The organism is Jiangella endophytica (assembly GCF_003427025.1).
Taxonomy (GTDB): domain Bacteria; phylum Actinomycetota; class Actinomycetes; order Jiangellales; family Jiangellaceae; genus Jiangella; species Jiangella endophytica.
Map to the genome: position 1 here is coordinate 283,911 of NZ_QVAI01000002.1, position 57,671 is coordinate 341,581.

50 protein-coding genes are annotated in these 57,671 nt (G+C 71.9%); 26 read left to right on the forward strand and 24 right to left on the reverse strand.

Annotated elements, in window-relative coordinates; genetic code table 11:
• Positions 1–92: 92 nt before the first annotated feature.
• The 5 genes from rplI to DZA62_RS05685 all read right to left on the reverse strand — a co-directional run bounded on the left by rplI (position 93) and on the right by DZA62_RS05685 (position 2,356).
• Complete coding sequence (rplI, locus tag DZA62_RS05665) at positions 93–539, reverse strand: 50S ribosomal protein L9 (RefSeq protein ID WP_116947814.1); 447 nt, start codon at positions 537–539, stop codon at positions 93–95.
• 16 nt (positions 540–555) lie between these two features.
• Positions 556–792 carry a 30S ribosomal protein S18 gene (rpsR, locus tag DZA62_RS05670; RefSeq protein WP_116947815.1) on the reverse strand — a complete coding sequence of 79 codons (237 nt, stop codon included), beginning with the start codon at positions 790–792 and terminating at the stop codon, positions 556–558.
• A 124-nt stretch (positions 793–916) separates the two neighbouring features.
• Positions 917–1,444, reverse strand: coding sequence for a single-stranded DNA-binding protein (locus DZA62_RS05675; RefSeq protein ID WP_116947816.1), 528 nt, complete (start codon positions 1,442–1,444; stop codon positions 917–919).
• A 15-nt stretch (positions 1,445–1,459) separates the two neighbouring features.
• Entirely contained in the window at positions 1,460–1,750 is a 291-nt protein-coding gene (gene rpsF / locus DZA62_RS05680; RefSeq protein ID WP_069109315.1) for a 30S ribosomal protein S6, read from the reverse strand.
• 180 nt (positions 1,751–1,930) lie between these two features.
• Positions 1,931–2,356, reverse strand: coding sequence for a hypothetical protein (locus DZA62_RS05685; protein ID WP_116947817.1), 426 nt, complete (start codon positions 2,354–2,356; stop codon positions 1,931–1,933).
• A 223-nt stretch (positions 2,357–2,579) separates the two neighbouring features.
• Between DZA62_RS05685 and DZA62_RS05690 the strand changes: the two genes are divergently transcribed.
• Complete coding sequence (locus DZA62_RS05690; protein WP_116947818.1) at positions 2,580–3,368, forward strand: deoxyribonuclease IV; 789 nt, start codon at positions 2,580–2,582, stop codon at positions 3,366–3,368.
• A 19-nt stretch (positions 3,369–3,387) separates the two neighbouring features.
• Here the strand turns inward: DZA62_RS05690 and DZA62_RS05695 are convergent, their stop codons facing one another.
• Positions 3,388–3,891, reverse strand: coding sequence for a MarR family winged helix-turn-helix transcriptional regulator (locus tag DZA62_RS05695; protein WP_116947819.1), 504 nt, complete (start codon positions 3,889–3,891; stop codon positions 3,388–3,390).
• 76 nt (positions 3,892–3,967) lie between these two features.
• On the opposite strand from DZA62_RS05695, the gene DZA62_RS05700 reads away from it, so the two are divergent.
• From DZA62_RS05700 to DZA62_RS05710, 3 genes are read left to right on the forward strand one after another with little or no spacing between them, the layout of a single operon-like run.
• Positions 3,968–4,576, forward strand: a complete 609-nt coding sequence (locus DZA62_RS05700) for a YceI family protein (protein WP_116947820.1) — start codon at positions 3,968–3,970, stop codon at positions 4,574–4,576.
• A gap of 40 nt (positions 4,577–4,616) precedes the next feature.
• Positions 4,617–5,756 carry a lipid II:glycine glycyltransferase FemX gene (locus DZA62_RS05705; RefSeq protein ID WP_116947821.1) on the forward strand — a complete coding sequence of 380 codons (1,140 nt, stop codon included), beginning with the start codon at positions 4,617–4,619 and terminating at the stop codon, positions 5,754–5,756.
• A gap of 5 nt (positions 5,757–5,761) precedes the next feature.
• Complete coding sequence (locus tag DZA62_RS05710; protein ID WP_116947822.1) at positions 5,762–6,805, forward strand: alanine racemase; 1,044 nt, start codon at positions 5,762–5,764, stop codon at positions 6,803–6,805.
• 188 nt (positions 6,806–6,993) lie between these two features.
• On the opposite strand, the gene DZA62_RS05715 is transcribed toward DZA62_RS05710, so the two are convergent.
• From DZA62_RS05715 to DZA62_RS05725, 3 genes are all read right to left on the reverse strand, one after another.
• On the reverse strand, positions 6,994–8,136 hold the full coding sequence (locus DZA62_RS05715; RefSeq protein ID WP_116947823.1) for a mannosyltransferase family protein: 1,143 nt from the start codon (positions 8,134–8,136) through the stop codon (positions 6,994–6,996).
• Entirely contained in the window at positions 8,133–9,548 is a 1,416-nt protein-coding gene (locus DZA62_RS05720) for a glycosyltransferase family 87 protein (RefSeq protein WP_116947824.1), read from the reverse strand. Before DZA62_RS05720 ends, DZA62_RS05715 begins: the two co-directional genes overlap by 4 nt.
• A gap of 65 nt (positions 9,549–9,613) precedes the next feature.
• Complete coding sequence (locus DZA62_RS05725; protein WP_116947825.1) at positions 9,614–12,049, reverse strand: transglycosylase domain-containing protein; 2,436 nt, start codon at positions 12,047–12,049, stop codon at positions 9,614–9,616.
• Positions 12,050–12,327: 278 nt separating this feature from the next.
• Between DZA62_RS05725 and DZA62_RS05730 the strand changes: the two genes are divergently transcribed.
• From DZA62_RS05730 to DZA62_RS05770, 9 genes are all read left to right on the forward strand, one after another.
• Complete coding sequence (locus tag DZA62_RS05730) at positions 12,328–12,975, forward strand: PadR family transcriptional regulator (RefSeq protein WP_116947826.1); 648 nt, start codon at positions 12,328–12,330, stop codon at positions 12,973–12,975.
• A complete protein-coding gene (locus DZA62_RS05735; RefSeq protein WP_116947827.1) occupies positions 12,972–14,051 on the forward strand; it encodes an inositol-3-phosphate synthase in 1,080 nt (359 codons plus the stop codon). Before DZA62_RS05730 ends, DZA62_RS05735 begins: the two co-directional genes overlap by 4 nt.
• A gap of 434 nt (positions 14,052–14,485) precedes the next feature.
• On the forward strand, positions 14,486–17,749 hold the full coding sequence (locus DZA62_RS05740) for a sensor histidine kinase (protein ID WP_116947828.1): 3,264 nt from the start codon (positions 14,486–14,488) through the stop codon (positions 17,747–17,749).
• A complete protein-coding gene (locus DZA62_RS05745) occupies positions 17,746–18,141 on the forward strand; it encodes a roadblock/LC7 domain-containing protein (protein WP_046767008.1) in 396 nt (131 codons plus the stop codon). Before DZA62_RS05740 ends, DZA62_RS05745 begins: the two co-directional genes overlap by 4 nt.
• An 86-nt stretch (positions 18,142–18,227) precedes the next feature.
• Positions 18,228–18,590: a DUF742 domain-containing protein gene (locus DZA62_RS05750; protein WP_116947829.1), complete on the forward strand. Its 363-nt coding sequence runs from the start codon at positions 18,228–18,230 to the stop codon at positions 18,588–18,590.
• Complete coding sequence (locus tag DZA62_RS05755) at positions 18,571–19,167, forward strand: GTP-binding protein (protein WP_116947830.1); 597 nt, start codon at positions 18,571–18,573, stop codon at positions 19,165–19,167. Before DZA62_RS05750 ends, DZA62_RS05755 begins: the two co-directional genes overlap by 20 nt.
• A gap of 20 nt (positions 19,168–19,187) precedes the next feature.
• Positions 19,188–20,018 carry a hypothetical protein gene (locus tag DZA62_RS05760; RefSeq protein WP_116947831.1) on the forward strand — a complete coding sequence of 277 codons (831 nt, stop codon included), beginning with the start codon at positions 19,188–19,190 and terminating at the stop codon, positions 20,016–20,018.
• A gap of 45 nt (positions 20,019–20,063) precedes the next feature.
• On the forward strand, positions 20,064–20,903 hold the full coding sequence (locus DZA62_RS05765) for a hypothetical protein (RefSeq protein WP_157987502.1): 840 nt from the start codon (positions 20,064–20,066) through the stop codon (positions 20,901–20,903).
• Between the two features lie 61 nt (positions 20,904–20,964).
• Positions 20,965–22,002: an NAD-dependent epimerase/dehydratase family protein gene (locus DZA62_RS05770; protein ID WP_116947833.1), complete on the forward strand. Its 1,038-nt coding sequence runs from the start codon at positions 20,965–20,967 to the stop codon at positions 22,000–22,002.
• On the opposite strand, the gene DZA62_RS05775 is transcribed toward DZA62_RS05770, so the two are convergent.
• Both DZA62_RS05775 and DZA62_RS05780 read right to left on the reverse strand, forming a co-directional pair.
• On the reverse strand, positions 21,999–22,406 hold the full coding sequence (locus DZA62_RS05775; protein ID WP_198663455.1) for a DUF3054 domain-containing protein: 408 nt from the start codon (positions 22,404–22,406) through the stop codon (positions 21,999–22,001). The genes DZA62_RS05770 and DZA62_RS05775 overlap by 4 nt on opposite strands.
• Positions 22,403–23,938 carry a CCA tRNA nucleotidyltransferase gene (locus tag DZA62_RS05780; protein ID WP_116947834.1) on the reverse strand — a complete coding sequence of 512 codons (1,536 nt, stop codon included), beginning with the start codon at positions 23,936–23,938 and terminating at the stop codon, positions 22,403–22,405. Before DZA62_RS05780 ends, DZA62_RS05775 begins: the two co-directional genes overlap by 4 nt.
• 144 nt (positions 23,939–24,082) lie before the next feature.
• On the opposite strand from DZA62_RS05780, the gene DZA62_RS05785 reads away from it, so the two are divergent.
• From DZA62_RS05785 to DZA62_RS05850, 13 genes are all read left to right on the forward strand, one after another.
• Positions 24,083–24,538: an NUDIX hydrolase gene (locus DZA62_RS05785; protein WP_232827273.1), complete on the forward strand. Its 456-nt coding sequence runs from the start codon at positions 24,083–24,085 to the stop codon at positions 24,536–24,538.
• Positions 24,535–26,718: a DUF6049 family protein gene (locus tag DZA62_RS05790; protein ID WP_116947836.1), complete on the forward strand. Its 2,184-nt coding sequence runs from the start codon at positions 24,535–24,537 to the stop codon at positions 26,716–26,718. The genes DZA62_RS05785 and DZA62_RS05790 overlap by 4 nt, the downstream gene beginning before the upstream one ends.
• Positions 26,715–30,236, forward strand: coding sequence for a murein biosynthesis integral membrane protein MurJ (gene murJ, locus DZA62_RS05795; RefSeq protein WP_116947837.1), 3,522 nt, complete (start codon positions 26,715–26,717; stop codon positions 30,234–30,236). The genes DZA62_RS05790 and murJ overlap by 4 nt, the downstream gene beginning before the upstream one ends.
• Complete coding sequence (gene sigM / locus DZA62_RS05800) at positions 30,233–30,898, forward strand: RNA polymerase sigma factor SigM (RefSeq protein ID WP_116947838.1); 666 nt, start codon at positions 30,233–30,235, stop codon at positions 30,896–30,898. Before murJ ends, sigM begins: the two co-directional genes overlap by 4 nt.
• Entirely contained in the window at positions 30,895–31,713 is an 819-nt protein-coding gene (locus DZA62_RS05805; protein ID WP_116947839.1) for a zf-HC2 domain-containing protein, read from the forward strand. Before sigM ends, DZA62_RS05805 begins: the two co-directional genes overlap by 4 nt.
• A gap of 77 nt (positions 31,714–31,790) precedes the next feature.
• Complete coding sequence (gene trxB, locus DZA62_RS05810; protein WP_116947840.1) at positions 31,791–32,762, forward strand: thioredoxin-disulfide reductase; 972 nt, start codon at positions 31,791–31,793, stop codon at positions 32,760–32,762.
• Between the two features lie 47 nt (positions 32,763–32,809).
• Positions 32,810–33,133: a thioredoxin gene (trxA, locus tag DZA62_RS05815; protein ID WP_116947841.1), complete on the forward strand. Its 324-nt coding sequence runs from the start codon at positions 32,810–32,812 to the stop codon at positions 33,131–33,133.
• 1,080 nt (positions 33,134–34,213) lie between these two features.
• Positions 34,214–34,702, forward strand: coding sequence for a hypothetical protein (locus DZA62_RS05820; protein ID WP_157987503.1), 489 nt, complete (start codon positions 34,214–34,216; stop codon positions 34,700–34,702).
• Positions 34,703–34,911: 209 nt separating this feature from the next.
• Positions 34,912–37,713 carry an FtsK/SpoIIIE domain-containing protein gene (locus DZA62_RS05825; protein WP_116947843.1) on the forward strand — a complete coding sequence of 934 codons (2,802 nt, stop codon included), beginning with the start codon at positions 34,912–34,914 and terminating at the stop codon, positions 37,711–37,713.
• Entirely contained in the window at positions 37,710–38,783 is a 1,074-nt protein-coding gene (locus tag DZA62_RS05830) for a hypothetical protein (protein WP_116947844.1), read from the forward strand. Before DZA62_RS05825 ends, DZA62_RS05830 begins: the two co-directional genes overlap by 4 nt.
• A 103-nt stretch (positions 38,784–38,886) precedes the next feature.
• Positions 38,887–39,492: a hypothetical protein gene (locus DZA62_RS05835; RefSeq protein ID WP_116947845.1), complete on the forward strand. Its 606-nt coding sequence runs from the start codon at positions 38,887–38,889 to the stop codon at positions 39,490–39,492.
• Between the two features lie 2 nt (positions 39,493–39,494).
• Positions 39,495–39,875 (forward strand): hypothetical protein, encoded by a 381-nt coding sequence (locus DZA62_RS05840; protein WP_116947846.1) that lies wholly within the window; start codon positions 39,495–39,497, stop codon positions 39,873–39,875.
• Between the two features lie 688 nt (positions 39,876–40,563).
• Positions 40,564–41,793, forward strand: a complete 1,230-nt coding sequence (locus DZA62_RS05850; RefSeq protein WP_116947848.1) for a GNAT family N-acetyltransferase — start codon at positions 40,564–40,566, stop codon at positions 41,791–41,793.
• Between the two features lie 691 nt (positions 41,794–42,484).
• On the opposite strand, the gene DZA62_RS05855 is transcribed toward DZA62_RS05850, so the two are convergent.
• The 13 genes from DZA62_RS05855 to DZA62_RS05915 form a co-directional block, all read right to left on the reverse strand.
• On the reverse strand, positions 42,485–42,793 hold the full coding sequence (locus DZA62_RS05855; RefSeq protein ID WP_116947849.1) for a hypothetical protein: 309 nt from the start codon (positions 42,791–42,793) through the stop codon (positions 42,485–42,487).
• Positions 42,794–42,802: 9 nt separating this feature from the next.
• Positions 42,803–44,665: an FtsK/SpoIIIE domain-containing protein gene (locus DZA62_RS05860; RefSeq protein ID WP_157987504.1), complete on the reverse strand. Its 1,863-nt coding sequence runs from the start codon at positions 44,663–44,665 to the stop codon at positions 42,803–42,805.
• Positions 44,666–44,765: 100 nt separating this feature from the next.
• Positions 44,766–45,593 carry an RAD23 family protein gene (locus DZA62_RS05865; RefSeq protein ID WP_116947851.1) on the reverse strand — a complete coding sequence of 276 codons (828 nt, stop codon included), beginning with the start codon at positions 45,591–45,593 and terminating at the stop codon, positions 44,766–44,768.
• The gene (locus DZA62_RS05870) at positions 45,590–46,960 is read right to left on the reverse strand and encodes a CHAP domain-containing protein (RefSeq protein WP_116947852.1); all 1,371 of its coding nucleotides are present in this window, start codon (positions 46,958–46,960) and stop codon (positions 45,590–45,592) included. The genes DZA62_RS05865 and DZA62_RS05870 overlap by 4 nt, the downstream gene beginning before the upstream one ends.
• A gap of 305 nt (positions 46,961–47,265) precedes the next feature.
• Positions 47,266–48,510: a J domain-containing protein gene (locus tag DZA62_RS36210; protein ID WP_198663456.1), complete on the reverse strand. Its 1,245-nt coding sequence runs from the start codon at positions 48,508–48,510 to the stop codon at positions 47,266–47,268.
• Between the two features lie 2 nt (positions 48,511–48,512).
• The gene (locus DZA62_RS05880; RefSeq protein WP_157987505.1) at positions 48,513–49,277 is read right to left on the reverse strand and encodes a hypothetical protein; all 765 of its coding nucleotides are present in this window, start codon (positions 49,275–49,277) and stop codon (positions 48,513–48,515) included.
• Positions 49,278–49,409: 132 nt separating this feature from the next.
• Entirely contained in the window at positions 49,410–49,982 is a 573-nt protein-coding gene (locus DZA62_RS05885; RefSeq protein ID WP_116947854.1) for a YbjN domain-containing protein, read from the reverse strand.
• Positions 49,983–50,029: 47 nt separating this feature from the next.
• On the reverse strand, positions 50,030–52,255 hold the full coding sequence (locus DZA62_RS05890) for an MAP7 domain-containing protein (RefSeq protein WP_116947855.1): 2,226 nt from the start codon (positions 52,253–52,255) through the stop codon (positions 50,030–50,032).
• Positions 52,252–54,888 (reverse strand): ATP-binding protein, encoded by a 2,637-nt coding sequence (locus DZA62_RS05895; RefSeq protein ID WP_157987506.1) that lies wholly within the window; start codon positions 54,886–54,888, stop codon positions 52,252–52,254. The genes DZA62_RS05890 and DZA62_RS05895 overlap by 4 nt, the downstream gene beginning before the upstream one ends.
• On the reverse strand, positions 54,881–55,612 hold the full coding sequence (locus tag DZA62_RS05900; RefSeq protein WP_116947857.1) for a hypothetical protein: 732 nt from the start codon (positions 55,610–55,612) through the stop codon (positions 54,881–54,883). The genes DZA62_RS05895 and DZA62_RS05900 overlap by 8 nt, the downstream gene beginning before the upstream one ends.
• Before the next feature lie 51 nt (positions 55,613–55,663).
• On the reverse strand, positions 55,664–55,993 hold the full coding sequence (locus DZA62_RS05905) for a hypothetical protein (RefSeq protein ID WP_116947858.1): 330 nt from the start codon (positions 55,991–55,993) through the stop codon (positions 55,664–55,666).
• Positions 55,994–56,039: 46 nt separating this feature from the next.
• Entirely contained in the window at positions 56,040–57,287 is a 1,248-nt protein-coding gene (locus tag DZA62_RS05910) for a conjugal transfer protein (protein WP_116947859.1), read from the reverse strand.
• Entirely contained in the window at positions 57,284–57,610 is a 327-nt protein-coding gene (locus DZA62_RS05915) for a hypothetical protein (RefSeq protein WP_116947861.1), read from the reverse strand. Before DZA62_RS05915 ends, DZA62_RS05910 begins: the two co-directional genes overlap by 4 nt.
• Positions 57,611–57,671 lie beyond the last annotated feature (61 nt).

Sequence of the window (57,671 nt, forward strand, 5' to 3'; positions counted from 1 at the left end):
GTGAAAGGTTCCACGTCAACGGCCTGGTGCGGACGCGCGAAGGCCCGCGGCCGGCATCGAGCCGGCACGCGGGCCTTCGGGTGAGCCGGACCTCAGACCGGGACGACCTCGAGCGCGACGTTGGCCGCGACCTCGGGGTGCAGACGCACGGTGACGCGGTGGGTGCCGACCGTCTTGATCGGGCTGCCCACCTCGATGCGGCGCTTGTCGATGGCCGGGCCGCCGGACGCCGTGACCGCCGACGCGATGTCGGCGGACGTGACGGCGCCGAACAGCCGGCCGGAGTCGCCGGCCTTGGCGGCCAGCTTGACGGCCGTGCCCTCGAGCTGCGCCTTGACCGCACGAGCGGAGTCGAGGTCGGCGAACTCGCGGGCCGAACGAGCGCGGCGGATGGAGTCGATCTCCTTCTGCCCGCCCTTGGTCCACGCGATCGCGAAACCGCGCGGCATGAGGTAGTTGCGGCCGTAGCCGTCCTTGACCTCGACGACGTCACCGGCGGCACCGAGCCCCGGGACCTCCTGAGTGAGAATCAGCTTCATCGCGTCCTCTCCCGTCTCAGCGAGCCGTCGAGGTGTACGGCAGCAGCGCCATCTCACGGGCGTTCTTGATGGCCGTGGCGACGTCGCGCTGGTGGCGGGTGCAGTTGCCGGTGACCCGGCGCGCACGGATCTTGCCGCGGTCGGAGATGTACTTCCGCAGCAGCGAGGTGTCCTTGAAGTCGACGTAGTCGACCTTGTCCTTGCAGAAGGCGCAAACCTTCTTCTTCGGCTTGCGCAGCGGAGGCTTTGCCATCGTGGTGCTCCTCCTTCGGGGAGCCCGGTCGCCTCGCTGGCCGCGGCTGACCGGGATGGGTTGACGGGCGCGTTCCGAGCGGGGCGGCCTCCAGAGCCGCCCCGGAACGCTGATGACATGGTGCTCAGAACGGGGGCTCGTCGGCCGGCGGACCGGCCGGGGCACCCCAGGGATCGTTGCCGCCGCCGCCCTGCGGCGCGCCGCCGCCCTGCGGGGTGGCCCAGGGATCGTTGCCACCGCCGGCGGGGGCGCCGCCGCCGAAGCCGCCGCCACCTCCACCGCCGGAGCGCTGGGTCCGGGTGACCTTGGCCGTGGCGTAGCGCAGGCTCGGGCCGATCTCGTCGACGTCGAGCTCGATGACCGTGCGCTTCTCGCCCTCACGGGTCTCGTACGAGCGCTGCTTGAGCCGGCCCGTCACGACCACCCGCATACCCCGCTGCAGCGACTCGGCGGCGTTCTCGGCCGCCTGACGCCACACCGAGCACGACAGGAACAGCGGGTCGCCGTCCTCCCACGTGCTGGTCTGCCGGTTGAACGTGCGCGGTGTGGACGCGACGCGGAAGTTCGCGACCGCGGCACCGCTGGGCGTGAAGCGCAGCTCAGGGTCGTCGGTCAAGTTCCCGACGACCGTGATGACGGTCTCGCCTGCCATGGCTAAAGGTCCCTCTCAGTGGGCTTCAGGCCGAACGACCTTGGTACGCAGCACCGTCTCGGAGAGCCCGAGCTGGCGGTCGAGCTCAGCCACGGTGTCGGCCTCGCACGTGACGTCGAGCACCGCGTAGATGCCCTCGCTCTTCTTGCTGATCTCGTACGAGAGCTTGCGGCGGCCCCAGATGTCGATCTTCTCGACCGAGCCACCGGCCTCACGCACGACCCCGAGGTACTGCTCGAGGCTGGGCTGAACGGTGCGCTCCTCGGACTCGGGGTCCAGGATGACCATGACCTCATAACGACGCATGCCGGATCACCTCCTGTGGTCTTCGCGGCCACGGTCTCTCCGTGGCAGGAGGGCTGAACGTCGATGGCCCGGTCGGATGCACACAGGTCCGTGCACGACCAGGCCGCAGGCAAGGTTACCAGCGTTGAGCCGAAACGCCGATTCGGTTGTCCACAGGGGCTGACCTGCGATCACGAACCGTCAGAAATCGGTCCCGGCCTCCAGACGCTGCCGCAGCAACCGCTCCAGTGGCATCGACTCGCCGTCCCGCGCGCCGACGCCCACCTGCAGCGGCGGATCCGACGGCGCGACCCGCACGCCGAGCAGCCGGGACCGCGTCGAGCGCGGCACGTCCAGCACATAGAACGCGCCGTCCTCACCGACCGCCATGGCCTGGTTGCGGCGGACGTACCAGCCGCGCAGCCCGGTCTTGTAGCGGACGGCGCCATCGGCGGCCCGCGCCCGCAGCGGCCCGGGCACGACCCCGGCCGCCGTCATGGCCACGACGAACTCCGCGACGAGCGCTCGGGCCCGCTCGGTCTCGGCCGCCTGCTTGCGGGCGAGCGCGTCGGCGTGTGCCTTGACGGCCTCGCGCCGCTGATCGCGCCAACTGCCCTCACCACTCACCCCTGCACCTTACGAGGCAGCGCCGCCCGGTTCTGACGGCCGGGCACGCGGTCGAGCGGCATGCGGTGCCAGAGGGATGCCGGCAGGGTAGGCGCGGGCGTCCGAGCGAGGAACGGGCGAGGCCGTACGTCGTGCAGTACTGCCACCGCACTGCCCGCAGGCCCGATCGTCCGACCCCGCCACCACGACGCACCTGTCGGCATCGCGCGGTAGCGTCTGTCGCATGGCTGAGCAGCGCATCGGGGCCCACGTGAAGCAGGGCGACCCCATCACGACGTCCAAGGCCAACGGGGCCTCGGCGGTGCAGATCTTCCTCGGCGACCCACAGGACTGGAAGGCCCCGAAGCTGGCCTACCCGGGCGGCGCCGAGGCGCTGCGGGCCGACGCCGAGGCGGCCGGGCTGACGGTCTACGTGCACGCGCCGTACGTCGTCAACGTCGCCACCACGAACAACCGCATCCGCATCCCCAGCCGCAAGATCCTGCAGCAGCACGTCGACGTCGCGGCGCAGGTCGGCGCGGCGGGCCTCGTCGTGCACGGCGGCCACGTCCTCAAGGGCGACGACCCGCAGACCGGCGTCGACAACTGGCGCAAGGCGGCCGAGCAGCTCGACGCGAAGGTGCCGGTGTTCATCGAGAACACCGCTGGCGGCGACTACGCCATGGCCCGCAAGCTCGACCGGCTGGCCGCGCTCTGGGACGCCGTCGGCGAGTTCGGGTTCGGCTTCTGCCTCGACACCTGCCACGCCTTCTCGGCCGGCATCGCGCCTGAGGACATGGTCGAGAAGACGCTCGCCATCACCGGGCGCATCGACCTCGTGCACGCCAACGACAGCCGCGACCCGTTCGACTCCGGCGCCGACCGCCACGCCACCATCGGCGCCGGCAGCATCGGCGGCGAGGCCATCGTCGCCGTCATCGAGGCGGCGGGTACCGATGCCGTCGTCGAGACGCCGGCCGAGGGCCAGGACGCCGACGTCGCCTATCTGCTGGAACACGTCAAGGCGAGGTAGCGGTGGGCCGCCCTGACGGTCAGACCTCCGCGCGCGGCCGCGCGCGGGCGGCGTCGACGCCCGCCACGGCCTCGGGCCGCACGGTGTCGCGGACGATGCGCAGCGCCTCGGTCAGCGCGGCCAGCTGCTCCGGCGTGAGCAGGCCGGTGTACCAGCGGTCGACGTCGTCGATGTGGTCGGCCACGGCGGCCGTCACCCGTTCGAGGCCGGTGTCGGTGAGCACCGCCCAGGTGCCGCGGCGGTCGGTGTCGCAGCTCGCGCGCGTCACCAGGCCGGCCCGCTCCAGCCGGTCGACCACGCGGGTCACGCCGCTGGTGGTCAGGCTGGTCTGGGCGGCGAGGTCGCTCATGCGCAGCTGGCAGTTGGGCGTGCGGCCGAGCCGCAGCAAGATCTCGAGCTCGTTCTCGGACAGGCCGTGGCGGGCCAGGCGGGCGGCGAACTTGTTGGTCAGCCCCCGGTGCACCTCGACGAGCAGGCCCACCGCGGTGAGCCGATCGTCGTCGATGATTCGCGTCGTCGCCATAGAAGCTGATGCTAACAATGGTTGACGGCGCAAAATATTGAACGTTGAAGCAGATTCGCCAGAGAAAGGGCAGGCCATGGCCGAGGCGCACATCGCCCGCAACGTGCACCCGTGGAACGGGCTCACCGTGCCGGCGGCCGGCGTCTTCACGCTCGACCCCGAGCACGCCGACGTCACGTTCGCCGTCCGCTACCTCATGGTCACACAGATCAAGGGCAGGTTCGGCGACGTCCGGGCGACCCTGACCCTCGGCGAGGACCCCACCGCGTCGCACGTCGAGGTCGTCGTGGGAACGGCGAGCCTGGCCACCGGCGAGGACGACCGCGACCAGCGGCTGCGCTCGCCCGACTTCTTCGACGTCGCCGAGCACCCGGAGCTGACGTTCCACTCCACCCGTATCGCCCACGGCGAGGGCAACGAGTTCGTCCTGGCCGGCGACCTCAGCATCCGCGGCACCACCAGGCCGGTGGAGTTCCGGGCCAGCTTCGACGGCGTCGGCTTCGACCCCTGGGGTGCACAGGTCGTCGGGCTGAGCGCTCGCACCGAGATCGACCGCGAGGCCTGGGGTCTCACCTGGAACCGGGCGCTGGAGACCGGCGGCGTGCTGATCGGGAAGACGGTGGTGCTCGAGATCGACGCCGAGTTCACCCGGCCGGCGCAACCGGACACTCCCGGACGTTCGTGATCGTTCTCGGGTCCACAGCCTGAGCGGGTACCCTCGCCCCGTGACACGCTCCCCCGCCCTCACCGTCCGAGAGATCACGAGCGACCAGCACCTCGCCGCGATCGCCGAGCGGCCCTCGGTCAGTTTTCTCCAGACACCGGCGTGGGGCGTGGTCAAGCGAGACTGGCGGTCCCGCTCCGTCGGCTGGTTCGACGGCGACAAGCTGGTCGGCGTCGCGCTGGTGCTCTATCGCAAGGCGCCGCGCATCCGCCGCTACCTCGCCTACGTCCCCGAGGGCCCGAGCATCGACTGGGAGGACGCCGCGGCCGCCGGCGACCTCCAGCGCTGGCTCGCACCGCTGGCGGAGCACGTGAAGTCGCAGGGCGCGTTCGGCCTGCGCATGGGCCCGATGGTGGTGACCCGCCGGTGGCACAACGCCACCCTCAAGGCCGCCCTCGCCGACCCCGGCGTCACCAGGCTGCGCGACCTGCCGGCCGACGAGACCACCGCCACCGGCACCGCACTGGCCGAGCAGCTGACGACGCTGGGCTGGCGCCCGCCCGCCGAGGTCGACGGGTTCGCCGCCGGCCAGCCGCGGCACCTGTTCCAGCTGCCGCTCGAGGGCCGGTCCGAGGACGACGTCCTCAAGGGCTTCAACCAGCTGTGGCGACGCAACATCAAGAAGGCCGACAAGTCCGGCGTCGTGGTGTCGTCGGGTACCGGCGCCGACCTGCCGGAGTTCCACCGCATCTACGCCGAGACCGCCCAGCGCGACGCCTTCACGCCGCGCCCGCTGTCGTACTTCGACGGCATGTGGGCCGCGATGACCGCCGAGGCGCCGGAGCGGCTGCGGCTCTACCTGGCGCACCACGAGGGCGACCTCGTCGCCGCCGCCACCATGACGCGCGTCGGCACCCACGCCTGGTACTCCTATGGCGCCTCGACGACGACCAAGCGCGACGTCCGCGGCTCCAACGCCATCCAGTGGCGGATGATGCAGGACGCTCTGGCCGAGGGCTGCTCGGTCTACGACCTGCGCGGCATCACCGACACCCTGTCCGAGGACGACCCGCACGCCGGCCTGATCCGGTTCAAGCTGGGTACCGGCGGCCAGGCGGTGGAGTACCTCGGGGAGTGGGACCTGCCCATCTCCCGGGTCCTCTACTCTGCCTTCGACCTGTACATGAAGCGCCGGAGCTGACCCCGTTGTCTCTCACCTTGCACATCGCCGCCGACCAGTGGCGCGGCCGGGTGCGCCGCTACGTCCAGGACGCCGCCACCGCGGGCGTCACCGTCGTCCCCGTCACGAAGGGCAACGGCTACGGCTTCGGCAACGCCGTGCTGGCCGCCGAGGCGGCCCGCCTGGGCGTGGCCACGCTCGCCGTCGGCACCTATGAAGAGGTGCCCGCCGTCACCGGCGAGTTCGGCGGCGACGTGCTGGTGCTGTCGCCGTGGCGGCCGTGGCTGGCCAGCGTCGTCGGCGACGACCGCGTCGTCCACACCGTCTCGAGGCTGGAGGACCTGCGGCAGCTCGCCGCCGGCGCCACGCGGCCGCGCGTCGTCGTCGAGGTCATGACGAGCATGCGGCGCCACGGCATCGACCCCGGCGAGCTGTCCGAGACGGCGAAGCTCCTCGACGACGTGCGATTCGAGGGGTTCGCGCTGCACCTGCCGCTGACCGGCGACCACACCGCCGAGGCGACGACGCTGGCCCGGCGGGCGTTCGAGGCGGTGCCGGCGGCCGCCCGCACGGTCTGGGTCAGCCACCTGACGGCCGAGCGAGCCGCCGCCGTCGGCCGCGACGCCGACGCCGAGGTGCGGCTGCGGGTCGCGACGGCGCTCTGGCTCGGTGACCGCTCCGGGCTGACCCCCCAGGCGACGGTGCTCGACGTGCACCGGGTGCGGCGCGGCGAGACGTACGGCTACCGGCAGCGCCGGGCCCGCCGCGACGGCGCGGTCGTGGTGATCGCGGGCGGCACTGCGCACGGCATCGCGCTGCAGGCCCCGACGGCGGCCGGCTCCCTGCGCCAGCGGGCGACGGCGCTGGCCCGCGGCGGGCTGGAGGCGGGTGGGCGGGCGCTCTCGCCGTTCCGTGTCGCCGGCAAGCAGCGCTGGTTCGCCGAGCCGCCGCACATGCAGTGCTCGATGATCTGGCTTCCCGGCGGCCTCGAGCCCCCGGCCGTCGGCGACCAGGTCGACGTCGAGGTCCGCTTCACCACGACGTCCTTCGACGCCCTCGCCTGGGACTGACCACCGAGGACATCGCGATCCTCACCCGCCCGGGACACACCTCACTCGCCGGAGGACTGAACCCCAGCAGCATCCTGGGGACGCCAGGTCCCGGAGCGAGTGAGGTGCTCCTCAGCCGAATGACGCCCCATCGACCGTCATCCTCCTGATCGTGGGAGACCGCCACCCACAGGCCGGAACCCCAGGACTCAGCCGGCCCACCGCCCGGTCAGATACGCAGCCGCCCAGACCGACATCAACGGCACCGAGACCGCGAGGTACGCCCACAGCACCCAGCGCCGCCGGGCCGCCAGCAGAGCGATCGTCACCCACAGGGGCCACCACAGCAGCGTCGCCCGCGGCACGGAGAAGAACCACGTCGACGTGCCGAAGGCGATGACCTGGAGGCCGATCCACGTCGCCTCGCCCCAGCGGCGCCACCAGAGCAGTGCGCCGGTCAGCACGACGCCGATCAGCATGGCGACGATCTCGGCGCGGAACATCCAGGCGAACCCGGGCGACTGGGTGCCGCCGAACGCCGCTGCCCAGGTGGTGTCGAGCGCCGTCCACGGCCAGGTGAAGTGCCGGTCCCAGCCCTCGGACTGAGCGTGCAGCCAGGCCAGCCAATCGCCGGTCTCGGACTCCAGGAACACCGACCACGCCGCCAGCGGCAGCGCCGGCAGGAACAGCCAGCCGAGGCCGGACCACCAGGGCCGGCCGGTCCGCTCGATCGCCTCGCGGCGCGTCGTCAGCCAGTGGACGGCGATCGCGGCGGCCAGGAACAGGCCGCTGACCCGCACGGTGCACGACAGCGCCGTCAGCACGCCGGCGGCCAGCCAGTGCTGCCGCCGCGCCGCCAGCCAGGCCGGCAACGCGCACGCCAGGAACAGCGACTCGGTGTACGGGGCGGCGAGGAAGACCGCCGACGGCGACGTCACCCACACCAGCACGGTGAGCCGGCCGATCCGCTGGCCACCCTCCAGTTCCCCGATGCGGCCCAGCGCGACGGCGGCGACAGTGCCGGCCAGAAGCGACACGATCAGCCCGGCGGCGACGTGCCGCAGCCCCAGTTCGGCGCCGAGCCACAGGAACGCCGGGAAGCCGGGGAAGAACGCCTCGTTGGGCACGCCGGTCGGTTCGCCGCCGTAGCCGTGGATCGCGATGCCGGCGTAGTGCCAGTAGTCCCACTGCTGCCACCGGTCCAGCGCGGGCACGACGTCCTGGCCCTGGGTGACGAACATCCAGCCGGTGGCGCCGGCGATCACCCACATCGAGACCCGGCTGGCCAGCCAGATGCCCAGCGACTCGCGGTCGACGGCATGCAGCCGCTCGCCCCAGGTCCGCGCCGTCATGCCGGCATCACCCCACGGCGCCGGTGCCGGGGCGCGATCGGGTCCAGCGGCGTCAGGAACCGGCGGACGGGGTCCTCCTCGGGACGGCGGATGTCGCGCACGACCATGACAACGAGCCAGAGCAGCCCAGCGATCCGCAGCAGGATCGCCAGCGCGTACTGGTCGTTCGTCAGCAGCGGCGATGACGGATCGTACAGCGTCGCCAGAAACCGCCACACCAGCACGACGTAGATCCCCTCGGCGACCTGCCAGACGGCGAGGTCGCGCACCCGTGGCCGGGCCAGCACCGCCAGCGGCAGCAGCCAGAGCGAGTACTGCGGCGACCACACCTTGTTCACCAGTAGGAACGCGGCGACGGCGAGGAAGGCGAGCTGGGCGACGCGGGGCGGGACGGGCGCCGTCAGGGCGAGCACGGCGATCAGCACCAGCAGCACCCCCGCGGACACGACGGCGAGGTCGTCGACGGACTCGGGCAGCAGGTCCGGCGCGAGGAGGTCGACGGCGAACCAGGTGGAGCCGAAGTCGGCGACGCGGTCGGCGTTGAACGTGAAGAACTCGCGCCAGCCTTCCGGCGCCCACCACGCCACGGGCAGGTTCACCGCCGCCCACGCGACGGCGGCGGCCACGACGGCCAGCGCGGCGTCGCGCAGCGCGGAGCGCCGGTCCGGTGACCGCAGCGCCACCAGCACCAGCACGCCGAGCAGCAGCACCGGGTACAGCTTGGTGGCGGTGCCCAGCCCGATCAGCACGCCGGCCAGCACCGGCCGGTCCCGCGACCACGCCAGGATCGCCAGCGATGTCGCCAGCACGGCCAGCAGGTCCCAGTTGACGTACGCGCTGAGGAGCAGCAGCGGCGACGCGGCCACCAGCAGGCCGTCCCACGGGCGACGGGACACCGTCCGCGCGGTCGCGACGACCACGCCGAGTGCCGTGACGGCCATGAGGCCGGCGGTGAGGTCGAAGAAGACCACGCTCTCCGCGATGGCCGGGGGCAGCCCGCCGCCACCACCGAACGCGTCGTACAGACCGGCCGCCGCGATCGCCGTCACCTGCATGACGGCGCCGGTCAGTACCGGGTACTCCAGCATGCTGTCGCGGTAGGCCACCAGCCCGTCGGCGAACCCGCGCTCGCGGTACAGGAACGCGACGTCGCTGTAGCACAGCGACGTCCACATCGACCGGTCCGCGCGGTCGGCCCAGCCGTCGGCCCGGCACGGCTGGTCGACGAGGAACCCGAGCAGCAGCACGACGACCGCGACCAGCAGGGCGATCCGGACCGGGCCCCACCAACGCCGCGGCAGCGCCGCTCGCTTCCCGAGCGGCCCGCCGATCGCCTGGCTCAGCTCCGCGACGACAGCGTCCTCACGACTGGGCGCGGCGGATCCTTCGCGGCGCTGCGGCGTCACGGACACGACTCGACAGCCTAGACGCCGGGTGCGACGCCGGTCACAACGACCGCACCGACGCGGCCCTCACCTCAGCGGCCGCCTCCGCCGCCGGCGTCGCCCCAGTCGCCGCCGGGTGGGTCGTCGGTCGGTGTCTCGGACGGCTCCTCGGTCGGTGTCTCGGACGGGGTCTCGGTCGGCTCCTCGGGCGGCTGTTCGCCGCCGTCGCCCCACTCGTTGCCGTTGCCGTTCCCGTTGTTGCCGTTGCCGCTGTCGTCGGAACCGTCGCCGCCGCCACCGTCACCGCTGTCGTCGCCGCCGCCGTTCCCGCCGTCGTTGCCGCCGCCGTTCCCGCCGTCGTCGCCGTTGTCGTTGCCGTTCCCGTTGTCGCCGTTCTCGTCCTCGCCGGGGGTCTCGGTCGGGGTGGGCGTGGGTGTGGGCGACGGGTTGACCGCCTCGCCGATCTCAGCCGGGTCGGGGAACTCCTCGACCTCCATGCCCTCGAGCGCCCCCGTCATGAAGGCGGTCCAGATGCGGGCCGGGAAGGCGCCGCCGGTGAAGGTGTCCATGCCGTCGACGCCGTCGAGCGAGACCGTGCCGGCCGTCTCGCCCTCGCCGCGGAAGATCACGACGCTGGCCGACAGCTGCGGTACGTACCCGGAGAACCACGCGGTGAGGTCCTCGTGGGTGCCGGTCTTGCCGGCTGCCGGCCGGCCGAGGTTCTGCGCCTCGCGGCCGCTGCCGTTCTGGACCACCTGGCTCAGCGCGAACGTGGTGTCGGCGACGACGCCCGGGTCGAGCACCGACTCGGGGGCCGGTTCGACGCGGTACGGGACGTTGCCGCCGGGCTCGGTGACGGAGCGGACGGTGTACCAGTCGGCGTGCCGGCCGCCCGCGGCAAGTGTCGCGTACGCCTCGGCCATGTCGATGGGCCGGACGTGGCCGATGCCGATGGTGACGCGCGGGTCCTGGCGCAGCTGCGTCTCCTCGTCGGCCGCATACGAGAGCCCGGACGCCAGCTGGGCGTCGACGACGCTGTCCGGCCCGATGTTCATGGCGAGGTCGACGAACGCGGTGTTCATCGACTGCTCGGTCGCGGTGACGAGGTCGATGGCCTCGCCGTACTCCTGGTCGTCCTGGTTGTGCACCGGCGGGCCGAGGATGGGGTCGGTGAGGGTGTTGCCGGAGTAGCGGCTCTCCAGCGAGATGCCCTGCTCCAACGCCGCGGCCAGCGTGAACGGCTTCACCGTCGATCCGCCCTGGACGGAGGCGTCGATGGCGTCGTTGAACGGCTGCTCGATGTAGTCGGGTCCGCCGTACATGGCGACGACGGCGCCGTCGCCCGGCGTGACCGCCGCGAGGCCGACCCGGACGCCGTCGGCATGCTCCTTCGGCCGTTCCGCCTCGACGGCCTGCAGCGCGGCCGTCTGCGCCTTGGGGTCGAACGTGGTGACGACGCGCAGGCCACCGGTGTCGATCTCTTCCTCGGTGAAGCCGTTCGCGATCAGCTCCTCGCGGACCTGCCACAGCAGGTAGCCGTTGGGACCGCCGTAACGGTTGGCGCTCTGCTCCGGCACGACCTGGGGCGGCACCAGCGTCTCGGCGGTGGCGGCGTCGAGCCGGCCGATGTCGACCATGCCGTCGACGACGTACTGGAATCGCTGCTGGAACCGCTCGGCGTTCTCGGGGCCCAGCGTGGGGTCGTAGCGGGTCGGCGAGCGCAGGATGCCGGCGAGCGCAGCGCACTGGGCGGTGTCGAGATCGGACACCGGCACGCCGAAGTAGGAGCGCGACGCGGTCTGGATGCCGTAGACACCGCCGCGGCCGAACCAGATGGTGTTGAGGTACGACGCGAGGATGTCGTCCTTGTCCAGCTGCTGGTCGATCTTGACCGAGATGAACAGCTCCTGCACCTTGCGGGTGAGGGTCTGGTCCTGGGTCAGGTAGTAGTTCTTGACGTACTGCTGGGTGATCGTGGAGCCACCGCCGGCCGCCGTCGACCCGTTGTTCTGGATGTAGCCGATGCCCGCGCGCAGCATGCCGACCGGGTCGAAACCGTTGTTCTCGTAGAAGCTGCGGTCCTCGGCGGCCACGACGGAGTCCTGGCAGGCCTGCGGGATGTCGGAGATGTCGACGGTCTCGCGGTTCTCGGCGCTGAACCGGCCGAGCTCGGTCTCGCCGTCGTTCCAGTAGACGATGGTCGCTTCGGACCGGGCGAACGCGTTGGCCTCGGGGATGTCCGTCATGGCGTAGGCGATGCTGATGCCGGCGACGCCGAGCAGCATCATGCCGAGCGCGTAGAGACCGAACGCCTTCAACGAGACGAACCGGCGCCAGCCCTTGCGGCGGCCCTTGCCGTTCTTCCCGTTCTTGCCGCTGCGGCCGGCGGCGTAACGACGGCCACCACCGCCCCGTTCAGGGGTCGCCGACGGGACCGCGCCGGCGGACGCGGCGGTTCTGGGAGCCGCGTTCTTCGACGCGGCCGTACGCGCGCGGTCACCCGCGCGGCGTCGCCCTTGGTTGGTCACAGAGTTCCCGGTCGGGTCGGGGACATCGGCCGTCCGGTGCGCGCGATGAGGCGCGCCGGATTCATGCAGAGCCTACGACGCTCCATGCTCGATCACGCCAATCCTGCTCCTGCCTCGGACGTTTCAAACCTGCGTGTGACGCCACAGCCGTCTCACCCGTCACGCCGGTGTGGACCGGTCACTTGCAGTCGGCGCCGCGGACGTTCTATCGTCCGAACTATCAAACGGATGTATCGGTTCGATACATCGATCCAGAATGATGCAAGGGAGCGTACCTCGTGGGCAAGCGGGCAGAGGCGTTGGAGCTGGCCATCCTGGGCCTGCTGCATGACGCGCCGCTGCACGGCTACGAGCTGCGCAAGAGGGTGAACTCGCTGCTGGGGTGGGGGCGAGCCTTCTCGTACGGCACCTTGTATCCGACCTTGAAGGCGATGGTGCGGCAGAACTACCTCGCTGAGGACGAGCCGGTCGACACCCTGGTGACGCCGGCTCCGCATCGCAGCGGGCGCCGCGGTCGCATCGCCTACCGACTCACTCCGGAGGGCAAGGAGCGTTTCGCCGATCTGCTCACCCACACCGGGCCATCGGCCTGGGACGACGAGCACTTCGGCGTGCACTTCGCGTTCTTCGGCCGGGCCGACGCCGATACCCGCATGCGGATCCTCATCGGCCGGCGCAGCCGGCTGCAGGAGAAGCTCGACCAGTTCCGCTCGGCACTGTCGCGCACACGCGAACGTCTCGACGCCTACACGCTGGAGCTCCAGCGGCACGGTCTCGAGTCGGTCGAGCGCGAGGTCAAGTGGCTCGACGACCTGATCAGCGCGGAACAGCGCTCGATCGACAGGCCACAGGGCGCCACGCCCACCCCAGGGGCCGGTGAGCCACCGGCGCCCTCCACCGGAATCGAAGGAGAGAACGGCCGATGAGCTCGGTACGTGTTGGCATCGTCGGCGTGGGTAACTGCGCCGCCTCGCTCGTGCAGGGCGTGCACTATTACCGCGACGCCGACCCGGCGACGAAGGTCCCCGGACTGATGCACGTTCAGTTCGGCGACTACCACGTCCGTGACGTCGAGTTCGTCGCCGCGTTCGACGTAGACGCGAAGAAGGTCGGGCAGGATCTCGCCGACGCCATCGGCGCCAGCGAGAACAACACCATCAAGATCTGCGACGTGCCTCCCACGGGCGTCGTCGTGCAGCGGGGTCACACGCTGGACGGCCTGGGCAAGTACTACCGCGAGACCATCGTCGAGGACGAGAGCGAGCCGGTCGACGTCGTCGCCGCGCTCAAGGCGGCCAAGGTCGACGTCCTGGTCTGCTACCTGCCGGTGGGCTCCGAGGAGGCCGCCAAGTTCTACGCGCAGGCCGCCATCGACGCCGGGGTGGGGTTCGTCAACTGCCTCCCGGTCTTCATCGCCGGCACCCAGGAGTGGGCGGACAAGTTCACCGCCGCGGGTGTCCCGATCGTCGGCGACGACATCAAGTCGCAGATCGGCGCGACCATCACGCACCGCGTGCTGGCCAAGCTGTTCGAGGACCGCGGCGTCACCGTCGACCGGACCTACCAGCTCAACGTCGGCGGCAACATGGACTTCAAGAACATGCTCGAGCGCGAGCGGCTGGAGTCCAAGAAGATCTCGAAGACGCAGTCGGTCACCTCGCAGCTGGTCGAGGGGCTGGAGCCGCGCAACGTCCACATCGGCCCGTCCGACTACGTCGCGTGGCTGGACGACCGCAAGTGGGCGTTCATCCGGCTCGAGGGCCGCAACTTCGGCGACGTCCCGCTGAACCTGGAGTACAAGCTCGAGGTCTGGGACTCCCCGAACTCGGCCGGCATCGTCATCGACGCGCTCCGGGCGGCCAAGATCGCCATGGACCGCGGCGTCGGCGGGCCGATCCTCTCCGCGTCGTCCTACTTCATGAAGTCGCCGCCGGAGCAGTACTCCGACGACGTCTGCCGCGAGAAGGTCGAGCAGTTCATCCGCGGCGAGATCGAGCGCTGACCCGTCACGGGTGAGCGCGAGGAGCCGGCGCCCGCTGGGGTGCCGGCTCCTCGCGTTCAGGGCGCCGGACGTTGGGACGACCCGCGGATCGGCCGAACGGTCACACCGTCATGGGGTGGCGCCGACCTGCGGCCCGACCTCCAGTGCGCGAACTCCGCAGCTACCGGGCGTGATCATCGGTCCGCCCACAGATGAGAATCGCGTCGCCGGTGCGGCAGTTTGACGTGGCTCGTCTACCATTTCCGTCATGCTCCGGTGGGATCGTGTGCCAGATTGAGGTGTTTCACCCATCGGTCGCCTATTGACAGAACGCTGCCGGGCAGTAAGCGTCGTCTAGCGGCGCGAGTGCGTCCCGGAGCACGACGGCGGCCACGAAGGGGCCCGAGCCGCTCATCGGCGAGCGGCCATGGGGGACGACAGAGGAAGGAACATCGATGACGCGGACCGCCCGAGGACGCCGTAGCAACGACGGCGCCACGAAGCGGGCGCGCGCGAATCTGCGCCCTGCAGACCTGCGCCCAGCCGTGAAGTCCGGCCGTGCGAAGGAGGGCGGCGACGGCGAGCGCTCCCGGTCCTTCTGGCAGTCCTTCCTGCACGACCGCAGCGTCCGTTCTCGCGTCGCCGCGCTGGTTCTACTCCCGCTGCTGGGCACCCTGGTGCTCGGCACGTTGTTCTTCAAGAGCGCCCTCGACGAGGCGTCGTCCGCGTCGCGCACCGAGAGCCTGGCCGAGGTCGGCATGGTGTCGCTCCAAGCGCTCCAGGCGATCCAGGACGAGCGCGACGTCACCGGTTTCTACTTCGGCCAAGGCCCCAGCGCCGAGTCCGTCAGCAACGCGCGTGACACCACCGACGCCGCGCTGGCCGCACTGTCCGACGAGATCGACCAGCGCCGCGGCGACGACCTCGGCGCCACCTACGAGGGCGCGGTCAAGGACTTCGACCGCGAGGTCGAGCGGCTGAGCGGCACCGAGCGCGAGTCGAACTATCGGAAGCAGCGCGACGGCAACGACCCGGTCTTCAACGAGGGCGGTACCGAGGGCTACCACCGTTTCGCCGAGGTCCTGCAGCGCCTCGCCACGGCTGCCGCGGCCGGCTCCGACGACCCCACACTGGCTCGCCGCATCACCGCTCTGGGCGACATGGCCCAGGCGGTCGAGTCGGCGTCGCTGGAGCGGGGCATCGTCGCCTTCTTCATGCAGCCGGAGGTCGCGCCCACGGCCCCCCAGCGCGACCAGGCCATGGTCCTCCAGGGTGAGCAGGACCTACTGCTCGAGGGCCGGTTCCTCCGCGGTCTCGGCTTCACCGAACAGCGCCGCATCTACTCGAACCAGATCTACATCGCCAACCGCGCGGTCACCACCGCTCGCAGCGACATCGCCAACGGCGCCGCGCCCCGCGTCTCGAAGGACCAGTGGTGGGAGTCCTCGACGGCGCGGCTGGACGACCTTCGCGACATCCAGCAGGAGTCGGGCAACGCGGTCCTGGCGCTCGCGGCCGAGCGCACCGACAGCGCCCGCGTGACCGCGCTGTTCAGCGCGCTCGGCGTGCTCGCCGTCCTGGCGCTGACCATCTACCTCGCCATCGTCGTGGCGCGGTCCATCATCGGCCCGCTGCGCCGACTGCGCGCCTCGGCGCTCGAGACCGCGCAGACCCAGCTGCCGGCGCTGGTCGACCGGGTGCACAAGGACGGCCCGGTGGTCGCGCGCGACCTACCTGACGCCGTCCAGGCCGAGGGCCGCGACGAGATCGGCCAGGTCGCCACGGCGTTCAACGACGTCCACGCCACGGCCGTCCGGGTCGCCGCCGAGCAGGCGCTGCTGCGGCAGAACCTCGACACCATCGTCGTCAACCTCTCCCGCCGCACGCAATCGCTGGTCGACCGCCAGCTCGGCGAGATCGAGGGCCTCGAGCAGCGCGAGCGCGACCCCGACCAGCTGAGCACGCTGTTCCGCATCGACCACATGGCCACCCGCGTCCGGAGGCACGCCGAGAGCCTCCTGGTCCTCGCCGGCGTCGACGAGATGCGCAAGCACACCAGCGCGGCCGGCGTCCTCGACGTCGTCCGCACCGCGGTCGGCGAGGTCGAGCAGTACCCGCGGGTGAAGTTCGGCGTCATGCCGACCGACCTCATCACCGCCGGCGCCGTCGACGACATCGCCCACCTGCTGGCCGAGCTGATCGACAACGCCACCGAGTTCTCCGCGCCGGCCACGCCGGTCCGGGTGACCAGCCAGCCCCTGCTGGGTGGCGGCCTGCGGCTGCAGGTCACCGACTCCGGCCTGGGCATCCCGGCCGGTCAGCTGGACGAGCTGAACGAGCGGCTGCGCAACGTCGGCGACATCGACGTCGCGGCGTCGCGCACCCTGGGCCTCTACGTCGTCGCGCGCCTGGCCGCCAAGCACGGCATCCAGGTGCGGCTCGAGGGGGTGCCCGAGGGCGGAACGGCCGCGCAGGTCGACCTTCCCGCGCACCTGATCCTCTCGCCGCTCGACACCAGCGAGGGCGTCATCCCGCCGGTCCCCGCCGAGCCGGCCGCGCCGCACCAGCCGTCCAGCGGCTTCGGCGACTCCTGGAGCCTCGACCCCAACCCGGCGCCGTTCCGCCGCGACGACTCCTCGCCGGCACTCCCGCTCACCCCGGCCGGGTCCTCCCTGCCCCGTCGCGACGAGCGGCCCGACGAGACCCGCTTCCCGGTCGAGGCGCCCGCGCAGTCCGACCAGCCGCTGCCCGCTGACCCCGCCCCGGCCATGGACGCCGGCCGGCCCACCTGGCCTAGCCCGGAGGAGTCGCGGCTGCGTCCCGACACCGGCGAGTCGCGCATCCCGCCCATCACGGCGGAGACCCGCTACTCGGCCTCCGACACCGGCGAACACCGCGTGACCGACACCGGCGAGCACCAGTTGTCCGAGACCGGTGAACGCCGCCTCACCGAGACGGGCGAGCGCCGGCTCTCCGACACCGGCGAACGCCGCATCTCCACCGATCACGGCGCCCGGACCGACGAGTCGTGGCGGCAGCCGCTCACCAACGGCAGCACGAGTGGGGCACTGCCCACCCGCGAACCGCGTCCGGAGGTTCGCCCGCCCACTCCGCAGCCGCCTGCGCCCGCCGTCCCGGCCAAGCCGGCAGCCGCCGCCCGCGCTTCTCTGCGCGCGCCGGAGCCGGTACTCCCGGACAGCGACTCGCCGATCTACGACTCCGTCGCCTCGGCCTGGTTCAGCCGGTCCGGCGCCGACTCGTCCACCGACGACTGGTCCAGCCCGGCCGACGAAGGCTGGCGGCGGGCCGCTGAGGCGCTGCGCTCGGCCGAGGAGGCCGCCAGCGCCCGCGCCGTCCAGCGCGACACCGAGCCGATCGCGACATCGCCTCAGGTCGGGTCCGGCTGGGCCAACCGCGAGACGCCCCCGCCGGCGCCCGCGCCCTCGCCGGCACCGGTGCCCGAGCCCGTCGCGCAGGCCGAGCCCGCGCTCAGCGCGTCCGGCCTTCCGCTGCGGCGTCGTGGCGCCTCGCTGGTGCCCGGCTCCATCGGCGAGCTCAACGAGACCGAACAGACCCGGCGGCCCGCAGCCGCGGCCAAGGACGCGAGTAACGTGGCCTCGACACTGGCCAGCCTGCAGCGAGGTGTCGGGCGCGGCCGGGAGGAAACCGGTGGCTGGGTCCCGAAGCGACCCAGTGACCCCGAGAGGAGCGATTCGTGACCAACGCCTCCAGCGACGAGCTCGGCTGGCTGCTCGACCGGTTCGTCGACCGCACCACGGGCGCTGCCCACGCGGTCGTGGTCTCGGCCGACGGTCTGCACCTGGCCGGCTCCACGGGTATGCCGCGTGAACGCGGCGAGCAGCTCGCTGCGGTGGTGTCCGGACTGGCCAGTCTCACGGTCGGCGCCTCGCTGATCCTGGGCGCCGGCGAGGTCCAGCAGACCCTGGTAGAGATGAGCAACGGCTTCCTGCTGGTCATGGCGGTCGGCGACGGCGCGCACCTGGCCGTCCTGGCAGCCTCCACCGCCGACCTCGGTCAGGTGGGCTATGAGATGGCACTGCTCGTCGAGCGCGTGGGTGCCGTTCTCAATCCCGCCACCCGGGTCGGGTGAGATACGTCGTGTACGAGCCCCTGATGTGGTAGGGATCGGGTCAGCACCGCGCAGATCCCCGATCCGACGATGGTCTGGAGGTAACGATGGCGACACCTGACGGCCGGAGGGTACGGCCGTACCTTGCCACGCGTGGGCGCACGCGTCCCGTGCAGGACATCGCCATCGAGGCTCTCGTCTCCACCACGAAGGACGGCCGTACCCACGGCGCCGACCCCGAGCCGGAGCGGGAACGCATTCTCCGGCTGTGCCACTCGCCACGGTCCGTGGCAGAGGTGGCCGCAATCGTCTCGATGCCACTCGGCGTGGCCCGCGTGCTCGTCGCGGATCTCGAGACCGAGGGACTGGTGCGGGTCGCTGACCCGCATGCGGCGTTCGCCGGCTCCGCGGAGCCGGCTCGTAATCTGAGCGTGCTGGAAAGGGTGAGGGATGGCCTTCGTCGACTCTGAGGTGTCTGGCGGCACACAGGCCGACCAAGACGCACTGTCGGTCAAGATCGTCGTGGCCGGCGGCTTCGGCGTGGGCAAGACGACCTTCGTCGGCGCGGTGAGCGAGATCGAGCCGCTGCGTACCGAGGCACTCATGACCGAGGCCTCGACCAGCGTCGACGACCTCTCCATGCTGCCCGAGAAACGCACCACCACGGTCGCCATGGACTTCGGCCGCATCACGCTGGCCGAGGACCTCGTGCTGTACCTGTTCGGCACACCGGGCCAGAACCGGTTCTGGTTCATGTGGGACGACATCACCCGCGGCGCCATCGGCGCCGTGGTCCTCGTCGACACCCGCCGACTGGCCGACTGCTTCGGCGCCATCGACTACGTCGAGCAGCGGGGCATCCCGTTCGTCGTCGCACTCAACGCCTTCAACGGCATCCAGGAGCACGACGTCGAGGACGTCCGCGACGCCCTCCAAGTCGGCCCCGAGGTCCCGTTCGTCGTCACCGACGCCCGCGAGCGCGAGTCGGTCAAGGTCGTGCTCGTCACGCTCGTCGAGCATGCGATGTCGATGATCCAGCAGACCTGATCCGGGTCGCGGGCGATGGCATGCGCGCGTCGGGGCGCCTACTCGCTCTCGCCGTCACGCTGACGGCCTGCACCGGCACGGACGCGGCCGACCCTCCGGCGCAGGAGCCGCTGTTCACCGGCAGCTTCACCGTGATCGAGTCGCCACAGCACGGCCCGCGGGCCTGTTCGATGGTCGGGCAGTCCTACCCGCCGCAGTGCGGGGAGGGGTTCGAGCTACGCGGCTGGTCGTGGGACACCGTCGGCGGTGAGGAGTCGCACGACGGCGTCACCTGGGGCGACTACGGGCTCACCGGGACGTGGGACGGCACGGCGCTGACGCTGACCGAGCCGCGGCCGGCCCCGGGGGTCTTCCCCACCGCGTCCGAGGACCGCGACGTCGAGCTGGACACCCCGTGTCCCACGCCGCCGGGCGGATGGGTGGTGATCGACGGCTCGCGCTCCTACCCCGACGATCTCAATGCGGCCCTCGTCCATGCCAGCGAGGCGTCCGGGTTCGCCGACAGCTGGCTGGACCGGCGCCTCGAGCCCGGCGAGGCGGGGACGGACCCGCCACCCGACGCGATCGTCAACGTCCGGTTCACCGACGATCTCGCCACCCACGAGGCCGCGCTGCGCCGCATCTGGGGCGGCGCGCTGTGCGTCAGTCCGGCCGAGCGCAGCGAGCAGGAGCTGCTGGCGCTCATCACCGAGATCAGGGCCGAGTACGACGTCACCGCGTCCTGGACCAACACGCCCGAGAACACCGCCGGCATCCAGGTGGTCGTCGACGACGGCGTTCAGGAACGGCTCGACGCGGCGTACGGGCCGGGCGTCGTCGAGGTCGACGCGCTGCTGCGGCCGGTGGACTGACGCCGGCCACCGGAACGCCGCGGCCCTTCGCGCCGTCCAAATGGCATGCGTCACTTTGGGTGGATCGTCGCCGCGCCGGTCGCGGCTCTGTTGCTCGCCGCCTGCGGCGATGAGGAGGCGCCCGTCAGCGCCTCGCCGTCGGACGCTCCGCCGTCCGCCGACCCCGACCAGCTCTACACCGGCGTGTTCACCGTTCTCGAGAACGGTGACCACGGCCCGCAGCTGTGCACCGTGGTCGCGGAGTCGTTCCCGCCCCAGTGCGGTGGCCCCGACGTCCTCGGCTGGAACTGGGACGAGGCGCCCGACGTCACCTCCGAGAACGACGTCACCTGGGGCTACTACTCCGTCACCGGCACCTGGGACGGCACCGCGCTGACCCTCGCCGAGCCGCCGCTGGCCGGCGCGGCCACGTCGCCCGTGGTCCCCGACGGCACCGTGCCCGACTTCACGTCGCCGTGCCAGCCGCCGGCGGGCGGCTGGACCGTCACCGACCCCGCGACGGCGACCGAGACCGCTCTGGCGGCCGTCAGCGCCTACGTCGACGAGCAGGCCGACGGCGCCGGCATGTGGATCGACTCCTCCGCCGAGCCCACTGTGCTCAACGCGCGCTTCACCGGCGACCTCGAGCAGCACGAGGCCGCCCTGCGCGCGATCTGGGGCGGACCTCTCTGCGTCAGCGAGGCCGGCCGCAGCACGCAGGACCTCACCGCGATCCAGGACGAACTCACCGCCGCCGTCCCCGACGTGATCACCATCGGCCCGGAGGTCACGGCCAACGTGGTGCAGCTGAGCGTGTTCGTCGACAACGGCCTGCAGGAGCAGCTGGACGAGCAGTACGGCGAGGGCGTCGTCCAGGTGAGCGCCTCGCTGCGGCCCGTCGAGTGATCTCTGCCGACAGCGAAGGGCCCGTGACGGGCGCCCGCCGCGCTGGCTGGCGTCGGGCGCCATGAGCCGTCACGCCATCGTCGTCGGCAGCACCGGCCAGATCGGCCGGGCGGCCGTCATGTCCCTGCTCCATGACGGCTGGACCGTCACCGCCGTGCACCGGGGCAGCACCCCACATCCGGCCGCCTGGACCCGGCACGGCGTCATCGAGCGGCGAGCCGACCGCGCTGACCTCGCGACGGTCCTGCGCGAGTCCGGCGGCGCGGACGTGCTTCTCGACACCATCGCCTACGACGACGCCGACGCGCGGCTGCTGCTCGGCCTGGCCGGAGACGTCGGCTCGCTGATCGTCGTCTCCAGCGCGTCGGTCTACGCCGACGACGCGGGCCGCACCCTGGACGAGGCGACCGGGCCCGACGACTTCCCGCGGTTCGCCGGGCCGGTCGCGGAGACCCAGGCGACGACACCGCCCGGCCCCGCCACGTACTCGACGAAGAAGGCGCTGCTCGAGAGCACCCTGCTCGACGACGGCCGGCTGCCCGTGACCGTGCTGCGGCCGTGCGCCATCCACGGTCCGGGCAGCACCAGCCCGCGAGAGATCTGGCCGCTGGCGCGCGCCCTCGCCCGGCGGCCCCGGGTGCCGCTGTCGCACCGCGGCCAGAGCCGGTTCCACACCACCAGCGCGCCGAACCTGGCCGAGCTGATCCGGCTCGCCGCCGAGCGGCCGGGCACCAGGATCCTCAACGCCGGCGACCCCGAGCCGCCGTCCGTCGCCGAGATCGTCCGGGCGGTCAGCCTGACCGTCGGCCACGACCCGGAGCTGGTGCCGCTCGACGGACCGGCCCCCGCCGGCCAGGTCGGCCGCACCCCGTGGTCGGTGCCGCGCCCCTTCCTCGTCGACATGACGGCGGCAGCGACGGCGCTGGGCTACACGCCGGTCGCGACCTACGCCGACGCCGTCGAGAGCACGTCCGCCTGGCTGCGCGGGCGGCTCGCCGAACACCCCTGGCGCGAGGCGTTCCCGCTGCTGGCGCAGTTCTACGGCGACGCGATGGACGACTTCGCCGCCGAGGACGAGCTGCTCGCGACGTTGCCCTAGGCGTCTGCGCCGGTGCGCCCCCGGCGCCGCAGCAGTGCGGCGACCGCCCGCCAGCCGACCAGGAACGCGCCCAGCACGATGGTCGCGACCACGACGAACGACGCCGCCGTCCCCTGTCCGGACGCGGCCCGCAGCACCATGCCGACGACCATCGTCGCGATCCACACCGTCACGCCCGTGCCGAGAGCCGTCGCCGGTCGCTCGTGGCGGGCGGGGCCGGCATCCCCCGGCCGCCGCCGGCGCAGCAGCGTCACCGCCCAGCCCGCGGCCAACCCGGTCAGGAACGGCCACGCCGTCGTCGCCAGGCCGGCCGGGTCGAGCGGGTGGTCGTGCGTGCGCCGCCCGATCAGCACGAACACCAGCACCAGGACGGCGTCGAGGACGACCGCCGGGCCGGTCCTCACGAGCTCTCCGGCTGCTCGGACCACCACCGCAGCAACGCCGCGCGCGCGTCGTCCTCGGACAGCACGCCGTGGTCGAGCCGGACCTCGAGCAGGTGGTTGTAGGCCCGGCCGACCAGCGGTCCCGGCCGGATGCCCAGGATCTGCATGATCTGGTTGCCGTCGAGGTCGGGCCGGATGGCGGCCAGCTCCTCCTCCTCGGCCAGCCGGGAGATGCGCTCTTCGAGGCTGTCGTACGACTGCTGCAAGGCCAGCGCCTTGCGGCGGTTGCGCGTCGTGCAGTCGGCGCGGGTCAGCACGTGCAGCCGGTCGAGCTCGTCGCCGGAGTCGCGGACGTAGCGGCGCACCGCGGAGTCGGTCCACTCGCCGCCGCCGTAGCCGTGGAAGCGCAGGTGCAGCTGGATGAGCTTCGCCACACTGTCGATGACGGCGGACGGGTAGCGCAGGGCCGTGAGCCGCTTGCGGGCCAGCTTCGCGCCGACCACGTCGTGGTGGTGGAAGCTCACGCCGCCGCCGGCCTCGAACTTGCGGGTGCGCGGCTTGCCGATGTCGTGCAGCAGCGCCGCCAGCCGGGTCACGAGATCGGGGGCGCCGCCGGGCAGCCGTCCCTCCAGCTCGATGGCCTGCTCGAGCACCGTCAGCGAGTGCTCGTAGACGTCCTTGTGGCGGTGGTGCTCGTCGATCTCGAGGCGCAGCGCGGGCAGCTCGGGCAGCATGTGACCGGCGATGCCGGTGTCGACCAGCAGCGTCAGCCCGGTGCGCGGCGCCGGCGAGAGCAGCAGCTTGGTCAGCTCGTCGCGGACCCGCTCGGCCGACACGATCTCGATGCGGCCGGCCATGTCGGTCATCGCCGCAACCACCTCGGGCGCCACCTCGAAGCCCAGCTGCGAGGCGAACCGGGCGGCCCGCATCATGCGCAGGGGGTCGTCGGAGAACGACTGCTCGGGCGTGCCCGGCGTGCGGATGACCCGCCGGCCGAGGTCGGCCAGCCCGCCGTACGGGTCGACGAACTCGCGGCCGGGCAGCAGCACGGCCATGGCGTTGACGGTGAAGTCGCGGCGCACGAGGTCGTCGGTGATCGACGCGCCGTACGCGACCGCCGGCTTGCGGCTGGTGGGGTCGTAGCTGTCGGCGCGGTACGTGGTGATCTCGATCTGGAAGCCGTCCTTGGTGCCCCCGATGGTGCCGAACTTCTGCCCGACGTCCCAGAGGCTGTCGACCCACCCCGCGAGCAGGCGCTTCGTCTCCTCGGGGCGGGCGGACGTGGTGAAGTCGAGGTCCTGGCCGAGGCGGTCGAGCAGGGCGTCGCGGACGGAGCCGCCGACCAGCGCCAGCTCGTGCCCGGCCGCCTGGAAACGGGTGCCCAATTCGTCGGCCACGGGCGCGATGCGCAGCAGCTGCCGCACCGCCTGCCGCTGGGCCTTCGAGAGCACGTGGTTCGCCGCTTCCTTCGTTCCGATCACGACGGACCAGACTACGGGGCGACACCCCCGGGATCCCAACCGCTTCAGCAGCAGCGCAGGAAGCGGCCGCATCCCAGCTACTCTGGACGTATGCCCGGCTCGCCGTCCTCGCCAGCCGACGGTCCGCACCATCGGCGACGTCGGGGGGCGAGGCGACGGCGGAAGGCGAGCCGGCCGCGGCTGCGTACCGTGCGCGAGACCTCAGCGGGGGGACTGGTGGTCGACCACTACGAGCATCCGTCGAGCGTCGCCCTCATCGGGCGCATCGACCGGCGTGGACGGCTGGAGTGGGTCCTCCCCAAGGGGCATGTCGAAGCAGGTGAAACGCCCGAGGAAGCTGCGGTGCGGGAGGTATCAGAGGAAACTGGTCTGCAGTCGAGAGTCGTGACCCCGGTCGGCGACATCGACTACTGGTTCGTGGCGGACAATCGGAGGATCCACAAGACGGTGCACCACTTTCTCCTCGAGGCCACCGGTGGGAGTCTGAGCACCGACGACGTGGAGGTGAGCGAAGTGGCGTGGGTGCCACTGGACGAGCTGGCCGGCCGGATGCGGTACGCGTCCGAACGGCGGCTCGCGCGGCGGCTGCGCGAGCTGCTCCCGGCATCGCCCGGCGACACCCCGGAGGCCACCGTCTCCGAGACCGGCGGCGCCCGGAAGGACGGGTCATGAGGCTGGGCGGCCTCAGAGCACTCGCCGCGCTCTCCGCACCCGCCGCCGTCGTCGCCGTGGGGCTGCTGGCCCCGGGCACGGCCGCGGCCGACGAGACCGCGCCCGACACCGCCGACGTCGGCGCCGAGAGCACGCTGACCGGCGTCACACCTGGCGTCCTCACTCCCGAGTCCGAGGACCTCACGCTCACGGGCACGGTCCAGAACACCGGCGACGAGCCTCTCACAAGCGTGCGGGCCCTCATCCGGCTCAGCGGCAACCGCGTCGAGTCGCGGGCCGAGATCCGCGAGATCGGCGCCGACGAGGACCTCTACTGGGGATCCCGGCCCGGCGACGGCGTCGCCATCGTGGCCGACACCCTCGAGCCGGGCCAGGGCGAGACGTTCTCGGTCACCATCTCCAGCGACCAGCTGGGCTTCGACTCCTCAGGCGTCTACGTGGTCGGCGTCGACATCATGGCCACGCCGTCCGAGGGCGAGCGCGGGCGCGTCAGCACGTCCCGCACCGTCATCCCGTGGATCGAGAGCCCCGACCAGCTCCCGGCCGTGCCCGTCGCGGTGCTCTGGCCGCTCGCCGCGCAGCCGTCGCTGCTGCCCGACGGCACGCTGACCGACGAGTCGCTGGCCGAGGACCTCGGCGCCGACCAACCGTTGTCCACCGTCGTCGAGACCGGTGCCGATGCGCCCGTCACCTGGGCCGTCGACCCCGACCTGCTCGACACCGTGCGAACCCTGGCCGAGGGCTACCAGATCACGTCGCCCGAAGGCGCCATCGAGGGCACGCAGGCCAACACCGACGCCGCCGCTGCCTGGGAGCAGCAGTTCGAGCAGGCCACCCAGGACCACGACGTCTGGATGCTGCCCTACGCGCTGCCCGACGTCGGCGCCCTCCAGGAGCACGACCCGCCGCTGGCCGACACGCTGGGCCGGCAGTCGCTGGCCGTCAGTGAGGCCGAGGCCGCAGACCTGCCACAGGCGACGCCCGGCGTCGCCTGGCTCGACGGCGGCTCCGTCACCGACGAGGTCCTGACGACGCTGGCCGACGGCGGCGCCCAGACCGTCGTCGTGCCGTCCGGGGCGGTCGAGCCCACCGACTCCGACGACCACGGCAGCGACGCCCTCGGCGAGGTCACCGTCGGCGACCACACGCTGAACGTCGTCGCCGCCGACGCCGGGCTGAGCTCGGCCATCTCCGACGCCGTCGGCGCCGACGACCCCAACGCCGGCGCCGCCGACCTGCAGCAGCGCTGGATCGCCGAGACCGCCATGGTCGCGCTCGCCGCCGCCGAGGACGACACCGAGCCACCGCTCCTGGTCGCGGCACCGCCGCTGCGCTGGCGGCCGGCCGACCCGATCCCGCAGAGCCTCGTCGGCGCCTGGACGACCACCACGTGGATCGAGCCGGTCGGGCTCACCGGCCGCGTCGGCACCGAGCGGGCGCCGGAGGTTTCGCCGACGCCGTCCGAGGGCACGACCATGCTGCCCGAAGCCAACGTCGCCGCGGCAGCCCGGTTGCGCGACGACGCCACTCAGTACGCCACGCTGCTGGCCGACCCCGAGGACGTGACCCCAGCGCTCGACAAGGCCACTCTTCGATCGGCCTCCACCGGCTGGCGCGACGACCCCGACACCGGCGTCTCCTACGCCCGGGGCATCGCCGACGGCCTCACCCGGCGCATCGAGAAGGTCAGCATCACCGTGCCCGAATCGGTCACGCTGTCCAGCCGAACCGGCTCCTTCCCGCTGACCGTCACCAACGAGCTGACCGAGGCCGTCGACGTCCGGCTCGAGGTGCGCTCCGAGAACCCCGACCGGCTGCGCGTCTCCGAGGTCGAGACGCAGGAGATGGGCCCGGGCGAGCAGAAGCTGGTCGAGGTGACGGCGCAGGCCGCCACCAACGGCCGGGTGCCGATCGAGGTGCAGCTCACCACCAACGACGGCCGGCCCATCGGCAACCCGGTGGCCACCGTCGTCAACGCCACCGAGTACGGCACCGTCGGCTGGGTCATCGTGGGCGGCGCCGGCGCGCTGTTCCTCGCCGCGATCGTCCGCCGGACGATGCGCAGCCGCCGGCCGCGCCGGCGCCGCCGTCGCGGCACCGAGCCGCCCGACCCCGCCACTCAGAGCATCTTCGACCATCTCCCCGCGGAGGCGAGGCCGACCCAGGAGGCGGCGCGGTGACGGCCACTCAAGAGCCGCCCCGCAGCTCCGGCCTGCTGGGCTCCAGCGCCATCATGGCCGCCGGGACGGTCGTCTCGCGGCTCACCGGCTTCGCCCGCGCCGCCGTCATCGCGGCGGCCATCGGCCTGACCGCGGCCACGGCCGACGTGTTCAACGTGCCGAACGTGCTGCCGAACATGATCTACATCCTGGTCGGCGGCGGGGTGCTGAACTCCGTCCTCGTCCCGGTGCTGGTGCGGGCCATCAAGAACGATGCCGACGGCGGCCAGGCGTTCTCGCAGCGGCTGTTCAGCCTGGCCGTGGCGGTGCTCGGGCTCGCGACGCTGCTGGCGGTGCTGGCCGCGCCCTGGCTGATGCAGTTGATCGTCGACGACCGCTATCTCGATCCGGACATGCGGCCGTACTTCGACAACATGGTCATGTTCGCCCGGTTCTGTCTGCCGCAGATCTTCTTCTACGGGCTGTACGTGCTCATCGGCCAGATGCTCAACGCCAAGGGCCGGTTCGGCCCGATGATGTGGTCGCCGATCCTCAACAACATCGTGGCCATCGCGGTGTTCGGGGTGTTCCTCTTCGTTTACGGCACGCAGGGGTTCCAGCCGTTCACCACGACGCAGACGCTGCTGCTGGGCCTGGGCTCCACGATCGGTGTGCTGGCGCAGGCGGTCGTGCTGATCCCGGTGCTGCGGCGCACCGGCTTCTCGCTGCGATTCCGCACCGACTGGCGTGGCCAAGGGCTCGGCGAGTCGGTGCGGCTGGGCCTGTGGACCGTCGCCTTCGTCGTGGTCAACCAGCTCGCCTACCTGGTGGTCGTGAAGGTCGCGTCCGGCGCCAGCAGCGTCAGCGCGGGCGAGGCCGGCGCCGGCTACTCGGTGTACGCGAACGCCATGCTGATCATGATGGTGCCGCACTCCATCATCACGGTGTCGCTGGCCACGGCGCTGCTGCCGCGGCTGTCCGACCTCGCCGCCGACGGCAACCTCGACGACGTCCGAGAGAAGCTGGTCTCGGCACTGCGCATGTGCCTGGCGGTGATCATCCCGCTCGGCGCGCTGATGGCGGCGCTGGCGTTCCCGCTGACCGCGTTGATCTTCGACTACGGATCCGCGGGCGGGCAGACCGGACGGCTGGCGCTGACGCTGATCCTGCTGATGCCGGGACTGGTCGGGTTCACCGTCCACTACCTCGTACTGCGCGGCTTCTACGCGCTACAGGACACCAAGACGCCGTTCTACACGCAGATCTGGGTGTCCGCGGTCATCATGATCGGTGCCGTCGCGGTCGCCGTCGCCGCGCCGGGCCCTCAGTACGTCACCATGGCGCTGGCCGCCGGCTACAGCCTCGCTTACCTCGTCGGCGCCACCGTCGGGGCTGTCCGGCTGCAGCACCGCATCGGCGCGCTCGGCAGCGGCCAACTGGTCCAGCACGTCATCCGGCTGCTCATCCACTCGGCCATCGCCGCCGGGCTGGCCTGGCTGGTGTGGCGCGGCTGGACCGGCCTGGGCATCAGCGACGCGCTGCCGGCTCTGCTCGCGCGGGCACTCGAGCTGCTCATCGGCGGGACCGTGGGCGTCGTGACGTTCATCGGCCTGGCCTACGCGTTCCGGGTCCCCGAGATCCGCAGCGCCGTCGCGATGGTGCTGAACCGGCTGCGCGGCGGCGGCCGGCCGTCGACCGCCGTCGACCCCGGCGACCTGCTCGAGGACACCGCCGAGTACCACATCCCGGTCGAGACCGGCACGCTCAGCATCTTCCGCCGTCCCGTCGACCCCGACATGACGTCGGAGTTCTTCCTCGACGAGACCCTGCCCGGCGTGCCGAGCTTCTTCGACACCCACGCCGGCGGCTACCGCGACCGCGCGGGCGTGGGCGGCGCGGCCGCCGTCGGCCTCGACGCGGCCCGCGAGGGCGCGCGGGTGGTCCAGCCGCTGCCCGGCACCCGGCCGGGAACGCCGCCGGGGCCGCCACCCGGTCCGCGTACGCCCGCCCCTGGGCAGCGGCGCACGGTCGCCGGGCGGTACCGGTTCGAGCGGCTGCTGCAGGACGCCGACGGCATCCAGTCCTGGCAGGCGGTCGACGACGTCCTGCGGCGGGCGGTGTTCGTCCAGGCCATCGCGCTGGACGACCTGCGCGCCCCCGGGTTCGCCACCGCGGCGCGGGTGTCGTCCACCGTCTCCGACCCGCGGTTCCTGCGCGTCCTCGACGTCGGCAGCGACGACGATGTCGCCTACGTCGTGCGTGAATGGACGCCGGGACAGAGCCTGGCCGCACTGCTGGCGCACGCCGGTGCGTTCCACCCGGAGCAGGCTGCCGCCGTCGGGCGCGAGGTCGCCGAGGCCATGGCCACCGCGCACGCCCAGGGGCTGGCGCACCGCCACCTCGACCCCACGCTGGTGTTCGTCACGGCCGACGGCTCGGTGAAGATCGCCGGCCTGGAGACGGAGTACGCACTGCGCGGGCCGGCCCAGACACCGTGTGCGCCCACCGACCCGTCCCACCCGCACCCGTCCGAGCTGGACGCCATCGGCATCGGCGGCGTGCTCTACTCCGCGCTGACCGCGCGTTGGCCCATCGGCACGCCCGGCGGGCTGCCGCCGGCGCCGCTCATCGACGGCCGGCTCGCCTCGCCCCGCCAGGTCCGCCCCGGCGTGCCGCGGCAGCTCGACGCCGTCACCGACCGCGCCATCGGCCACGCCCGCCGACACCATGCCACGCCGCTGGTCACCCCGCTGGAGGTCGCGACCGAACTGGCCAACGGCGCGCGCAACCACCAACGTGCCGTCGTCGCCGACGAAGCCGTCGTCGCGGCGCCGCCCGCGCTGCTGGACGAGCCCGGTCCGCCGCCGCCCAGCCGCGTCGAGCAGCTGCGGGAACGGCGCAAGTCCGGCCGCACCGCCCGGTTGCTCGGCGTCATGGCGGCGATGCTGCTGCTGGTGGGCTCCACGCTGGTGGGCCTGCAGCTGCTGCTCGGCGCCATCGACGACGCCGGCGACGACGACTCCTCCTCGACCTCCACACCCGGCGTCTCCGAGACCACCCCGGCCGGCGAGACCCCGGCCGCCGAACCGACGCCCATCGCGGCCGCCGGCGCGACCGACTACGACCCCGCCGGGAACGACGAGGAGAACCCGAGCGACGTCGGCAACGTCATCGACGGCGACCCCGACAGCACGTGGACCACGGTCAACTACTACGACCCGCTCGAGGACCAGAAGGCCGGCGTCGGCGTCTACCTCGACCTGGGACAGGCGGTGTCCGTGCGCGAGGTCCGGCTGGCCCTGATCAACGCCGGTGCGACCTTCGAGCTTCGGGTCGCACCCGACGATGCCACGCAGGCGCCCGGCGATCTCGACGGCTGGACCACCATCGACACCGTCGAGGACACTGAGCAGAATGTCACCCGCACACTTGACGAGGCCGTGAGCACTCGGTATCTCCTCGTGTGGTTCACTCAGTTGCCTCTTGCCGACGATGGCAACTACCGGAGCGGAATAGCCGAAGCGGAGGTGCTCGGGTGACGCAGTCCGCGCCCGGTCCCCGGGTGCCCGACGAGGAACTGCTGCGCCAGCACGTCGACGGCGATCCCGAAGCGTTCGGCGAGCTGGTCAGGCGCCACCAGGACCGCATGTGGGCGGTGGCCCTGCGCACCCTCGGCGACCCGCACGACGCCGCCGACGCGCTGCAGGACGCCATGATCAACGCGTTCCGGCGGGCCGCGTCGTTCCGGTCCGAGTCGGCGGTGACCACCTGGCTGCACCGCATCGTCGTCAACGCCTGCCTCGACCGCGTCCGGCACGCCGCCGCGCGACCCGCCGACCCCGTGGCCTTCGACGGCACCGAGATCCCCGGGGTCGCGCCCGCCACGGAGCCGTCCAGCGACCCCGCCGAGCGGACCGCCCTGCGGGTCGACCTCGAGCAGGCGCTCGCCTCGCTCCCCGCCGATCAGCGGCTGCCGCTGATCCTCGTCGACGTCGAGGGCTTCCCGGTCGCCGAGGCGGCCGAGCTGCTCGGCCTCCCGGTCGGCACCATCAAGAGCCGCTGTGCCCGGGCCCGCGCCAAGCTGGTCCCTCTGCTGGCCCCCGGCCGGCTGAGTACCACGGGCAACGCGACGGGGAACCAAGGCGCCGGTGGCGACGTCCCATTTGAGACGCCGCGTGGAACAGGAGGTGAGCATCGGTGACCGCTACCGGGGCCCATCCGCCTACCCACCTGCTGGCTGAACTCGCCGAAGGCGTCCTCGACGACGCCCAGGCGCGCGAGGTCCAGGCCCACGTCGATCAGTGCCTCACCTGCCGGGCCACCCTCGACGATCTCGCCCAGGTCACGGTCGCGCTGCGCGGCCTGCCCGCCGAGTTGCCGGTGCCCGAGTTCGTGGCCGCGCGCATCTCGCATGCGCTGGCGGCCGAGCGCGCATCCGGCGCCGACGGTGCTGTTCCCGTGGCCGACGCCGAGGGCGGCACCGTCGCCTGGTTCCGGCGCCGGCTGCCCCAGGGCATCGCCGCCGCCGCGAGCGTCGCCGTCCTCGGCCTGGCCGGCTACGTCGCCGTCGATGGCGGCGGCGGCGACGACTCCAGCGCCGGTGACGCCGCGGCCGCCGGTGCTCAGGAGGCCGGCGCCAGCGACACCGGCACCGGGTTCGGCTCGTCCTCGGACGGCTCCCGGATCGGACCCCCGAGCGCGCCGATGTACGACGCCGACCCCTCGGACACCCCGACTGCCAACGCGGAGCAGGCGACGCCCATCGACCCCACCCGGCTGACCGCCGCCGTCGAAGACGTCGTCCAGGGCAGCGCGAAACCCGCCGGGACGGACACCTGCGGCGACCCCCTCGCCGAGGAACTGGGCCTGCCGGTGCTCGGCACCACCATGGTCGGCGCCGGTGTGCTCGTGGTCCTCGAAGACGCCACCACCTACGACGGATGGCTGATCAACACCTGCGGCTCGACGTCCAACGAGTCGATGGGACCGCAGGTCGAGGTCCCGAAGAGCGAGTGAACGACGCGCCGGGAATGCCGACCGCCTAGGATCCGTTGGGGCAGATGAACCAACGCGACGCTAGGGAAGGCACAGGCGTGACCGACATCCGTGACCTGATCATCATCGGTTCCGGGCCGGCCGGATACACGGCCGCTGTGTACGCTGCCCGGGCGCGGCTCGAGCCGCTGCTCATCGAGGGCGAGGTCAGCTGGGGCGGCGCCCTGATGAACACCACCGAGGTCGAGAACTACCCCGGTTTCCGCGACGGCATCCTGGGCCCCGCTCTGATGGAGGAGATGCGCGCCCAGGCCGAGCGGTTCGGGGCGCAGATCCTCACCCGCGACGTCGTCGAGGCCGACCTCACCGGCACGGTGAAGTCGGTCACCGACAGCGAGGGCAACGTCCACCGCGCCCGCGCCGTCATCGTCGCCACCGGTTCGCGCTACCGCGAGATCGGGCTGACGAACGAGAAGCGGCTCTCCGGACACGGTGTCTCGTGGTGCGCCACCTGTGACGGCTTCTTCTTCCGCGACCAGGACATCGCCGTCGTCGGTGGTGGCGACTCCGCCATGGAGGAGGCCACGTTCCTCACGCGGTTCGCGCGGAAGGTCTACGTGATCCACCGCCGCGACTCCCTGCGCGCGTCGAAGGTCATGCAGGAGCGGGCCCTCGGCAACGACAAGATCGAGTTCGTGTGGAACACCGAGGTGGTCGACGTCCTCGGCGACGAGAAGGTGGCCGGCCTGCGGCTGCGCGACACCGTCACCGGCGCCGAGCGTGAGCTGGCCGTCACCGGCCTGTTCATCGCCATCGGCCACGACCCCCGGTCGGAGCTGTTCAAGGGTCAGCTTCGTCTCGACGACGAGGGCTACGTGCTGGTCGACGCCCCCACCACGAAGACCGAGCTGGCCGGCGTCTTCGCCGCCGGCGACGTCGTCGACCACATCTACCGTCAGGCCATCACGGCAGCCGGCACCGGTTGCCAGGCCGCCCTCGACGCCGAGCGGTACCTCGCCGACCTCGAGGCCGCCGACCACGCCGCCAAGCCCGAGCTCGCCGTCCGCTGACGCCGGGTTCCGTCACCAGAGAAACGCCCACCATCGAGGAGTCACACATGGGCAACATCCAGCACGTCACCACCGCCGACTTCGACGCGAAGGTCCTGCAGAGCGACAAGCCCGTTCTCGTCGACTTCTGGGCCGAGTGGTGCGGGCCGTGCCGCATGATCGCCCCGGTCCTGGAGGAGATCGCCGCCTCGCAGGACAAGCTCGAGATCGTCAAGCTCAACGTCGACGAGAACCCGGAGATCGCGGCCAGCTACCGCATCACCTCGATCCCGGCCCTCAACGTCTACTCCGGCGGTCAGGTCGTCAAGCAGATCGTCGGCGCCAAGCCGAAGGCCGCTCTGCTCAACGACCTCTCCGACTACGTCGGCTGACGCCCTCGCGGCGACCACGCGGCAGCACCCGGCGCCCGCCGGCGGACCCACGGTCCGCCCGGCGGGCGTCGTCGTGTTTCCTTGGCCGCCGGTCAGGCCCGGCCCCGTCGGCGCGACCGGCCCAGTCGCCATCCGGCCCTGCTTCGTGGCGTTCTGTTCGCGACGCGGCGTTCACCGCTGGTCCGGCACGGCCGTCGCGCGCACCTCTCTCGCTTCCCTCGGCCCGCCTGCCGCGCTTCGTCCTCGCGGATGTGGCGACGTCACCGTGGTGGTCGGCTCGCCCATCCCGGCCTTTTCGCCGCTTTCGATGAGCGAGCCCGTATGAGGCTCTGCACTCCGGTTCGCGGTCGGGTTGCGCGCTGGTTCGCCGGAGCCCGCGGCGTTCACCCGGGGCCGCACGTCGGCAGTCCGCTGCCGCCCCTTCACTGAGTAGCCGGGGAGACGGGCCAGCACGAGGCGTCCTGCTGCATCACGAGGCACGCATGCCTGATGGAGCGGGAGAACGCCTGGCGTCGTACGCGATCCCGAGCACACCGCCGCCCCGCCACCCACGCGTCCGCTCCACGCGAGGCCGACGCGACGCCGACGGCGAGCCCGCGCGTCGCCCACGGCTTGCCACCGTTGCGCCAACCCGGGCCGTCGAGCACCTCTCTCCGGTCCGGCGCAGGAGCCGCCGGGGCCGATCCCCCCGGCGCCCGGCGATCGGCCCCGGCGCCGCCCGCCCAAGGCCGACGCGACCCTTCACAACGCGGCTGAGCGACCCCGTCAGCTCACCAGAAATGATCACGGCCGCCAGAACGCCACATCGGCCGAATGCCGCCCGCCCTCATCCATCCGGACGAAAAATCAATCGGACATAACCGTCACAATCGCCGTAAAAACACGTTGTATGGCGTACTAGTTTGCTCCGGACCTCTTGCCCCTGGGACCGAAACCGACATTGAATGGCGTATCCGCAGAAACGAACCGCTCCGTTTGCCGAGCGCCGAGTTCTCCCGGATCATCTCGTCACGGAAGTCCTTGCTCGGACACCTACCGTGTCAGTGACCGGGGCTCTGGGACGTCAGGCGAGAGGTGTACATGGAATACAGAGACGATTTGGTGAACGCCGAGAACGCCGCCGTCGAGGCCTACACCTCGATGGCGGTTCGGCAGACCAAGCTGCTGCTGCTCGGCATCGGCACGATGATCGCCTCGATCGTGGGCATCATCCTGGCCGCGCTGGCGACGCTCGCTGACCTGGCGGGCGTGGCCAGTCTCCATGCGGCCTTCCTTCCGGTGGCGGTCATCGGCCTCGCCTGTGGCGGGGTCGACTTCATCGCCCGGCGCCGGGACAACGACTACGTCGCGGGATGGGCGACGGTCGTGGGCCAGGGCGCGCTCACGGCGGCCGGCGCCATTGCGCTACTCGGTTGGTTCTCAGCGGACCTCTGGGTGTTCGGAGTGGGCCTGGTCATCGGAATTGTAACCAGTTCGATCTTGGTCAAGTATCCCGAATGGGAAACCGAGGCGGAAAGGCTCGAACGGTTTGTCCGAGTTCCCGATGACGGTGAGGACGATTTCTTCTGACCGTCGTCCGTTCGGATGACCCCCTGATCGACCCTCGAGCACCTCTGCCGGCCGACACCCCGGAGTCGGCCGGCCGCGTCGTTCCCGGCGCACCCCGCCGCTGATCCCGTCCCACAGCCCGTTCGCACAGAACCTCGCCCTTCCCAGTCACAAACCGGCCATCCCGCGCACCTTCTCAAGGGACAGGCACCTCGACAGGAAGGGCAGGCATGCGCGAATCCGCCCTCCGCCTCAGTCTCTTGCGCGGTCCCGGCCCCGACGACGACGGCCCGTCCGCCTTGGCGCACGCCGTCCAGGCGACCGAGGACGCCGCACTGCATCTGCGTGCGCTCGCCGACTCCGCGACCGAGCGCGAGCGGCGCCGGCTCACCGACGACCAGCAGGCCATCGCCCGCGAGTCCCGGCGCCGGCAGGCCCGCTCGCACGCCTCGCTGCTGGCCGCCGCCGACCGCGTCCGCCTCGACATCACCGAACTGCTCGGCCGCGGCCCCGGCTATGCCCACGAGGGCTGGGAGTCGCCGCTCTGGGCCGAGCCGTACGACCAGCCGGTCGACGTCACCCAAGTGGTGCGCACCGCCACGCTGGGGCTCGCGTCGCCCAGCAACATCGTCGAGCTGCCGTTCGTGCTGCCCGCGCTGGGTGGCAACGTCGTCATCACGCACGCATCCGCCGGCCGCGCACCGGCGCACAACCTCGCCCAGGCGTTCGCCGCCCGCGCGCTCGCGTCGGCGCTGCCCGGCTCCCTGCGGCTGCACCTGCTCGACCCCGGCGGGCTCGGCCAGAACCTCGGCATCCTCAGCCGGCTGCCCGAGCCGCTGGTCGCCGGCGGCGTCCGAGCCACCCACGAAGAGGTCTCGGCCGAGCTGCGGGCGCTGCGCGAGCACGTCCATCGGCTCAACAGCCAGGTGCTGCTCGGCGACGACGACTCCCTGGTCACGCGGTGGCACGAAGGCACCGCACAGGGCATCCCGTGCTCCCTGGTGCTGGCCGCCGGCCTGGGTCCCCACCTCACCGCCGACGACGCCCAGCAGCTCTGGTCGTTGGCGCGGACGGGCAACCGCTGCGGCGTCGCGGTGGTCGCCGTCATCGACACCGGGCGCGATCTCCCGCAGGCCGTCGTGCTGGCCGACCTGCTCGAGAACGCCGAGCACCTGCACGTCGACCACGAGGGCGGCGCCACCTGGGCGTCGTCACCGCCGGCCCTGCTGCACAACGCGCGCGTGCGCTGCCCCAACCCGCCCGGCTCGGCCCAGCACCGGTTCCTCACCACCATCCTGGCGCCGGCCGTCCGCCGCGGCGTCAACCGGCCGGTCGTGCTCAGCGACCTGCTGGCCGCGGAGCGTCCTGGTGCCGGCGCCACCCACACCCGCATCGCCGCCACCGTGGGCCAGGCCGCCGACGGCTCGGCCATCGAGCTCGCGGTCGGCGACGACGAGGGCGTGGCCATCGGCGGCATCGTCGTCGGACCGTCCGGCTCGGGCAAAACCACCCTGCTGCACGCGTTCATCCACGCGCTGGTCCATCGCCATCCACCGGAGGAACTCGAGCTCTACCTGCTCGACATGAAGGCCGGCGTCGAGTTCGCCGAGTACGCGCCCCGGCCGGGCCGGCCCGCGCTGCCGCACGTGCGCGCCGTCGGCATCGAGGCCGACGCCACGTTCGCGCTCGGAGTGCTGCAGCACCTCGCCACCGTCGACGCCCAGCGCAAGCAGCTGTTCAAGCAGGCCTCCGCCGACTCCGGCCGCGAGATCAAGAACATCGCGCAGTACCGCCAGGTCACCGGCGAGGTGCTCCCGCGCGTGCTGTTCATCGCCGACGAGTTCCAGCTCATGCTCGCCGGACCCACCGAGGACGCCGCCTGGGACACCCTCGACGTCCTGGTCAAACAGGGCCGCAGCCAGGGCGTCCACGTGCTGCTGGCCACCCAGAGCCTCAACTCCGTCGGCTCCGGCCGGGCCGCCCAGAAGGCCTCGGTCTTCGACCAGCTCGAGCTGCGGGTCGGGCTGCGGTGCAAGCCCGACGAGCTCAGCCTGCTGCTCGACCGCGCCGTCCGCGACCGCCTCGACACCGGCCGCCGCGGCTCCGGCGTGCTCAACCAGGCGCGCGGCGACAAGGACGCCGACCAGCTGTTCCAGGCCGGACTCCTCGACACCGACGACCGCCGCCGCATCCGCGACTCCGTCGTCGCCCGTTTCGGCACCGACCCACGCATCCGGGTCAGTCGCGGCACCGGCGGCGTCGAACTCGCCGACGCCGCGCCGGTGCTGACGTCCTCGCCCCAGCCCACCGTCTACGTCGGTGCCCCGGTCGGCGTCTCACCGCCGCTGGTGGGCGTCTCGGCCCGCTCCGGCGACGGCCGTGGCCTGCTGCTCGCCGGCCGCGACGAAGCGCACGCCGTCGGCGCCGTCAGCGCCATGCTGGCCGGCCTCGCCCTGCAGCCCGCGTGCGACAACGCCGGTTTCGTCGTCGTCGACCTGCTGCCCGAGCGCATTCCCGGACGGCGCCCGCTCGACCACGTGGTCGACTGGCTCGGCGACCGCGTCGTCACCCTCGACGAGGCCGGGCTCGACCGCCTGCCCGAGGTCGCCACGCGCCCGGCCGGCCCGGTGTTCGTCGCGGTCCTCGGGCTGCAGTACTCCAGTGTCGAGGCGCCGCTGTACACCGACGAGCCACATCCGCTCGGCTGGCTGTGCGGCACCGGCCCGTCGCTCTCGGTGTTCCCGCTCATCTGGCTCGACACCCCCGACCGACAGCGCAAGCTCGGCCAGCACGGCGAGCGGCTGCAGTTGCGTGCCGACGCCGGCAGCGACCTCATCGACAGCACCTCGTTCCTCCGCGTCCGGCCGCCGTTCGCCGCCTCCCGCGGCCGGCTCTGGTTCCACGACCTCGCGGGCGACGCCGACCCCGTCCTGCTCGATCCGCTCCAGGTCGGCGCCTCGCTCCCCGAACCGCGCCGGGTCGAGCCTCCTGACCTGGCGGCGCCGGAGCCACGATCCGGAGCCACCCCATGACCGCCGACCTCGAGTTCGGGGCCACCGACGACCCCGGCACCAAGCCACCCTCGCGCCCACCCGTGCGTACCCCGGCGATGCGCGCCTACTGCGCCACGCTCGCCCGCTTCACCTCGTCCGTCCAGAGCACCGAGCAACTGCTCCGCAACGACGACGCCGGCACCCGCGAAGACACCGAGCAGCGCGAACAGACCGCCGCCATCCGGCTGCGCGGCATCGACCGCGCCGGCACCGCCGCCACCGACGGTCTCGCCCACTGCGCCGCCGTCCGATCCGAGCACGGCCTGCCCGCGCACGTCACCGAACCTGATCGGCCCCCCGCCGCAGGCGCGTCAGCCGATCTCCCGCAGTTCCACACGCCCGACGACGCTCCCTTCGGCGATCCCTCCCGTCACGCCGACCTCGACGCACCCCGCGACGACACCGGCCACTTCTCCGGCGACGACCCTGGGCGCGGCACTCTCGGCGGCGTGGCCGTCCGTGCGCCGCACGGCGTGCCGGCCGCGGGCCGGCCGGGTTCCGCCGTCCGGGCCGGCCCCGGGTCGTCCGGCTCCGGGTCGTCCGGCGCCGCCACCGCCGTCCGGGCCGAGCCCGCCCCCCTGCGCACTCCTGCCGCCCGACTCGACGACCCCGCGCCCGGCCTCGACCGCCTGCGTCGCACCGGCGGCGCCGACCTCGGTGTCGCCCTGACCGCACTCGGCCGACGGCGCGACGAGCTCAAGCTGGCCGAGACCGACTTCGCCGCCTGGCTCGACGCGCACGACGAGCGATCCCGGCGCGTCACGCTCGGGGCCGTCGTGGGTGCGGGGCTGTGCGGAGCCGCTGTCATGGCCGTCGCCGGCAGCCGCCTGGCGGCGGCCGCGGCGTTCGCCCTGCTGATCGTCTGCACGCTGGCCGTCGTCGCGGTCGGGCTGGGCGTGGCCGCTGCCCGGCGGCTCCCCCGCGTGTGCCGGGGCGCCGGGCTCTCGCGGCGGCCCGACGCATCCGCGCTGGCCCGATACGGCACGCGCATCGGTGGTGCCGCGCTCCTCGCGCTCACTGCGGCCAACATCGCGGCCGGCGCCCTATGAATTGCCACCAGGTGTCACATTCACCACCCCAGAACGACTTACAGAAGTAGACGGCCCACCTGATCCCGGCAAGTGCGGCCACAGACCGAGAAGGGCAGCATCCATGCCGAGCATCAAGGAATCGGGCGAGATCCTCATCGACGTCTCCGCGGGCCTGACCCGCGGCGGCGACGAGACCTCGCGCGGCCTCACCGAGTTGGAGCAGAAGGCCAACGCGGCCATCGAGGCGCTGCGCGACCTGCGGGCGCCAGCCGAAGAGGCGAAGGCGGCGGCCGAGCGGTTGCGCGCGCGGGCCGAGAACGCGCGGTCGAAGTTCGAGGAGCTCGAACGCGCGGCCTCGGTCACCGAGGACGGCGCGCGCCTCCTCCAGTCCGCCTGCGACGATCTTCAGCGCGGCGACGCCGACCTCGCCGGCGTGTTCGAGCCGCAGATCCGGCCCATCGCGGTGCAGGTCAACCAGTTCACCGAGACCCTTCGCCAGAGCGCCGTCCGCCTCGAACGCGCCGTCGACGGCGTCGCCGAGGGCGCACAGCAGATCGGCCAGAGCACCGACCAGCTGCTCGACCACGGCGAGCAGATCACCAAGGGTGCCGGCCAGGTCACGTCCAACCTCGAACAGGTCAAGAAGCGGCTCGCCCAGATCATCCCGGCCGCCGCTCGTGCCGTCCGCGACCGCGGCCGCGAGGCCGTCCACGTCGCTCGGAGGTAGGTATGTCCCGCAACGCTCTCGCCGGGACCGGGGACGAGATCCGCCTGCTGAGCGAGTCGCGCGACGCCCTTCGAGCGGCCGTCGATGCGGCGAATCGTGGTCGCGCTGCCACCGAGGCCGACCTGAAGGCCGTGTGCGTCCGGCTCACCGCGAAGACCCGCCAGGCCCTCCCCCACGACAAGGACATCCACGAGCGCATCACCACCGCCATCGAGTCCTCCTTCGCCACGGCGCTTCGGTCCCTGAACGCCCACTGGGACGAGATCGTCAAACTCCTCACGGACGCCAGCGAACGGGTCAGCGACGCGTTACAGGCGGAGAAGCTGGCGCAGCGCCAGCGCGAGTCGGAGGCCATCCAGGCGAGCCGAGCACACGCCAGATAGTGAAGCGGGCCGCTTCCCGCACGCCTCGGCCGCCCTCGACGCGCTGGGTGTGTCTCCCAGGTCTCGGCGGTAGTGAGTGGCGTCCGGGTCCATGCCTCGCGGGGCCGAGCAGGGTGTCATAGCGGGCTCTACTGGGGACTGCCGAGAAGCCAGCGAGGCACCGCCGGGTCGTCGCGCAGGGGTCGTGGAGCTTGGCGAGACCTCCCTGGCTCGGCGCGCACGCAACGCCGGGGCATGTGCGGCGGCCGGCGAGCCCACCTCACGCCGTATGTGAGCACCCGCGAGCCCACCTCACGCTGTGTGCGCCCCCGCGAGCCGTTGACGCCCTCTCACCGGACCGAGCCGGCGAGGTGCGTGAGGTCCCTGTCGGCGTTGCCACCGCTGTGGTGATCCTCGAGCGAAGGCCAGCCCACGCCAGCAGCAACGACTTCGCGCCACCCACCCGCCGCCCTCGGATGGGCGGCGTCGCGCCCGCGGACTCGCACGTCAGTCACGTCCGTCCGCCACGCTTCGAGGGGCATCGCACCGGTCCGCCCACACCCGCCGCTGGGGATCATCGGCCCCGTCCACCGCATCCCGCCCGGCAGCAGGTCACGCCGTCGATCCGGCCCGTCGTCGCACCGGGCGAGCCGGATCACCGGCCTGAAAACCCCTGGCCAGGCCCCCGACCATGCGCTAGACAGAGACGGTGACGAACGAGCTGGTCCTGCGCACCGCGACCGAGGCCGACTACGCCGAGCTGGAAGCGCACATCACGCGCGCCTTCCTCGAAGACGTCGACGACGACACCGCCGACTTCAACCGGATGATCTTCGAGCCCGACCGCGGCCAGCTGATGACCGACGACGGGGTGATCGTCGGCTCGGGACTGGTGCTGACGCGCGATCTCAGCGTGCCCGGCGCCCTCGTGCCGGCCGCGCACGTCACCGGAGTCGGCGTCGCGTCGACGCATCGGCGGCGCGGCGTGCTGAAGACGCTCATGAACGCCATGCTGACCGAAGCGCACGGCCGCGGCACCGAACCGCTGGCGGTGCTCTGGGCCAGCGAGGGCGCCATCTACGGACGGTTCGGCTACGGCCTGGCGTCGTGGCGGGTGTCGTACGAGATCGCCAGCCGCAACACCACCGTCAACGGCGAGACGCCCGAGGGCGGTCGGCTCCGGCAGGCCGACACACGCGACGTGCTCGACGAGATCGCGGCCGTGTACGACCGCACGCTGGCGCAGCGCCCGGGACTGTCCACCCGGCCGGGCAAGTGGTGGGAGTACCTCACCGCCGACCCGAAGGGCTGGCGGCGCGGCATGTCCGCCGAGCGCACGGTCATCTATCAGGACGACGACGGCGTCCATGGGTACGCCCGGTTCCGCACCAAGTCCGGGTGGAGCAAGAGCGGCCCCGACGGCGAGGTCCGCGTCACCGAGCTGCTCGCCGAGACGCCTGAGGCGCACGCCACGCTGTGGCGCTACCTGATGTCGATCGACCTCGTCCGTACGGTCAAGTACATGCACGGGCCGGTCGACGACCCGCTGCCGCACCTGGTCACCAACCCCGACGCCCTGGTCGGCTCGGCCTGCGGGTCGCTTTGGGTGCGCGTCCTCGACGTCCCCGGCGCGCTGACCGCTCGGCGCTACGCCGCACCCGTCGACGTCGTCCTCGAGGTCACCGACGCCGACATCACCGACAACGCCGGCCGTTGGCGGCTGACCGCCGACGGCGCCACCGCCGACGTCTCGCGCACCGACGCCAAGGTCGACGTCGCCATGGACGTCCGCGCCCTCGGCTCGCTCTACCTCGGCGGCGTCTCGGCCGGCACGCTGGCCGCCGGCGGGCTGATCACCGAACGCACGCCTGGCGCCCTCGCCCGGCTCTCGGCGGCGTTCGGCTGGCACCGGCTCCCGGTCTCGGTCGAGGTCTTCTGACGTCACGGTCCTGATCGGCGGCGCCGGTGACGGCCGCGAGAATCGCCGTCGCCGGCCGCCGCGGCCCGGATCCCGCCCCACCCGGCTCGCCGACGACGCCTGCGACGGTGCCGTGCAGATCGGCGCACCACCTCGCCGCCGCCAGCACGTACGCGCTCCAGCAGCACGCCGGTCTCGGCAAGCCGGGCCGCACGATGTCGATGAGCGGGCTGGGCAGCATCTGCCGCTCGGCAGCCACGAGGAGCCCGGCCGGCAAGCTGTCTGGAATCTCATGCCCCCGGCCGACGGCGCCGACCACCTGTAGGCCCCCATCGTCCTCATCGCCGGCGGCCGGCTGGTCGAGGTCGTACCGGCCGTCGAGTGCAGCGCGGTCATACCGCGAGATCGCACCCGGCGTACGCCGCACCGCACGCCCAAGCCGCCGACGTGGTCCCGCTGGACTTCACCGAGTCCACGTCCGACGCACACCAGGCGACCAGTCGGCACCTGCCGTGGGACACCGACCTGCTCGACGCCGTCTGGAACGGAGCGCCCGCCCGGGCCGGGGCGGCACCGCCGAGGCCGTCCGGGAGCCGGGGCGACCTCGGGCGACCCCGGGCGGCCGGTCGCGGTCGACTGGCCGGACGGCGCCACCCGGCGACGTGTCCCGGACACCCCACCGCAGCCGGCCCGCCCACCCCGGCGCGACGAGTCAGCTGGAGCCCCACCCCTCGGTGTCGATCTTCCGGTTCCGGCTGCGCCGCGAGATGATCGTGCCGAGCGCGAGGACGAGCAGCACCAGGCAGACCAGCAGGACGACGTGGGCGCCGCTGACACCGGCGCCGTCCCAGCCGGGCACCTCCCAGACCGCGTCGTCGGCGGAGGCGATGAAGCCGCGGTCGATCATCCACTCGCGGCCCTCGGTCCACGAGCTGAACACCAGCGGCGCCACCACGGGAAGGGCCAGCGGTGCGGCCAGGAACATCATGAACACGTCGTTGTCGGCGACGTTGTCGGCCATCGCGCCTCCTCAGTAGACGCCGTCGCTGAGATGCCGGATGCGCACCGCACGCGTGCGCGACACCACCTGGGAGCCGGTGCCGTCGTTGCCGCGCCAGCGGATCTGCAGCTTGGTGCCGTCGTTCTGGACCGGCTCTACCTGCTCGATGATCACCCACCCGGTGTCGTCGTCGAGGCGGGCGAGGCTGCCGGCCTGCAACTGCGACACCATGACCATCTCGGACCAGCCGGCGGTCTCGACCTGCGTGGACGCGGCCGCGGAAGGGCCGCCGCCGGAGGCGCGGGCGCGACTCCAGTCGGCGAGGCCGGACGTGCTGGCGCCGTAGCCCTCGGCGAGGTCGGCGTTGAGGTTGACCCGCCAGGACGCCTCCGGGCTGTCGGCCAGCGCCCGCGACCGCTGCACGTGCAGGACGGGGTGCGTGACGAGGCTGGGCCGGAGCGCGTCGAGCAGATAGAGGTCCTGCTCGTCGTTGACGCGGCGCGCCTCACGCGGGTCGGGGGTCCAGTAGCCCTGGATCAGCACCGGGTTCGCGTCGCCCGACTGCATGGTCGCCCGGCCGGGCACGGGTTCGGCCGGCTCGGTGGGGCGGTCGCTCCCCCACAGCGCCGTCGCGGCGCGGCTGTCGAGCCGTCCGAGCGCGACGACGGTGCCGATGTCGTCGCGGTTCTCCTCGCGCAGCAGCGCGTCGTCGGCGCGCTGGAGGCTGAGCACGACGTAGACGTTCACCTGGCGCCCGTGGCGGAGCAGGTCGGTGACGCGGTCGTGCGCCAGCGACGCCGCCGCCGGGCTCTGGCCGGCGCGGTTGGCGGCGTCGGCGACGGCGGTGGCGAACTCGCGGAAGTGGTGGATGACGACGACCAGCGGCTCGAGCTCCGAGCGACTGGACCCCGACTCGATCAGCGCGACCCGGCCCTCCATCTCGCGCCACGCCTGGTTCAGTACGACAATCTGGTCGTCGAGTGTGGACGCGACGATCTGCACGTTCGGCCAGTCGCGGACGCCCAGTAGATCGACGCGGCGGTGGTCGATGATCCAGACCGGCCAGCCGCGGGCGGCCGCCTCGACGACGATGCCGGTGAGCAGCACCCGCTTGCCGGCGCCGGACCGGCCGAGCACCAGCAGATGCCCCTGCGGCGCCGCCAGGTTCCAGCCGACCCGGGTGCCGCTGGCGTCGACGCCGAGCGGCACGAGCCACGACGACAGGTCGCCCTGAGTCGGGACCGGCCGGGCGATCTTCTCGGGCAAAGCCCGGCGGACGGCGTCGCGGGCCCGCTCGGCGCGCGCGACCGGTTCCGGCGTGAGCGCGCTGCCGGTGCGGGTGGGGTCGCGCAGCGTGAGCCGGTGACCTCGGATGTTGTGCCGGCCGACCGTGTACTGCTCCTCCAGGTGCAGGTGCACCGCCTCGGCGACGCCGGCGGCCCAGTCGGGCGCGGAGTCGTCGACCTCGGTGGGGTACTGGATATTCAGCACGTGCGGCACGCCGACCCACCCGCCCTGCCATTGCCGTGCGTCGACGTCGAGGTACGACGCGTCGGGCGCGCCGATGTGCCGGGCCAGGGCCTCGGCGAGGTCGGCGATGACGCCTTCGCGCAGCCGCCGCCGCACGGACACCGCGTACAGCGCACCGGCGCAGGCCAGCGTCGGCAGCAGGAACAGCAGGCCGATGTCCGACTCGCCGAGTGCGGCCAGGATCGCCCACATCGACACGGCGAGGACCGCGACGCCGACGGCGCTCGCGGCCAGCTGCCACGGCGTGAAGCCCTTGATGGTGGCCTCGGCTGGGCGCGCTGACGCGAACCTGTCGTCCTTGCCGTCCGGATCGGGTGGTCCGGGCGGGCCGGCGAAGGTGTCCACCGGGTCGTGTGGCGCCACGGGACTGCCTCTCGGTTGATCGGTCCTCACTATCGAAGGTGCGCGCGGGTGGGGTGCTGTGACAAGGGGCGCCTCGGCGTTGGGGACGACGGCGACGGTGTCAGCGGTGGGCCAGGGGGGTCTGCAACTCGACGATGCGCCACGGGTCGGCGGCGGAGTCGCGTTCGAGGAACGCGAACCACTGGTGCTCGACCAGCGCGCCGTTCCACGCGTCGCGGCCGATCGGCGTCATGCGGACGTAGAACCGGCGCTCGGCGCGGGTGTCGGTGTCGGGGGTGTCGACGTCGGTGGTGTGCGGCTCGATGGCGTTGATCGAGGCGAACGCCTGGTGTGCCGCCCACTGCTCCCAGTCGCGCTGGACGTCCTGTCGCAGGCCGTCGAGGTCGTAGGCGCTGGAGTCGTGCGGCGCGGCCAGCCAGGCCTGGACCCGGTTCATCGCATCCTCGGACGACGCGTCGGTCGCGGCGTCGAAGCTGTAGGCGGCGGTCAACGCGGCAACGGCGACGGCGGTCGGGTCGGCGCCGTCGACGGTCGCCGGATCGGGGACGACGACGGGTTCGGGCTGCTGCATGCCGGGCGGGAGGGTGGGGGTCTGACGGGGGCCGGGCGTCGGACGGGCGGTCGGGGTGTCGGACGGTTCCAGCGGCTCACTGGCGTCGTCGCTGGTCTCGGCGGTGGTTGGGGTGTCGGCCGGCTGGTCGCCGGGCGGCGGGGCGCCGTCGCCGCCGGCATCGCCCTCGGTGGGTGCGGCGACGGGGTCGTCGGTGTCGGCGGACGCACTGGATCCTGGCGATCCTCCGGCGGAACCACCCACGGAGCCGCCGCGTCCGCCGTCATTCCCACCGCCACCGAAGACCAGCAGGAACCCGACGACGGCCAGCACCACAGCGGCGCCGACCAGCAGCAGCGAGGAGCGCGACCGGTTCATGGGTTCATCCGCCCGTAGCCGACCACCGGCCCGCTCGGGCCCATGGAGAACGTGCCGGACAACCTCATGACCTGGTTGTTCTCATTGCCGCCGACGGTGACCAGCGTGCGGCTGGCCTCGTCGACCTCGACGACGATGCTCACGTGCCCGGAGTAGATCATGACGTCACCGGGCCGGGGCGGCTTCGTCGGCCCGCCGCTGCCGACAGGGATGAACTCCTGGCCGTGGCCGCCGGACTCGAACCACGCTTTCATGCCGATGACGGCCGGGATCTGCCAGGGATGTCGCCAGAAGTACATCTGGGTGCCGGGTTCGGCCTGGAACGGGATGCCCGCCTCTTGGAAGACCCAGCTGACGAAGTCGGCGCACCACTCCTCGCAGCCGTTGGCGATGTAGGTGTCGCTGATGGTGGGGCCGCAGTTGCTGCCGAACGGCTGCTCGACGATGCCCTTCGCGTGCTCCTGCTCCGCGATCTGCACGACGCCGTCGAGGCCACCGCCGCTGAAGCCGCCGCAGCCGGCCCAGCCGCCACCCTCACCCTGTTCGCCGTCCTCGCCCTCGCCGATGCCCATGCCGTGCGGCGGCGGGTAGGTGGCGTACTGGCCGTAGTCGCCGGTGCCGCCCTGCGTGAAGTTGGACGTGACGAGCGCGTGGACGTTCTCGACGTAGCGCCTGGTCTCGTTGTTGTTCCAGTTGCCGGCCGGCCCGGCGTTGTAGCTGGCCGCCGAGTACACGAACGTGCCCGGTTCCCATCTCGCGACGTCGCCGAGTGGCGTCTCGGCGCCCACACTGCCGTAGAGGCCGTCGGCGTGGGTGAAGAGGTTGGCCGCGGTGAAGATCGCGTCGCCGGGGTCCATGTAGTCGGGCGGGCCGCCGCCGGCGCTGTACTTGTACGCGTCCCAGGTGCCGGCGCCGAGGTTGAACTGCATGGGGCCGAAGCAGCAGCCGGAGCTCGGCCAGTTGGTGTCGAGGTCCTTCCAGGCGTTGCCGTTCTCGGTCAGATAGATGGCCGCGAGATAGGACGGGTCGATGCTGAACTCGTCGCCCGCCGCGGTGAAGATCTCGGCCCACGGGTCCGGGACGTTCGCCAGCGTGGCGCCGCCCGTGCAGACCTCGCCGCCGGGGGTCATCGTGCATTCGGCCAGCGGGGCGCGGTCGGTGATCTCGCACCACAGCGCCATGACGGTGGCCACCGGGACGAACGCCAGGGACGCCGCGCCGACCACACCGAACACCGCGAGCAGCGCGATGCCCAGCAGCCACTTCCTGAACCGGCTGGAGCCCTTGCCGCCCGGAGTGCGCGCCGGCTTCGACTTCGTACGCCTGGCGACGACGGCCCCGCCGGCAGCGACCGAACCCTGTGCCATACCCCGCCCTCCATCCGGGCGCCCGCGACGGCGGCTTGGTGTAGCGGACGTCTGTGTAGGTCGGTGGAGGGGTGGTTCTGTGACAGTTCGTGGACGTGTCGATCAGGCCCGCGGGCGCACCCACCAGCCGTCGGCGGCGGCGACGAACTCGGCCGTCAGCTCCTCAGCGCGACCGCGTCGACGTAGCGGAGCGGGAGCACATGGTCGGTTCCGGGAGGCGACACCACGCTGCGGGGGTCGGCACGTCGCTCAACCCCTTGTCGTCGGCAGTACGTGCGGCGTCGTCCACGCAAAGCACCCGGTTCCTACCGCGTCCACTCCGGTGTCGGCCGGCGCCGGTCGATCAGCGACGAGGTCGCGTACTGCGCGCCGACGTGCAGGGCCCACGCCAGCGCGACCAGCCCGAAGAACCAGCGCTCACTCGTCGTCGCGATGTCCCAGTACGCGAGCGGCCAGGCCAGCAGCCCGACGGCCACCGGAACGTAGATGAGCTCCAAGCCGCTCCGGTGCCCGATGGAGATGTAGGCGATGTAGCCGTAGATGGCCACCACGATCGCGACCGCGACCGGGAACCGCAGCGCGACGTCCAGCGCGTCGGGCCCGGCCGCCGCCGGGCGGATGAGGCCGTGCGCATCGATGAGGACGACGGCCAGGAACACGAACGTGGCGCCGATGACGATGTAGCCGGCCCTGACGGCACGGCCACCCGCATCCGTCCGCGCCCACCGCGTCAGGTCGCTCACCTCCGACGTGCCGGAGGTGTCCCGGAACACCCGGGCTTCGTCCCATCGTCCGACGACGATCCACAGACCGACGAGCAGGCCGTTGTAGGTCAGCCAGACGACGACGCCGACGACGTAGACCCATTGCTCGGCCGCTGAGGCAAGGTCCCAGTAAGCGATCGGCCAGGCCAGCAGGAAGGCGGAGAAGAGAACGTGGGCGAAGAGCAGCCCGGCGGCCGACTCCGATCGTGCGGCCCCGAGCAGGATGACGTAGACGAGCATGACGATCAGACGCAGCACCGGCTGACCGTCGTACCAGCTGAGAAGATCGGAGCCGGCTTCACCGGGTCGCATGAATCCGGGGTCGTACAGCAGGAGCAGCGTCCCGAGTACGAAGATCACGCCGGTGGCGCAAGCCACCAGCATGAGCATCGTGACGCCGCGCCGGTCGACGCGCCGGGGCACGTAGCCCTCCGACTCGAACGCCTGATCTGGCCGGCCGTCCTCGGCGGTCCAGGTCGCCTCCTCGCCCCACCCGGCATCCGCCTCAGCCGATTCGGGACCGGGCTGGGTGCTGGGGCCGGACGCCGCGGACCACTCGTCGGCCCGGTGACCGCGGCCCGGAGTGCCCAGGCGCGCGTCGTAGTCGGCTCGTCGAGCGGGGTCGCTCAAAGTCTCGTAGGCCGCGGTGACGAGTCGGAACATGCCGCTCGTGCCGCCGACATCGGGATGCGCGCTGCGGACGGCCCGGCGATACGCCTCCCTGATCTCCGCCAGTGTCGCCGTCGGCGCGACATCCAGCAGCTCGTAGTAGTCGAGGTCCGCCACGGTCAGCCGATCTGCGGGTCCTGCGAGCCCGGCAGCCCTCGCTGCCGTGCGGGGTCGTCCAGCGCAGCCGGATCAGCCGGGAGCCGGCTGATCTGTGCCCTGCCCAGTGACGCGGTGAGGGCGTGGACGTACCACGACTCGGCGGCCAATTCCGCCACTGCCTCGGCCGACTCGGGCGACCGACTCGGTGCGACTTCCCGGCTCGCGACGACGGCGATGACGATCCGTGCCGTCGCCCGCACCAGGCACGCCTCCTGACGAAGGCCCAGGCCACGGTCGTAGCTCTGGATCAGCCGGTCGTCCTCGAAGTCAGGCTCCGATACCGTCGCCAGGATCTGGCGACGCACCGGCGTCGGCAGCACGTCGAGCACCTCGGGCTCGTCCGGATCGTGCCCGGCTGTGCCGGCCTGGAGTGTCGGGACGGTGGCAGACACGGATCCCTTGCGCTCCTTCACCTCGCCGACGAACGGGCGCCGGTGGACGGTGAACCGCCAGGCCCCGCGCCCGGAGAAGTGGACCGGCCGGACCGCGTCGATGATCGTCAGGGCGTCGTCGTCGACCGTCCATGCGTGGCCGACCTCGACATCGAGACCGTCGCGTACTTCGCGCTCCGGCCGAACCGCACCGGAGGCGAAGGCCACATCGCCGGCATGACCGGCGCGATCGAGGGCGAGTTGGACATCGACCGGAAGGTAGTCCCACCTCGACCAGTCGCCGGGCGTGGCACGGACGAAATCGATGTCCAGCGTCGAACCGGACCGGCCCACGTCGACCTCCGCGCGCGACGTGTTCCGTCGCTGCGGCGCGGGACCTCCGCTGCGCTCCAGTTCCGGCATCACTGCGCCCCGTCCTGCGGCTGACGTGCTCGAACACACACTAGGTGGATCACTGTGGGGCTGTCACTCACTCTCGTCGAGCTCGTCACCGGCGATGTGCCGTGCATCGGGAAAGGCCGCTTCCGCGGCGTCGAACACCGCGAGACCGGACACGATGCCGGTGTTGATGACCAGATCGACCCGGTCGGCGGACGGGTCGGCGCCGAGATCGGTCGTGACCTCGCAATGCAGGCCGGTCCACCCCTCGTCGTCAGTCAGCGCGAACACCTTCGGCCAGACGTGCTCGGCGTTCCACTCGTTCGCGAAGACGATCGCCGCCTGGAATCGGCCGGGCGGCAGCATCCGCTCCCATAGGCCGTGTACCTGCAGCACCTCGGCATGACCGTCGTCGTCCTCGAGTGCGCCGAAGTCGAAGATGCCGTTCTCCCAGGCGCCGATGAGGTCGTCACCGTCCATGTCGTACTCGGCTGACATACCGTCGAGCGCCGCACGGACCAGTTCGTGCAGGTGGCTGGTTGCCCCACTCGAGGTCGCCCGTCCGGCCGCAAGGTCGCTGCCGACAGTCACCGGTACCGGGGCTGCCGCCGGCTTCGGCCTCCCGGAGATCTCGGCGCGTAAACGGTCGAGCTGACTCATGGCCCGGTCCTTCCGTGGTTCGTCGCCAGCAGCATCCGATCGGACGTTCACAAGGACTTGCCCTTCTTCCGGCGGCGCTCCTTACGCTGCTCCCTGAGCTGATCATCTCTGATCTGCTGCCACTTCTTCTGCTGCTGGTACCGACGATCGCGTTCGTTCGCGGCGCGCGCCTCGTCAGGCGTGAGGGTTTTGCGCTCGGCGCGGTTCTGCGCCCGATGTTCGAGATTCAGCCGGCGTCGATCGCGCTTCATCTGCTCGAGCAGCCGGCGGCGTTGCTCCGGTGCCGAATTGACCCGCTCAGCGCCGTACCGACCCCGCGTCATGCGAGCGATGCGCTCAGCTCGGCGCGTCTTGTTGTCGAGCTTGCGCAGCCGCGCTTGGTCGGCACGATCGGCCCGGGCGATCTCGGATCGGCGCCGCAGCGTGTTGACCCGATTGACCGCGGCGTCGTTGCCCCGGCGTAGATGGTGTTGGACCCGGTGCCGTCGGGCGAACTCGACCGTGCGACTGGCGCCGTTGGCCACTGCGTTGCGGGTGGCATGGCCGACGCTACGCACCGCCGTCGTCTTAGCGGCCATGGCACCGCCCTTGACGGCCAGGGAGCCGCCGCCCGTGGCCCAGACCATGCCGACGTTGCCGACGAGGCCGCTGGTGCGGCGGATCACGCCCTGGAGGCGACCCTGGCCGGGCGGCTGCCCGCTCATGTTGCGGGCGGCGTCGCTCATGGTGTTCAGGCTGCCCATGCGGCGCATGGCACCGCCCGGGCCGCCGCCGGTGGGCATGAGGGACGAACCGCCGAAGCCGCCTCCGCCTCCGCCGCCACCACCGGAGTTGAACCTCGACGCCATGGCGGCGGCGACGCGGTCCTTGGTCTCGTGGACGGCGCCGCGGCCGCGCCAGAAGAGCACGATGCCGGCGATCAGCAGCAGGTCGATGAGCAGGAACTTGCCGATCTCGGCCCACCGGATGGTGCGGTCGTCGGCGTTGCCGGTGGGCGCGCGGCCCGACGCCATGATGTCGGTGACGACGTGGAGGAACACGCCGAGGAAGACGATGCAGAACATCAGCATGAGGACGGTGGCGAACAACTGGCCGATGTTGCGCCACAGCACCGATCTGGCGCCGCCGGGGAGGATCGCCAGCAGCAGCGTGACCAGCAGCTTCACACACTGGACGAGGGCCGAGAGGCCCGCGATGAACACGACACCGGCGATGATGAGGATGAGGACCGCGAGGATCGTGACGGCCGGCTGGATGGCGAACTGTGCCATCCAGCTGTCGGGCCGGGCCATCTTGGCGAAGGTGTCGACCTCGTCGTTGAGGCAGCTGCCGACCACCTTCCAGACCTCGGGGTCGTAGTCGACGGGTTCGTCGCCGGTGCCACCCCACCAGGTGCCGGGATCGGTCAGCTCGGACCCGGTGTCGACGCCGTCGGCGGCGGAGCCCCGGCCGGCGAGGTCGCGGTCCTCGAGATCGCCGCGGAGGTCGTCCTTCGAGGTGCTGTTGCCGGCATGGGAGAGCGCGACGACGTAGGCCTCTTCACAGTCGCCATCGAGGATGTAGCCGAAGTTGACCAGCATCGCCGGGTGGTAGAGGAACGTGCTGAGGATGCTCTCGCCCGGACTGACCTGCTGGTTCTCGGGGTTGGTGAGGTCGTCGAGGTAGTCGTCGTCGTTGACGATCTGGCCGACGAGGTACTGGGAGGTGTCGCGGGCGTCGTAGAGCAGGCCGTCCTGGGCGTCGTTGTCGCCGATGAGCCAGGTGATCGGGTTGATCGGCGCGAGGTTGTTGTCGGGATGCTCCCCGTTGTAGCTGATGGCCGCCACCGCATAGTTCGCGATGATCAGTGACAACAGGAGTTGGACGAGGCCCTTCCCCCACATGCCTCTGGCCATCCACAGCACGCAGACGAACGCCGAGATGGTCAGCATCGCGACATACATGTTGAGGTTCGACAGCATGCCGGCGATGGAGTCCTGGAAGTCGCCGGCGATGCCGGTGAACCAGTCCAGCCACGTCATGCCGAGTACGAAGTCGGTGACCCACGCCAACGCGATGACCTGGAACTGGTAGATCGCCCAGGTGATCGACATGAGCACCTTGAAGATCAGGTGGAACGGGTCGGTGATGCCGCCGGCGAGCGACAGTTGCACGTGAAACGCCGACAGCTCGCAGTTGCCCGTCGGGTTGATGAACTGGTCGCCGAGGCCGTCGCCGCCGGGTACCTGGCAGGCCTCGGCGACGATGCTGACCGCGCCGGCGACGAGGCTCATGCGGGCCTCGACCCCACGGTGCGGTCGGTGCGGCCGGCCTCCAGCTCGGGCGGCTCGTCGCCGGTCTCGAGCTCGGAGACGCCGACCCGGGCCGCGATCCCGCGACCGAGCGCACCTCCCGGCCGCTGACCGCCGATCAGCACCTCGGGCGGCGACGTCTTCATCGCCTCGAACCGCTCCGGCCGGGACGGCGGCATGACCTTGATCCGGGCGACGTTGCCGAGCGCGTCGCGCATGAGCGCCTCGCCGCGGCGCATCTCGGGGACGCCGTCGGGGCCGACAGGGCTGGTGTGCTCGGTGATCAGCGCGACCAGCGACTCGTCGTCGGGGTCGAGGTCGAGCCATTTGAGGCCACGTTTGGCCAGGGTCTTGTCGCGGTGCCGCATGAGGATGCGCGTGGGGATCAGGCCACGCAGGGTGGCGTCGCCGAAGTCGCTCTCGGGGTCGTGGCTGCCCAGCGCGACCGCGGCCTGGTGCTTGCGGCCGTCGCGGACGAAGACGGTGATCTCGCGCTCACCCTCGGGTGAGGCGGTGACGTGGTGCGCCTCGTCGACGATGAACAGCGCCAGCTCGGAGCGGTCGCCGAAGCAGACCTGCCGGCCCATGCTGGCCATCAGCGCGTACATGGCCCGGCCGAAGATCTTCTCCAGTTTCAGCTGCTCGAACAGGTGCGCGTGCTGCAGTTCGTCGCGGTCGGGCAGCTCCAGCGTGCGGGTCCAGAACACGATGGCGCGGTCGCTGAGCTCGACCGGCGGCAGCGAGGAGTCGAAGATGACGCGGCCGAACTCCTTGCGGGCGAAGACGTTCATCAGCCGGCCCAGCTCGTAGGCGCCGTCGAGCGTGCAGCTCTCCAGCAGGTGCTTGGTGAGATCGCCGAGCCCGCGGACGCCGTGCCGGGCCAGGTACCCGACCTCCAGCACCTCCGACAGCAGCACGCCGCGCTCGGACGTCGGCGAGACGTTCAGCAGCGGGGTCAGGAACGACTGCGCGACCCGGGAGCCGGTGTGCCGGTCGAACACCCGGAGTGGGTCCATGCTCATGGTGGGGTCGACCACGGAGACGACGGTGGGCGTGGTGAGCGCGCGGGCCATCGTCACCCACTCGCCGGACTCCGTGCGGTCGAGCGCGATGAACCGGCCGCCGCGGTCGACGGTGTCGGCGGCGATCTTCTTCAGCGCGACCGACTTGCCGGCACCCAGCTCGCCGGCGATGGCCAGCGAGCCGGACACGTCGAGCCGCGTGGTCGCGCCGGCGGGATCGTGGTGCACGACGCCGGTCTGGCCGGTGGAGATGTTCAGCCCGAGCAGGCTGCCCTTGCTGTCGCCGACGTCGCAGGTGACCACCGGAACCGACGCGGAGAAGGAGTGCGACGTGGTGATCTGGGCGAACTCACGGGCCGCCTTGGACAGCGGGGCGCCGGGGAGCATGGCCCACCAGAGGTCCTCCTGGTTGCCCAGCGGATGCGTCAGCTTGAATCCGGACGCGCCGTAGAACGCCTGCAGCTCCTTGGCCTGGTCCATGACCTGCTCGCCCGTGCGCCCGGCGACGCAGAAGATGACCGTGGCCTCGACCTCGACCTCGAGGTCGTCGGCGGACAGCAGCGCCTCGTACTCGGCGAGGTCGCGGGCGGACCGCTCGATGGCGTGCATGCCGGTGGTGAGCTGACCCTCCTGCTGGAGGAACTGGTCGTTGAGGTTGGCGACGGCGCGGCGGTTGCGCGCGACGACCTCTTCGCGGGTGCGCGTGTGCAGCCGGACCGCCCAGTCGACGTCGAGGCCGGCGTCGTCGACACGGCCCAGGTACTCGCCGCCGGGGAACACCATGCCGTCGGCGGGGGTGTCGGCCAGCGCCAGCAGGCCCTGATAGGAGACGGCGTCGGGCTGGTCGGGCTGGGTGATCTTGACGTACTTGCGGCGCAGCGGGTTCCAGCTCTTGAGCTGCTTGCGGTCGAGCTCGGTCTGCCCGCCCTCGTCGATCAGTGCGTCGGGCCAGAGCACGCCGTGACGGGGCACGACGGCGGCTTCGTGGTCGGCCCGCGTCTCGGGGAGGTCCATGTCGGCGAACAGGCCGCGCTGGAGCGTGTGCTGGTACAGCCAGACCAGCTGGGCGACGGTGGCCGCACGGGGCCGGAACACGGCCGGGATGCCGAGCTCGACCTTGCGGGCCTGCTCGGTGCGCAGCTTCAACTCGGCCGGCGAGACGCCGTGGCGAGGCAGCGCGAGCTGGTCGCGGAAGTCGTCGACGGCGGCCCGGAAGGACTCGCCGAGGTTGCCGAACCGGCCGCCGTTGCGCAGCGGGACGCTCAGCCAGAACGTCCGCTGCCCCAGCGCGAGGTCGTCGAGGGTGTCGAGGGTGGCCTCGCACTCGGCCGCCCACTCGGGGCAGTGCTCGAGCGGGATGCCGTTGATCATCCGCTCGACGATGGCCGCGGGGTCGAGCGCGGCACAGGCACCCACCAGCAGCGCCTCGCCGGGAAGCGCCCGTAGCAACGCCTGGTGCGCCGCCCGCACGCCGTGCTTGTCCTTGTCGGGCCGGAAGCCGTACGGCAGCGCCTGCAGCCGCCAGGTCGCCCATACCGTCCCACCCCGCGACCAGAGCAGATGGCCGGCCATGGCCCGCGCCGGACTACGCATCGTCCTCACCCCACGAATCGCTGACCTCGCCGCTCCCCTGCCGGACGGCGGTGCGCTGCTGGCTCCGCGGACGCGGCGCCGGGCGCCGTCCGTTCACGGGTTGGTCCTGCTGGTCGGCCGGGAGCAGGGCCAGCAGCGCCTGCACCCCGCTCAGTGGAGCGGCCGGGGCCGCGACCGGTTCGATCGCCGTGACCGGCTCGGCGAGCGGTTCGGCAACCGGCTCCGGAGTGCGGCCCAGACGGTGTCGCAACCCGTCGGGCAGCTCGTGATCGGCGGCGACTCCCGGCTCGAGACCGGCCCATGGATCGGTTCCGGGGAGCGCGCCGAGGTAGACGCTCGTCCGGCTGCGAACGCGGCGCGGCCGGCGGAACCGCACCGGCCGGCCCTGGTACCGGCCCGACGCGGGCGCGTTGAGCACGCGGTACAGACCGAGCAGCGCATACAACGGGTTGCGGCCGTTCATCGGCAGCCGGCCGATGAGGAAGACCGCGCCGAACGCCACGCCGAACAGCAACGCGATGTTGCCGAAGACGCCGAAGACGCCCCAGGTGCCGATGGTCAGCCCGCCGACGACGATGATGACGATGGCCGCGATGAGCTGCTGGACCGTGTACGGCCCGCCGGGGATCTTCGTGCCGTCGGGCATGCGCCCGAGCAGCTGCGGGAACTTCCGCGCCCGCGTGTAGTACTTGACGGTCTCCAGTTCGTCCGGGTCCTCGGCCATCGATCGTCACCTCCGCCCTGGGTCTCGTGGCTGGCCTTCGGGTGTGGAGCGCTACGTCGGATCGACCTGGTGGGGCACCGATGCCGACCCGGACCCGGGGAGGTCCTCGCCGACGGTGTCGTCCAGGGAGGTGACGTTGTAGACGATCCAGATGAAGACGCCGGCCGCGAGCGCGGAGACGATGATCGTGCCGATGGCGAACTTCGACTGGACCGCCTTGTAGACCACGAACAGGACGGCCACCGTGATGGCCACGATCTGGAGCACCTCCCGCAGGTTCACTGCGGTGTTGGAGGTCCAGTCGAGCAGTCCGGCCTGGATGGTGATGGACGAGGTGGCGAGGTCGGGTGCCGTCGCCGTGAGTCCGCTGATGAGGCCCATGGCTCCTACTCCTTGTATGCGGGCTGTCGTGTGTCGTGGTGGGCTGCTAGGGCGACTCGGTGGTCGACCCCGTGGCTGCTGGGTGTGATTCGGCCTCCCTCGTCGGTTCCGCGGACGGTGTGCTGCTTGGGCCCTGGGACGAGGTCCCCTGCGAGGTGCTCGTCCCAGGAGTCGGGGTGGTGACCGGCACCGGCGCGGGCAGCGGGACCGGCTCGGCCAGTGCGGGCGACGTACGCAGCCGGGCGACCTCCCAGCGTCCCTCGCGGGCCTGGAGCGCCAGGGAGTACTGAGCGCCGAGTTGCTCGCCGTTGGAGCCGCTCAGTGTGACGTTGGCCTGGACCTCGGTGGTCTCGCCGTCGGACGGCTCGTCGCTCGGCGCCTCGCCGCCGGCGGCGACGAGGGTGTCGACGCGGACGCCGGCGTACGGCACCGGGTTCAGCACCCGGAACGACGTGCCCGGGGCGCTGTAGGCCTCGAGCGAGGCCTGGTCGCCGCTGACGAGCATGGCGTTGAGGAAGTTGGCCACCCGGGCGAACGCGGGGTGCCCGGCCGGCAGGCCGTGGTCATAGGCGGAGGCGAGCTGCTCGAACTCGTCGGGGGCCGGCACCGGCGCGGGCAGCGCCTGCGCGATCATCTCGCCGTCGACGTAGAGGACAGGCACCTGGAAGTAGAGGCGTCCGGACGTGATGCGCTCGACCGGCTCGGCGTCGGCGTCGCCCTCGCCATCGTCCGCGGGGGTCTCGGCCGGGCTCTCCGCCGGCTCGGCCGCGGGCTCGGCGTCGGCCGGCGGCTTGCCCTCCGCGGCGTCGACGCCGACCGTGACCGACCACAGGCCGCTGTCGTCCTTGACGATCTCGGCGACCGCGGATCCGGAGGTGGTCCACGCGACGTTGGGCCGGCTCTTTCCGAGGTCGCCGAAGTACGGCCGCAGGGCGTCGGACTTCTCGGACGGCGTCTCGAGCCAGGCGACGACGGCGCGCTCGGCGAACTCGCTGACTGCGGCCGCTTCGCCGATGCGGTCGACGGCGCCGTCCTGCTGGACGACCGGGCGGGTCTCGGGCATCAGCACCTGCAGCGCCAGCGCCAGAGGGCCGGCGATGAGGGCGGCCCACAGCAGCCCGACGACGACACGGGTGGCGAGTTGGGAGCCGCCGGTCCACGTGTGCTGTTCCGAGCCCTGCGTCTCGGCGGCCGCGGTGTCGCGACCGGTGTTGCGCCCGCCGTTGCGCCCCCCGCCGTCGGCGTCGTTGTCCTTCGGCTCTTTCGGCGGCCCGAAGCCCCAGTTGATCTTCATGGCGCCGGTTCCTGGTACGTCGCGTCGTACCGGTGCGGGCTCGAGGACGGCGGAGCCACCTCACCGTCCGAGCCCGCACCGGAGTCGAAACCGACCGCGCCGGGTTCCCAGGGCTCACGCAGATCGGCCACGTGCACCAGCCGTTCGAGCGCCTCCTGCGCACGGTCGGCGTTGGCGCCCACGACGTCGTGCAGCCGCTTGGCCGCATCGCGATCGAAGGGGTCGGCGATGAGCTGAGCGAGCTCCCGGTCGATGGCCCGTCGCGCTGCCAGCACCGTGGCCGCGTCCATGAGCGACTGCCGGTTGCTGAAGCGCTCTGTCATGTCGGGCTCCTCGGTCGGCGGGTCGGTTGTCTGGGTAGGTGCCGGGGGATGGGGTCTTGTG

Coding starts and splice junctions, on each gene's coding strand:
- DZA62_RS05700 (WP_116947820.1), top strand. CDS start 3,968: ATGGCCGAGGCGCACATCGCCCGCAACGTGCACCCGTGGAACGGGCTC.
- DZA62_RS05780 (WP_116947834.1), bottom strand. CDS start 23,938: ATGCGGCCGCTTCCTGCGCTGCTGCTGAAGCGGTTGGGATCCCGGGGG.
- DZA62_RS05755 (WP_116947830.1), top strand. CDS start 18,571: ATGGCCTTCGTCGACTCTGAGGTGTCTGGCGGCACACAGGCCGACCAA.
- rpsR (WP_116947815.1), bottom strand. CDS start 792: ATGGCAAAGCCTCCGCTGCGCAAGCCGAAGAAGAAGGTTTGCGCCTTC.
- DZA62_RS05695 (WP_116947819.1), bottom strand. CDS start 3,891: ATGGCGACGACGCGAATCATCGACGACGATCGGCTCACCGCGGTGGGC.
- DZA62_RS05885 (WP_116947854.1), bottom strand. CDS start 49,982: ATGAGTCAGCTCGACCGTTTACGCGCCGAGATCTCCGGGAGGCCGAAG.
- DZA62_RS05865 (WP_116947851.1), bottom strand. CDS start 45,593: ATGAACCGGTCGCGCTCCTCGCTGCTGCTGGTCGGCGCCGCTGTGGTG.
- DZA62_RS05790 (WP_116947836.1), top strand. CDS start 24,535: ATGAGGCTGGGCGGCCTCAGAGCACTCGCCGCGCTCTCCGCACCCGCC.
- DZA62_RS05835 (WP_116947845.1), top strand. CDS start 38,887: ATGCCGAGCATCAAGGAATCGGGCGAGATCCTCATCGACGTCTCCGCG.
- rpsF (WP_069109315.1), bottom strand. CDS start 1,750: ATGCGTCGTTATGAGGTCATGGTCATCCTGGACCCCGAGTCCGAGGAG.
- DZA62_RS05765 (WP_157987502.1), top strand. CDS start 20,064: ATGCGTCACTTTGGGTGGATCGTCGCCGCGCCGGTCGCGGCTCTGTTG.
- DZA62_RS05870 (WP_116947852.1), bottom strand. CDS start 46,960: ATGGCACAGGGTTCGGTCGCTGCCGGCGGGGCCGTCGTCGCCAGGCGT.
- DZA62_RS05905 (WP_116947858.1), bottom strand. CDS start 55,993: ATGGGCCTCATCAGCGGACTCACGGCGACGGCACCCGACCTCGCCACC.
- DZA62_RS05820 (WP_157987503.1), top strand. CDS start 34,214: ATGGAATACAGAGACGATTTGGTGAACGCCGAGAACGCCGCCGTCGAG.
- DZA62_RS05890 (WP_116947855.1), bottom strand. CDS start 52,255: ATGAGCCTCGTCGCCGGCGCGGTCAGCATCGTCGCCGAGGCCTGCCAG.
- trxA (WP_116947841.1), top strand. CDS start 32,810: ATGGGCAACATCCAGCACGTCACCACCGCCGACTTCGACGCGAAGGTC.
- DZA62_RS05915 (WP_116947861.1), bottom strand. CDS start 57,610: ATGACAGAGCGCTTCAGCAACCGGCAGTCGCTCATGGACGCGGCCACG.
- DZA62_RS05760 (WP_116947831.1), top strand. CDS start 19,188: ATGCGCGCGTCGGGGCGCCTACTCGCTCTCGCCGTCACGCTGACGGCC.
- DZA62_RS05770 (WP_116947833.1), top strand. CDS start 20,965: ATGAGCCGTCACGCCATCGTCGTCGGCAGCACCGGCCAGATCGGCCGG.
- DZA62_RS05715 (WP_116947823.1), bottom strand. CDS start 8,136: ATGACGGCGCGGACCTGGGGCGAGCGGCTGCATGCCGTCGACCGCGAG.
- DZA62_RS05675 (WP_116947816.1), bottom strand. CDS start 1,444: ATGGCAGGCGAGACCGTCATCACGGTCGTCGGGAACTTGACCGACGAC.
- DZA62_RS05910 (WP_116947859.1), bottom strand. CDS start 57,287: ATGAAGATCAACTGGGGCTTCGGGCCGCCGAAAGAGCCGAAGGACAAC.
- DZA62_RS05895 (WP_157987506.1), bottom strand. CDS start 54,888: ATGCGTAGTCCGGCGCGGGCCATGGCCGGCCATCTGCTCTGGTCGCGG.
- DZA62_RS05900 (WP_116947857.1), bottom strand. CDS start 55,612: ATGGCCGAGGACCCGGACGAACTGGAGACCGTCAAGTACTACACGCGG.
- DZA62_RS05830 (WP_116947844.1), top strand. CDS start 37,710: ATGACCGCCGACCTCGAGTTCGGGGCCACCGACGACCCCGGCACCAAG.
- DZA62_RS05750 (WP_116947829.1), top strand. CDS start 18,228: ATGGCGACACCTGACGGCCGGAGGGTACGGCCGTACCTTGCCACGCGT.
- DZA62_RS05740 (WP_116947828.1), top strand. CDS start 14,486: ATGACGCGGACCGCCCGAGGACGCCGTAGCAACGACGGCGCCACGAAG.
- DZA62_RS05840 (WP_116947846.1), top strand. CDS start 39,495: ATGTCCCGCAACGCTCTCGCCGGGACCGGGGACGAGATCCGCCTGCTG.
- DZA62_RS05690 (WP_116947818.1), top strand. CDS start 2,580: ATGGCTGAGCAGCGCATCGGGGCCCACGTGAAGCAGGGCGACCCCATC.
- rplI (WP_116947814.1), bottom strand. CDS start 539: ATGAAGCTGATTCTCACTCAGGAGGTCCCGGGGCTCGGTGCCGCCGGT.
- DZA62_RS05825 (WP_116947843.1), top strand. CDS start 34,912: ATGCGCGAATCCGCCCTCCGCCTCAGTCTCTTGCGCGGTCCCGGCCCC.
- DZA62_RS05735 (WP_116947827.1), top strand. CDS start 12,972: ATGAGCTCGGTACGTGTTGGCATCGTCGGCGTGGGTAACTGCGCCGCC.
- DZA62_RS05855 (WP_116947849.1), bottom strand. CDS start 42,793: ATGGCCGACAACGTCGCCGACAACGACGTGTTCATGATGTTCCTGGCC.